Source organism: Streptomyces griseocarneus (assembly GCF_014655595.1).
GTDB classification, from domain to species: domain Bacteria; phylum Actinomycetota; class Actinomycetes; order Streptomycetales; family Streptomycetaceae; genus Streptomyces; species Streptomyces griseocarneus.
On the sequence record NZ_BNBL01000012.1, the window covers coordinates 55,021 to 111,671 of the forward strand.

Genomic DNA, 56,651 nt, shown 5'->3' on the forward strand with positions numbered 1-56,651 from the left:
GCGTCGGGCCCCCGCGCGGCGCGCCGCCCCACGACGAGCGTCCCCCGGAGCACCTCAGCTCCCACGACGCGCCCCAGAAGACATCCGCCTCGGACCCCGATCACCCCAGCGGGCCGGTCACCGAGGAGGGGGAGGGATGACCGTGGCACCCGAGATCTTCGAGACCAGTCCCGAGAAGCTGCTCGCGCCCGTCCTCAGCGCCTTCTGGGACGAACCCCGCTCGTGGACGCTGGAGACGTACCTGCGCCACGAGGGCTACGAAGGCGCGCGCAAGGCGCTCGCCATGACCCCCGACGACGTCATCGCCTACGTCAAGGACTCGGGCCTGCGCGGCCGCGGCGGCGCGGGCTTCCCGACCGGCATGAAGTGGCAGTTCATCCCGCAGGGCGACGGCAAGCCGCACTACCTCGTCGTCAACGCCGACGAGTCCGAGCCCGGCACCTGCAAGGACATCCCGCTCCTCTTCGCCAACCCGCACTCCCTCATCGAGGGCATGCTGATCGCCTGCTGGGCGATCCGCTCCAGCCGCGCCTTCATCTACCTGCGCGGCGAGACCGTGCCCGTGCTGCGCCGGCTGCACGAGGCCGTGCGCGAGGCCTACGCGGCGGGCTACCTCGGCCGGAACGTCCTCGGCAGCGGGCTCGACCTCGACATCACCGTGCACGCCGGGGCGGGTGCGTACATCTGCGGCGAGGAGACCGCCCTCCTCGACTCCCTGGAGGGCCGGCGCGGCCAGCCCAGGCTCCGGCCGCCCTTCCCGGCCGTCGCGGGCCTGTACGCCTGCCCCACCGTGGTGAACAACGTCGAGTCCATCGCCTCCGTGCCCGCGATCCTCAACAAGGGCAAGGAGTGGTTCCGTTCGATGGGGAGCGAGAAGTCCCCGGGCTTCACGCTCTACTCCCTCAGCGGCCACGTCGCCAACCCCGGCCAGTACGAGGCGCCGCTGGGCGTCACGCTCGGCCAGCTGCTCGGCATGAGCGGCGGCATGCGACCGGGCCACCGGCTCAAGTTCTGGACCCCGGGCGGCTCCTCGACCCCGCTGCTCACCGACGAGCACCTGGACGTGCCGCTCGACTACGAGGCCGTGGGCGCGGCCGGCTCGATGCTCGGCACCAAGGCCCTGCAGTGCTTCGACGAGACGACCTGCGTCGTACGGGCCGTCACGCGCTGGACCGAGTTCTACGCCCACGAGTCCTGCGGCAAGTGCACGCCCTGCCGCGAGGGGACGTACTGGCTGGTGCAGTTGCTGCGCGACATCGAGGCCGGCAAGGGGCGCATGAGCGACCTCGACAAGCTCGCCGACATCGCCGACAACATCAACGGCAAGTCCTTCTGCGCGCTGGGCGACGGCGCCGCGAGCCCCATCTTCTCCTCGCTGAAGTACTTCCGCGCGGAGTACGAGCAGCACGTCAAGGGCCGGGGCTGCCCCTTCGACCCGGCGAAGTCCACCGTCTGGGCCGACGGCCCGAAAAACTCTCCCGTGGGGGTGAACGCATGACAGTCACCACGTCCGCCGCCTCAGGTGGAGGAAACCCCGTCGGAGGGGCGGTGCCGCCCGAGGACCTGGTGTCCGTCACCATCGACGGCATCCAGCTCTCCGTCCCCAAGGGGACGCTGGTCATCCGGGCCGCGGAGCTGCTGGGCATCGAGATCCCGCGCTTCTGCGACCACCCGCTGCTGGACCCGGCCGGTGCCTGCCGGCAGTGCATCGTCGAGGTCGAGGGCCAGCGCAAGCCGATGGCCTCCTGCACGATCACCTGCACCGACGGCATGGTCGTGCGCACCCAGCTCACCTCGCCGGTCGCCGAGAAGGCGCAGCGCGGCGTGATGGAGCTGCTGCTGATCAACCACCCGCTCGACTGTCCCGTCTGCGACAAGGGCGGCGAGTGCCCGCTGCAGAACCAGGCCATGTCCGCGGGGCAGGCCGACAGCCGCTTCGAGGGCCGCAAGCGCACCTACGAGAAGCCGGTGCCGATCTCCCCGCAGATCCTGCTGGACCGCGAGCGGTGCGTGCTGTGCGCGCGCTGCACCCGCTTCTCCAACGAGATCGCCGGCGACCCGATGATCGAGCTGCTCGAGCGCGGGGCGCTGGAGCAGGTCGGCACGGGCGAGGGCGACCCCTTCCGGTCGTACTTCTCCGGCAACACCATCCAGATCTGCCCGGTGGGCGCGCTCACCTCGGCGGCGTACCGCTTCCGCGCCCGGCCCTTCGACCTGGTCTCCTCGCCGACGGTGTGCGAGCACTGCGCGGGCGGCTGCGCGACGCGTACGGACCACCGGCGCGGCAAGGTGATGCGCCGCCTGGCCGCCGAGGACCCGGAGGTCAACGAGGAGTGGGTGTGCGACAAGGGCCGCTTCGCGTTCCGCTACGCGCAGCGGCCGGAGCGCTTCGAGACGCCGCTCGTGCGCGGCGCCTCCGGGGCGCTGGAGCCGGCGAGCTGGCCCGAGGCGCTGGAGGCCGTGGCCCGGGGGCTGGCGGCGGCCAGGGGCCGGGCCGGGGTGCTGCCGGGCGGGCGGCTGACGGTGGAGGACGCGTACGCCTACGCCAAGTTCGCGCGCGTGGGCCTCGACACCCACGACGTCGACTTCCGGGCGCGCGTCCACAGCGGTGAGGAGGCCGACTTCCTCGCGGCCCACGTGGCCGGGCGCGGGCGGGACGTGGACGGCACGGGCGTGACGTACACGGCGCTGGAGCAGGCGCCGGCCGTGCTGCTGGCCGGCTTCGAGGCGGAGGAGGAGGCCCCCGGTGTCTTCCTGCGGCTGCGCAAGGCCTGGCGCAAGCGCGGCCAGCGGACGTTCTCGCTGGCCACGCACCTCACCCCGGGGCTGGTGAAGGCGGGCGGCACGCTGCTGCCGGCGGCGCCCGGCACCGAGACCGAGTGGCTGCGGGCGCTGGCGGGCTCCTCGGGGCTGGACGCGGACGGCCGGGCGGCCGCCGAGGCGCTGCGGGCCGGGGGCGCGCTGATCGTCGTCGGCGAGCGCCTGGCGGGCGTGCCGGGCGCGCTGACGGCCGCCGTGGCGGCGGCCGGGGCCACGGGCGCCGCGCTGGTGTGGATCCCGCGCCGGGCGGGCGAGCGCGGCGCGCTCGAGGCGGGCGCCCTGCCGGGCCTGCTGCCGGGCGGCCGGCCGACGACCGACCCGCGGGCGCGGGAGGAGACGGCGGCGGCCTGGGGCGTGGCCGAACTGCCCCGCAGCCCCGGCCGGGACACGGGCCAGATCCTGGAGGCCGCGGCCAGGGGCGAGCTGAGCGCGCTGCTCGTGGGCGGCGTGGAGGTCGCGGACCTGCCCGACCCGGCGCGGGCGCGGGAGGCGCTGGACGCGGTCGGGTTCCTGGTCAGCCTGGAGCAGCGGCCGAGCGAGGTGTCGGACCGCGCGGACGTGGTGCTGCCGGTCGCGGCCGTGGTGGAGAAGCCGGGCACGTTCCTGAACTGGGAGGGCCGGGCCCGGCCGTTCGAGGTGGCGGTCAAGCCGGACCAGGTGACGCGGCGGCACATGCTGCCGGACGCTCGGGTGCTGCACATGCTGGCCGACGCGATGGGCACGGACCTGCGGCTGCCGGACGTGCACGCGGTACGGGCGGAGCTGGCGGGGCTGGGCGCGTGGTCCGGCGAGCGGGCCCCGGGCCCGGACGAGCCGGGGCGGCCGCTGCCGCGCCCGGAGAAGGGCGAGGCGGTGCTCGCGGGGCACCGGCTGCTGCTCGACCGGGGCAGGCTGCAGGACGGCGACGAGGCGCTGGCCGGCACCCGGCACGAGGCGCTCGCCCGGCTGTCGCCGGCGACCGCCGCCGAGGCGGGGGTGCGCGACGGCGAGCCGCTGGTGGTGACCGGCCCGGCCGGCACGGTGCGGCTGCCGCTGCGGATCACGCCGATGCCGGACCGGGTGGTGTGGCTGCCGCTGAACTCCGTGGGCGGCGGCGTCGCCTCGGACGCCGGGGCGCGTCCGGGAGAGCTCGTACGGATCGGCGCGGAGGTCGACGAGGGCGCCGGCGACACCGGCGACGCGGGACGGGAGGTACGGCCGTGAGCCCTGCGCTGAGTGGGCCCCAAGTGGTCCAACTGGCCGTGGAGGACCTGTCGGTGTTCGGCAGGGACCCGTGGTGGCTGGTGGTCGTCAAGGCCGTCTTCTGCTTCGCGTTCCTGATGGTGACGGTGCTGTTCTCCATCGTCTGGGAGCGCAAGGTCGTCGCCTGGATGCAGCTGCGCATCGGCCCCAACCGGCACGGCCCGTGGGGGATGCTGCAGTCGCTGGCCGACGGCATCAAGCTGATGCTCAAGGAGGACGTGATCGTCCGGCGCGCCGACAAGGTCGTCTACGTGCTGGCGCCGATCGTGGCCGCGATCCCGGCCTTCATGGCGATCGCGGTGATCCCCTTCGGCCCCTCCGGCAACGAGGTCTCGATCTTCGGCCACCGCACGACGATGCAGCTGACCGACCTGCCGATCGCGGTGCTCTACATCCTCGCCGTCGCCTCGGTCGGCATCTACGGCATCGTGCTGGCCGGCTGGTCGTCGGGCTCGACGTATCCGCTGCTGGGCGGCCTGCGCTCGTGCGCGCAGATGATCTCGTACGAGATCGCGATGGGCGCGGCCTTCGCTTCGGTGTTCCTCTACTCCGGCTCGATGTCCACCTCCGCGATCGTCGAGGCGCAGCACGACCGCTGGTACGTCCTGCTGCTGCCGGTGTCGTTCCTGATCTACATCGCGACGATGGTGGGGGAGACCAACCGGGCCCCCTTCGACATGCCGGAGTCCGAGGGCGACCTGGTCGGCGGCTTCAACACCGAGTACTCCTCGATCAAGTTCGCGATGTTCATGCTCGCCGAGTACGTGAACATGGTGACGGTCTCGGCGGTCGCGGCCACCCTCTTCCTGGGCGGCTGGCGGGCCCCGTACCCGGTCTCCTCCTTCTGGGAGGGGGCCAACCACGGCTGGTGGCCGATGCTGTGGTTCGTCATCAAGGTGCAGCTGCTGCTCTTCTTCTTCATCTGGCTGCGCGGCACGCTGCCCCGGGTGCGCTACGACCAGCTGATGAAGCTGGGCTGGAAGGTGCTCATCCCGGTCTCGGTGACCTGGCTGATGCTCGTGGCGACCGTCCGGGCGCTGCGGAACGAGAACTACGACTTCCAGGACATCGTGCTCTACGTCGGGGGCGCCGTCCTCGCCGTCCTGCTGTTGTCGATGCTCGCCGACCTCTTCCGCGGCCGGGACGGCGAGAAGGGCGGGGAGCCGGCCGCGGGGCCGCCGCCCGCGTTCGACCCGATGGCGGGCGGATTCCCCGTGCCGCCGCTGCCCGGCCAGACCCCGCCCCCCGTGCCCCGGCGCCGGTCCCGGCAGGACCGGGAGCTCATCTCCAGTGGCGGGGCGGACAGCCCTCGTGACCGAAAGGAGGCCGACGGTGTCTGAGTTCCAGAACCCCGTGGCCGGCTTCGGCGTGACCTTCAAGGCCATGTTCAAGAAGCGGCTGACCGAGCAGTATCCGGAGGAGAAGAAGCACACGGCGCCGCGCTTCCACGGCCGCCACCAGCTCAACCGCCATCCGGACGGGCTGGAGAAGTGCATCGGCTGCGAGCTGTGCGCCTGGGCCTGCCCGGCGGACGCCATCTACGTCGAGGGCGCGGACAACACCGACGAGGAGCGCTACTCCCCGGGCGAGCGCTACGGCCGCGTCTACCAGATCAACTACCTGCGCTGCATCCTGTGCGGCCTGTGCGTCGAGGCCTGCCCGACCCGGGCCCTGACGATGACGAACGAGTACGAACTGGCCGACGCCAGCCGCGAGTCGCTCATCTACACCAAGGAGCAGCTGCTGGCCGGGCTGGAGGACCGCATGGTCGACACCCCGCACGCCATCTACCCCGGCATGACGGAGAAGGACTACTACCGCGGCCTGGTGACCGAGGCCGCGCCGGGGACGGAGCGCCAAGTGGCCGTCTCCAAGGGGGAGAAGCCCGCCGGCGAAGGGGTGGAGGCATGAGCGCTCTCGCCGCGGCCGCCTCGAGCACGTCGACCGGCGAGGCGGTCCAGTTCTGGGTGCTGGCGGTCGTCGCCGTGGCGGGCGCGCTGGGCGCGGTGCTGATGAAGAAGGCCGTGCACAGCGCCCTCTCCCTCGCCGGGACGATGATCGTCCTGGCGGTCTTCTACCTCGCCAACGGCGCCTACTTCCTGGGCATCGTGCAGATCGTGGTCTACACCGGCGCGATCATGATGCTGTTCCTGTTCGTGGTGATGCTGGTGGGCGTCACCGCCGCGGACTCGCTCAAGGAGACGATCCGTGGCCAGCGCTGGCTGGCCGGGCTGTGCGTGCTGGGCTTCGGCACCCTGCTCGTGGCCGGCATCGCCAACGCCTCGCTGCGGGACTTCAACGGCCTGGGGCAGGCCAACGCGGGCGGCAACGTCCAGGGCCTGGCCGCGCTGATCTTCACCAAGTACGTCTTCGCCTTCGAGATCACCGGCGCCCTGCTGATCACCGCGGCCGTCGGCGCGATGGTCCTCACCCACCGCGAGCGCACCGGCCGCCCCGCCACCCAGCGCGAGCGCTCCGAGGAGCGCGTGCGCGGCAAGCAGCTCCCGCCGCTGCCCGCCCCCGGCGTCTACGCCCGGCACAACGCCGTCGACATCCCCGGCCTGCTGCCCGACGGCACGCCGTCGGAGCTCACGGTCAACCCCACGCTGCGGGCGCGGGGCCAGGTGCGCGACGTCTCCGGCGAGGCGCTCGAGGACCTGGCGGCGCTGGAGCAGCGCTCCAAGGAGTGGCTGGAGCGGAACAACGACCGTTCCGAGGAGCGTGCCCAGTGAACCCGGTCAACTACCTCTACCTGGCGGCCCTGCTGTTCACCATCGGCGCCGCCGGCGTGCTCATCCGGCGGAACGCGATCGTCATCTTCATGTGCGTCGAGCTGATGCTGAACGCCTGCAACCTGGCCTTCGTCACCTTCTCCCGGCTGCACGGCAACCTCGACGGCCAGATCATCGCCTTCTTCACGATGGTCGTGGCCGCCGCCGAGGTCGTGATCGGCCTGGCCATCATCGTGACGATCTTCCGCTCCCGCCACTCGGCCTCGGTCGACGACGCCAGCCTGCTGAAGCTGTAAGGGGACACCACGGTGGAGAACCTCATCGGATTGCTCGTCCTGGCGCCCCTGCTGGGCGCGGGCGTGCTGCTGTGCGGCGGCCGACGGCTCGACCGCACCGGGCACTGGATCGGCACCCTGCTCGCGGCCGCGTCCTTCGTCATCGGCGTGGTGCTCTTCGCCGACCTCCTCGGCCGGCCCGCCGACGACCGCGAGCTGGGCGCGACCGTCTTCAGCTGGGTGCCCGTCGGCGGCTTCCGCGCCGACGTGGGCTTCCAGCTCGACCAGCTGTCGATGACCTTCGTGCTGCTGATCACCGGCGTGGGCTCGCTGATCCACCTCTACTCGGTCGGCTACATGGAGCACGACGAGCGGCGGCGGCGCTTCTTCGGCTATCTGAACCTCTTCCTCGCGGCGATGCTGCTCCTGGTCCTCGCCGACAACTACCTGCTGCTGTACGTGGGCTGGGAGGGCGTCGGCCTCGCCTCGTACCTGCTGATCGGCTTCTGGCAGCACAAGCCGAGCGCCGCCACGGCCGCCAAGAAGGCCTTCCTCGTCAACCGCGTCGGCGACGTCGGGCTGTCGATCGCCGTCATGCTGATGTTCACCACCTTCGGCACCTTCGCCTTCGGCCCGGTCCTCGAGCACGCGGAGGAGGCGGGCGAGGGCAAGCTGACCGCCATCGGGCTCATGCTGCTCCTCGCCGCCTGCGGAAAGTCGGCGCAGGTCCCGCTGCAGAGCTGGCTCGGCGACGCCATGGAGGGCCCCACGCCGGTCTCCGCGCTCATCCACGCGGCGACCATGGTGACCGCCGGCGTCTATCTGATCGTCCGGTCCGGGGCCGTCTTCGACGGGGCCCCCGACGCGCAGACGGCCGTGGTCACGGTGGGCGCGGTGACGCTGCTCTTCGGTGCGATCGTCGGTTGCGCGAAGGACGACATCAAGAAGGCCCTGGCGGGCTCGACGATGTCCCAGATCGGCTACATGATCCTCGCCGCCGGCCTCGGCCCGATCGGCTACGTCTTCGCGATCATGCACCTGGTCACCCACGGCTTCTTCAAGGCAGGGCTGTTCCTCGGCGCCGGCTCGGTGATGCACGGCATGAACGACGAGGTCGACATGCGGCGTTACGGCGGACTGCGGACGTACATGCCGGTCACGTTCGTGACGTTCGGGCTCGGCTACCTCGCCATCATCGGCTTCCCGGGCCTGTCCGGCTTCTTCTCCAAGGACAAGATCATCGAGGCCGCCTTCGCCAAGGGCGGCACCGAGGGCTGGATCCTGGGCGGCGCCGCACTGCTGGGCGCGGCCATCACCGCGTACTACATGACGCGGGTGATGCTCATGACCTTCTTCGGCGAGAAGCGCTGGCAGCCGGACGAGCGCGGTGAGCTCCCGCACCCCCACGAGTCGCCCCGGACGATGACGATCCCCATGATCGTCCTCGCCTTCGGATCGGTCTTCGCCGGCGGCCTGTTCAGCATCAACGACGCGTTCCTGAAGTGGCTGGAGCCGGTCACCGGCCACGCCGAGGGGCACTCGCCCGTCACCGCCACGCAGGTCACCGCGGCCACCATGGTCGTGCTCGTGGTGGGCTTCGCGCTGGCCTGGGCGCAGTACGGGCGCCGGCCGGTGCCGGTCACGGCGCCGCCCGGCGGGCTGCTGGTGCGGGCCGCCCGGCGCGACCTGCTGCAGGACGACTTCAACCACGTCGTGCTGGTCCGCGGCGGCGAGCACCTCACCCGCAGCCTCGTCTACGTCGACCACACCCTGGTCGACGGCGTCGTCAACGGCACCGCCGCCTCCGTCGGCGGCCTGTCGGGCCGGATGCGCAGGCTGCAGAACGGCTTCGCGCGGTCGTACGCGGTCTCGATGTTCGGCGGTGCGGCGGTGCTCATCGCCGCGACCCTGCTGATGAGGGCGGTCTAGTCATGTCATTTCCCCTCCTGACGGCCACGGCCGTGGTGCCCGCGGTGGGCGCCCTCGCCACGGCCGCCGTCCCGGCCGCGCGGCGCACGGCCGCCAAGTGGCTGGCGCTGGGCTTCGCGCTCGCCACGCTGGTGCTCTCGGCGGCGCAGCTCGTGCGCTTCGACCCGGATGCCGCGGGCCCGTTCCAGCTCACCGAATCGCACGCCTGGATCAAGGACTTCGGGGTCCGCTACGACCTGGGCGTGGACGGCATCTCGGTGGTGCTCATCGCGCTCACCGCGCTGCTGATCCCCTTCGTCGTCCTCGCGGGCTGGCACGACGCCGACCCCCTCGAGGACGCCTCCACGCGCTGGCGGCCCACCCAGGGCTTCTTCGCGCTGATCCTCATGGTCGAGGCGATGGTGGTGATCGCCTTCGAGGCCACCGACGTCTTCCTCTTCTACATCTTCTTCGAAGCCATGCTCATCCCGATGTACTTCCTCATCGGCGGCTTCGGGGACCGGGCGGGGGAGCGCGGCGAGGCCGAGACGGCGGCCCAGCGCTCGTACGCGGCCGTGAAGTTCCTGCTCTACAACCTCGTCGGCGGACTGATCATGCTCGCCGCCGTCATCGGGCTCTACGCGGTCACCGCCCACCAGCTCGGCACCGGCACCTTCTCCCTGACGGAGATCGTCCAGGCCCGGGCGAACGGCAGCCTGGAGTTCGCCACCACCACCGAACGCGCCCTGTTCCTCGGCTTCTTCTTCGCCTTCGCGGTCAAGGCGCCGCTGTGGCCGCTGCACACCTGGCTGCCCAACGCCATGGGCGAGGCCACCGCCCCCGTCGCCGTGCTGATCACCGCGGTGGTCGACAAGGTGGGCACGTTCGCCATGCTGCGCTTCTGCCTCCAGCTGTTCCCGGAGGCCTCGAAGTGGGCCACGCCGGTGATCCTGGTGCTGTCGCTGATCAGCATCCTCTACGGCGCGCTGCTGGCCGTCGGCCAACGCGACATCAAGCGCCTGATCGCCTACGCCTCGATCTCCCACTTCGGGTTCATCGTCCTCGGCATCTTCGCGATGACCACCCAGGGCCAGGGCGGGGCCACGCTCTACATGGTCAACCACGGGATCTCCACGGCCGCGCTGATGCTGGTGGCCGGCTTCCTGATCTCCCGGCGCGGCTCGCGGCTCATCGCCGACTACGGCGGCGTGCAGAAGGTCGCCCCCGTCCTGGCGGGCACCTTCCTCGTCGGCGGTCTGGCCACCCTCTCGCTGCCGGGGCTCGCGCCCTTCGTCTCCGAATTCCTGGTGCTGGTGGGCACGTTCAGCCGCTACCCGGTCATCGGCGTCCTGGCCACCGTGGGCATCGTGCTCGCCGCGCTGTACGTCCTCGTGCTCTACCAGCGCACGATGACCGGGCCGGTGGCCGAGCCCGTGCGGGGGATGCCGGACCTGCGGGCGCGCGAGCTCGTCGTGGTGGCGCCGCTGATCGTGCTGCTGCTGGTCCTCGGCGTCTACCCCAAGCCGGTGACCCGGATCGTCGAACCGGCCGTCGAGCACACGATGTCGCAGGTGCACCAGAGCGACCCGAAGCCGGACGTACACGTGAACGATGTGGAGGCCGCGAAGTGAGCCGCACGGCAACCGTCCACAGCCTGTGGACAACGGCGGCGGCCGAGCCGCCGGTCAGGATCCCCGCGCCGCACATCGAGTACGCGCAGCTCTCGCCGACGCTCATCGTGCTCGGCGCCGCCCTGGTGGGCGTCCTCGTCGAGGCCTTCCTGCCGCGCCGCACCCGCTACCACGCCCAGCTCCTGCTGACCGTGGTCGGCCTGGCCGCCGCCTTCGCCGCCGTGATCGCGCTGGCCGCCGGCGGCTTCGCCGGCGACAAGGCGCGCGTCGCCGCCATGGGGGCGGTCGCCGTCGACGGCCCGGCGCTGTTCCTGCAGGGCACCATCCTCCTGGTCGGCCTCATCGCGGCGTTCACCTTCGCCGAGCGCCGCCTCGAGCCGACGGCGCACGGCCGGCCCGTCGACTCCTTCGCCGCGCAGGGCGCCGCCGTGCCGGGCGGCGAGGCGGAGCGCAAGGCCGTCGCGGCGGGCATGACGACCACCGAGGTCTTCCCGGTCATGCTGTTCGCCATCGGCGGCATGCTCGTCTTCCCCGCCGCGAACGACCTGCTGACCCTCTTCGTCGCCCTCGAGGTGTTCTCCCTCCCGCTCTACGTGCTGTGCGCGCTCGCCCGCCGGCAGCGGCTGCTGTCGCAGGAGTCGGCGGTCAAGTACTTCCTCCTGGGCGCCTTCTCCTCCGCCTTCCTGCTGTTCGGGGTGGCGCTGCTGTACGGCTACGCGGGCACGGTCACCTACTCCGGCATCGCCGACGTCGTCGGCGGCACCACGCGGACCCTCGACCCGGCGCTCGCCTCGACGACCGGCAACGACGCGCTGCTGCTGATCGGCGGCGCGATGGTGCTGGTGGGGCTGCTGTTCAAGGTCGGCGCGGTGCCGTTCCACATGTGGACCCCCGACGTCTACCAGGGCGCTCCCACCCCGGTCACGGGCTTCATGGCGGCCGCGACGAAGGTCGCCGCGTTCGGCGCCCTGCTGCGGCTGCTGTACGTCGTGCTGCCGGGCATGCGCTGGGACTGGCGGCCGGTGATGTGGGGCGTCGCGATCGTCACGATGCTGGTGGGCGCGATCGTGGCCGTCACCCAGACCGATGTGAAGCGGCTGCTGGCCTACTCCTCCATCGCCCACGCCGGGTTCATCCTCGCCGGCGTCATCGCCACCACGCCCGACGGCGTCTCGTCGGTGCTCTTCTACCTGGGCGCCTACTCCTTCGTCACGCTGGGCGCCTTCGCGGTCGTGACGCTGGTGCGCGACGCGGGCGGCGAGGCGACGCACCTGTCGAAGTGGGCCGGGCTGGGACGCCGTTCCCCGCTGGTCGCGGCCGTCTTCGCGGTCTTCCTGCTGGCCTTCGCGGGCATCCCGCTGACCAGCGGATTCGCCGGGAAGTTCGCCGTCTTCAAGGCGGCGGCGCAGGGCGGCGCCGCGCCGCTGGTCATCGTGGGCGTGCTGTCCTCGGCGATCGCCGCGTTCTTCTACATCCGGGTCATCGTGCTGATGTTCTTCAGCGAGCCGAAGGCGGAGGGCCCGACCGTCTCGGTGCCGAGCCCGCTGACGTCCACGGCCATCGCGGTGGGCGTCGTGGTGACGCTGGTGCTCGGTGTGGCGCCGCAGTACTTCCTCGATCTGGCGGGCCAGGCGGGGACGTTCGTGCGCTGAGGCCGGCCGCGGACACCGCTGCCCGGCGCCCCGCGAAGGGGTGCCGGGCAGCGGCGTGCGTACGTCCGTGCGGCCGGCCGGTCGGCTGGTCAGCTGCCGGGCTTGGCGGGGAGGCCGGGGATGCCGTTCACCTTGGTGAGCTTGTCCTCCTTGCCGCCCTCCCAGGAGACGGTGAGGGACTTGCCGTCGAAGCCCTTGACGGTGCCCGTGGTGCGACCGGGGCAGTTCTTCATGGTGAGCGTGACCGGCTGGGCGTTGTCGACGACCTGGCCGGTGCAGGTGTCCTTACCGGCCATCACCACCATGTTCTTGGTGAAGGTGTAGGTCTGCAGGCTGTTGTCGGCGTGCTTGCCGCCGTTGCCCCAGCTGCCCGCGAGGTCAGCGGCCTTGACCGGCTTGGCCGGGGTCTCGGCCGGCTTGTCCTTCGGGGCCTCCGCGGGCTTCGAGGCGCCCGTCGGGGCCGGCTGGCCGGTCTCCTTGTCCTTGTCGTCGCCGCTGCTGCCGCAACCCGTCATCAGCACAGCGGCGATGACCGCCGCCCCCGTGATCTGTACTGCCTTGCGCACGTGCGCCCTTTCCTTTGTCATGTCCCGGCCTTTGGGGCCGGGCACGACAAGCTAGCAGCACCGGCGGCGGCTCAATCGCCGCCGCCGCAGCCGCCCCCGCACCCGTGGCCACCGCATCCGTGACCGCCACCGTCGCCGCCGCCCCCGCCGCTGCCGCCGCCGGAATCCGAGTCCCGCAGGACGTTGCGGTACACCGCGCAGGCGATCCACGCCTCGCGCCTGATGCGGCGCAGTTCCTTGCGCTCGTACCGGCCGGCCCAGCCCGGGTAGAGGGCCTTGTCGGTGCCCGTGGCGGACACCAGGGCGGCCAGCGCCCTGCCCCGCGGTTCGGGGAAGCCGGCCTGCCGGGCGGCCTCGAAGCGCTGCCGGGCCGGTCCGGTCAGGTCGTTCGAGCCCACGGCGTAGCGCCGTTGGCGGATGACCGCGAACAGGTCGGGGGCCTTGGCGACCAGCGCCTCGCGCTCCAGCAGCCCCATGAGCCAGGGTTCCTCGACCTGGCGGGAGGCGTCCCGTATCCACCGGTGGGCCTTCACGCGGCCCTTGGCGCCGTGCGCGGGCAGCGCCGCCAGCGGCTGGGCCAGGCGCGGGTCCGCCGGGCGGGGGCCGGCGGCCCGGCCCGGCCGCCCGCCCTCGTGCGTGATGAGCCCGCGCAACTGCAGCTCGGCCAGTACGGCCCCGGCGAGGCCGTACTGCAGGTTCCGGCCGCCGCACAGGCGCTTGCCGTCCTCCGGGTGGTGCGCGAGCAGGATGAGCTCCTCCGGCAGCGCCAGGCCGGAGTCGGGGAGGGCGCTCACGAGCCCGGTGGCGCCGTGCGCGCCGGGACGATGCGACCGGTGACCTCGCCGAGGCCGATGCGTGCGCCGTTCGCGCCGGGCGCCCACGCCGTGAGCGTGACCTCGTCGCCGTCGGCCAGGAACGGGCCCTTGCCCCCGGTGAGCTCGAGCAGGCAGCCCAGCTGGTCGGGCTCGGGGCCGCTGACCGTGCCGGAGGCGTAGAAGTCGCCGGTGCGCAGGGACGCGCCGTTGACGGTCATGTGGGCCAGCTGCTGGGCGGCCGTCCAGTACATGGCGGAGAACGGCGGGCGCGAGACGACCTCGCCGTTGATGCGCACCTCGATGCGCAGGTCGATGCCGCCGGGCTCGCCGGCGGAGTCGTCGAGGTAGGGCAGCAGGGGGTACGTGCGCGCCGGCGGCGCCGTCCGGGCCGCGTCGAAGGCGTCCAGCGGGGTGATCCACGCCGAGACGGAGGTCGCGAAGGACTTGCCGAGGAAGGGGCCGAGCGGCACGTACTCCCACGCCTGCAGGTCGCGCGACGACCAGTCGTTGACCAGGCAGACGCCGAAGACGTGCTCGCGGAAGTCGCTCAGCGGGACGGGAGTGCTCGCCGGGGCGGGGGTGCCGACGACGAAGCCGACCTCGGCCTCGATGTCCAGGCGCAGCGAGGGCCCGAAGGTGGGCAGCTCGTCGCCGGGGGCCTTGCGCTGGCCCTGGGGGCGCACGACGTCCGTGCCGGTCACCACGACCGTGCCGGCGCGTCCGTGGTAACCGATGGGAAGGTGCTTCCAGTTGGGCGTGAGGGCCTCGCCGCCGGGGCGGAAGATGCGGCCGACGTTGGCCGCGTGGTGCTCGCTCGCGTAGAAGTCGACGTAGTCGGCGACCTCGAACGGCAGGTGGAGGGTGACCTCCTCCAGCGGGTGGAAGTACGGCTCGTCCAGCCAGCCGCGCACCTCGGCCCGTACGGCCTCCCAGACGGGGCGGCCGGCGGCCATCAGCGGATTGAGCGTGGGCGCCGCCAGCAGGTCCGCGTAAGCGGAACCGTGGGCGGCGGCCGCCGCCGCGGCGTCCAGGACGTGCGCGCCGTAGCGGACGCCGACGCGGGGGCGGGCGGGCGCGTCAGGGGTGGTGAACACGCCGTACGGGAGGGTGTCCGGGCCGAAGGGGTCGCCTTCGGCCAGGTCACGCGGGTGGTGCTGGGGCATGGAACGCTGCCTCGCCTTCGTCCTGGACGGTTCGTCAGCCGGGGGCCGGGTGGAACGGTGCTCACATTACGTCGCGCCGGCCCGTACGGACGAGGGCCAGGACAGGTGTCCGACCGCTGGCTAAAGGGAGGGCAATGTCCGGTAACTCCTTGCTGGAGGTGTCGATTCCGAAGTAGCGTCCTAAGTCGGGTCACACACAGTGGGGGGCCGCTGAGGCTGAGTGGCCGAGGGGGGTGCTGGTGGCGAGCAGGAGCGCGCCGGTGGCGGTGGACCGGTCCGTACCCGGGTTGATTGTCAAGATCGGCGACTATCCGCTCCACCACGGTGGGGTCGGCGCGATCCGCAGCCTCGGCCGGCTCGGCGTCCCGATGTACGCCGTCACCGAGGACAGATGGACTCCCGCCGCCGTCTCCCGCTATCTGCGCTCCGGCTTCGTCTGGCCGACCACCGGCACGGAACGGCCCGAGGAGCTGGTGGCCGGCCTGCTGCGGATCGGGCGGAGGATCGGCCGTCCGGCCGTGCTGATCCCCACCGACGAGGAGGCGGCGGTGCTGATCGCCGAGCACGCCGCGGAGCTGGCGGGCTCGTTCCTCTTCCCGCCCGTGGAGCGCGGGCTGCCGCGCCGGCTGGCCAGCAAGCAGGGGCTCCACGAGCTGTGCGTGGAGCACGGCGTGCCCTCGCCCGCGACGCTCTTCCCGGCCTCGTACGAGGAGATCGAGAAGTACGCCTCGGTCGCCGCCTTCCCGCTGGTCGCCAAGAACCGCGAGGCCTTCGAGCGGCGCCGGCACCCCGCCGTGCAGGGCACCACGCGCATCGGCGGCCCCCGGGAGTTGCTGGAGCTGGCGCGCGGCTGGGGGCCCTCGCCGGGGGTGATCCTGCAGGAGTACCTGCCGCGCGAGGAGGCGGAGGACTGGATCGTCCACGCCTACTTCGACGCCGAGAGCACGCCGCTGGCGATGTTCACCGGCGTCAAGGTGCGCTCCTGGCCGCCGCACGCGGGCATGACCGCCAACGCGTACATCGTCGACAACCCCGAACTGGCCGCCATGGCGGCGCAGTTCATCAAGCAGATCGGCTTCAGCGGGATCATCGACCTGGACTGGCGCTTCGACCGCCGCGACGGGCGGTACAAGCTCCTCGACTTCAACCCCCGCATGGGGGCCCAGTTCCGGATGTTCGAGAACGAGGCGGGCATCGACGTCGTCCGCGCCCAGCACCTGGACCTCACCGGGCGGTCCGTGCCCGAGGGGGAGCAGCTCGCGGGCCGCCGCTTCGTCGTGGAGAACATCGACCTGCCCGCCTTCGCGGCCTACCGCCGCAGCGGCTACACCACCCCGCACGCGCCCGCCCGCGCCAACGGCACGGAGCTGGCCTGGGCCGCGCGGGACGACATGAAGCCGTTCTTCACGATGCTCGCCCGCTTCGTACGGCCGGGCGTGCGTCATCTGTGGCAGCTGTGGCGTTCCAGGCGCCGGTCCGCTGCCGTCTCCGAATGACCGAACGACCGAATGACCGAGTGACGAACGACCGAGTGGCAGAACGATCGTGTGACCGAGTGACAACCACGTGCAATGTGCCCGGCAGCAACGCCCTGGAGGGGACTCGTGACACTTCCGGTAGCCGTCATCGGGGCCGGCCCGTACGGCCTGTCGACCGCAGCCCACCTGAAAGCGCGCGCCGTGCCGACGCGCGTCTTCGGCTCGCCGATGGTGAGCTGGCGCGAACACATGCCCGTCGGGATGCTGCTGAAATCCACACCCTCCGCGTCGAACATCGACGCCCCGCAGCCCGGGCACACCCTCTTCGACTACTGCCAGGACGTGGGGGAGCGGCGCTTCGAGTCGGACTGGGACGCCATCCCCGTCGAGACCTTCGCCGGCTACGGACTGTGGTTCCAGCAGCGGCTGGTGCCCCAGCTGGAACGCGAGCGGGTGGTGTCGGTGGAGCGGCGCGACTCCGGCGGCGGCTTCGAGCTCAAGCTGGACTCCGGGGAGCAGTTCGCCGCCCGCGCCGTGGTCGTGGCCACGGGCCTGAGCGGGCTGGCCCAGCTGCCGCCCGAGCTGGCCTCCGCCGTCCCGGCCGGGCCCTCGCCCACCGGGCCCGTCTCGCACAGCTCGCAGCACCGCGACCTGTCGGTGTTCGCCGGGCGCGAGGTCGTGGTGGTCGGCGCCGGGCAGTCGGCGCTGGAGAGCGCGGTGCTGCTGGCCGAGGCGGGCGCGGCGGTGCGGGTGGTCGCCCGGCGGCGCGGCGCGGTCCGCTTCGGGGCGGCGCCGGACGGGCAGTCGCCGCTCAAGCCCGACACCCCCTTCGGGCGGGCCTGGTCGCTGTACGCGTTCTCGTACCACGCGGACCGCTTCCGGCACCTGCCGGCGCCGACGCGGCGCTATCTGGTGCGCCGGGTGCTGGGGCCGCTGGGCGCCTGGTGGCTGCGCGAGAGGTTCGTGGGCCGGGTGCGGGTCACCGAGGGGAAGCGGATCGTACGCACCCGCGTGGAGTCCGGGCGTCCGGTGCTGACGCTCGGCGGCGAGGGCGAGGGCGCCCCCGAGAGTGAGCTGCGCGCCGACCACGTCATCGCCGCGACGGGCTACCGGGTGGACGTGGCGGCGCTGGACTTCCTCGGCCCCGGCCTGCGCACCCGCCTCGCGGTCGCCGCGGGCGGGCCGCGACTGGGCGCCGGCTACCGCTCGTCGGTGCCGGGGCTGTTCTTCACGGGGCTGCCCGCGGCCGCGAGCTTCGGGCCGGTCATGCGGTTCGTGTGCGGCACGGAATACGCCTCGCCGCGCCTCGCCAGGGCGGTGGGACAGGGATAGATCCGGCATTTCACCAGACACCGGGCGGGCTGCGTCGTCAGCCCGCCCGGTGTTTGGCGGCCGGGGAGCGCCACGGGGAGGTCGGCGGGGAGCGCCTGAAAGGGACGGCGCCCACGGTGATCGAGAGCCGACCGGATACGCTGACTTTTGGTGAAGACAGCGACACATCGACAATCCCCGTGTTCGCAGGCAGACAGGAGTACCCCTCGTGACCGTCGTCGGGCCTTTCGGGCTGAGCGTGCGGGACCAGGCTCTTGAAGCCGATGTCCAGGCCGGGTTGGCCGCCGTCGAGGAGGGTCTCCTCGAGGCCACCAAGAGCGGCGTGCCCTTCATCACCGAGGCCGCCCAGCACCTGGTCCAGGCCGGAGGCAAGAGGTTCCGCCCGCTGCTGGTCGCGCTCGCCGCGCAGTTCGGCGACCCCTACGCCCCGGGCGTGGTGCCCTCGGCCGTGGTGGTCGAGCTCACCCACCTGGCCACGCTCTACCACGACGACGTCATGGACGAGGCCGAGGTGCGCCGCGGGGTGCCCAGCGCCAACGCCCGCTGGGGCAACTCCCTGGCCGTCCTGACGGGTGACTTCCTCTTCGCCCGCGCCTCGCACATACTGGCCGACCTCGGCCCGGAGGCCGTGCGCATCCAGGCCGAGGCGTTCGAACGGTTGGTAACCGGCCAGATCCTGGAGACCGCCGGCCCGCGCGACGGCCGCGACCCCATCGAGCACTACCTGGACGTCATCGGCGGCAAGACCGGCTCGCTGATCGCCGTCGCGGGGCGCTTCGGCGCGATGATGTCCGGCGCCGACGAGCGGATCGTGGAGATCCTCACCCACTACGGAGAGCGGCTCGGCGTCGCCTTCCAGCTCGCCGACGACGTCCTCGACATCGCCAGCGACTCCCACGAGTCCGGCAAGACCCCCGGCACCGACCTGCGCGAGGGCATCCCCACCCTGCCCGTGCTGCACCTGCGGGCCCGCGCCGCGGCCTCCGGAGACCCGGCCGACCTCGAGCTGTGCGAGCTGCTCGACGGCGACCTCACGGACGACGCCCGGCACGCCGAGGTGCTGCGCCGGCTGCGCGTCCACCCCGCGCTCGAGCAGGCCCGGCGCGACACCGTCCGCTACGCCCAGGAGGCGCGGGCGACGCTGGCCCCGCTGCCCGAGTGCTCCGCCAAGGCGGCGCTCGAGGAGCTCTGCGACCTCGTGGTGCACCGCGCCGGCTGAGCCGGCCCGGCACCGGCCCACGGCCCGGCGCTCCGCCTTGCGGCGGGGCGGCCCCTAGGGGGCGTCATACCGGAGGCGTACGGTGACTTGATCCCGTCGGCTGACGACTTCCGGTGGCCGATTTGGTGGAATCGAAAGCGTCTTCCTCCGGGGGAAACCCCGGACTCCAGCGCCTCCACCGTGCGGTCGGGCCACAATGAGCCTAGGTGTGGGCGAGTGCACGACGCGAGAGACCGCCGCCGACGACGGAGGTAGAGCACATGGCACGGATCCAACCGACACCGGACACCGACGGCGCCGCCGGGCCCGACGGGGACGGTGGGGGAACGGGCCGCCGCCGTAAGGCCGTCCGCTACGCGGTCCCGGTCGCGGTGGCGGGCGTCGCGGCCGCGACGATCGGCATCACGTCGGCCTTCGCCGGCACGGGCGACCCCGATCTGCCGAAGATCAGCGCGCAGGACCTCATAGCCAAGATGGCCCAGTCCGACACCCAGCGGATATCGGGCACGGTCAAGATCAGCACCGACCTGGGCCTGCCCTCGCTGCCCTCCGGCGCCTCCTTCGGGGCGGACGGCCAGGGTGGCAAGGGCGGCGGGAAGGGCGGCGCGGCCCCCTCCCCGGAGTCCAAGCTCACCGAGCTCCTCTCCGGCACCCACACGCTGCGCGTCGCCGCCGACGGCCCCGACAAGCAGCGCCTGTCGCTCGTCGAGCGCGCCGCCGAGTACAGCGTCATCCGCAACGGCGACCAGCTCTGGGCGTACGACAGCGCGAGCAACACCGTCCACCACTCCAAGGCCCCCCAGGCCCCCGCCGAGGGCAAGGGCAAGGGCAAGGACAAGGGCGGCAAGGGCGGGCAGGACGCGCCCAAGGGCCTCGAGGCCGCCTCGCCGCAGGAGCTGGCGAAGAAGGTCCTCGCCGCGTCCGACGAGTCGACGTCCATCACCGTCGGCGGCACCGCCAAGGTCGCCGGCCGGGACGCCTACCAGCTCGTGATCAAGCCCAAGCAGGGCGAGTCGACGGTCGGCTCGGTGCGCATCGCGGTCGACGCCAAGAGCGGCGTGCCGCTGAAGTTCACGCTCGCCGCCAAGAGCGGCGGCAAGGCGGTCGTCGACGCCGGCTTCACCAAGGTCGACTTCGGCAAGCCGGCCGCCGACACCTTCGCCTTCACCCCGCCCAAGGGCGCCAAGGTGACGGAGGCCGACGGGAAGGACGCCGGGAAGGGCGCCGGAGCCGGCCGCGACCACAAGAACGCCCTCCCCGAGGCGCTGGGCCTGCCCGGCGTCGGCGGCGACGCCTCCGGTGCCAAGGTGACCGGCGAGGGCTGGGCCTCCATCGCCCAGTTCTCGGCGGGCAAGGACGCCGGGGCGGCCGTCGCGGGCAAGGGCAAGAGCGGTGCCAAGGGCGGCGAGAAGAACGCCGCCGACGCCGGGGCGCTGCTGGACAGCCTCGGCGGCAAGGTCTCGGGCGGCTTCGGCTCCGGCCGGGTCTTCAGCACGAAGATCGTCAACGCCCTGGTGACGGACGACGGCAAGGTCTTCGTCGGCGCGGTCTCCAAGGACGCGCTGGTCAAGGCCGCGAACGCCGCGAAGTAGCGGGCGGCCGTCCCCGTGTGGCCCGGGCGCCGGCGACCGCCGCGGCGCCCGGGCCCCCACGCGGCCGGCGGGCCGCACCCGAAAGGAGACAGCGTGGAGGAGGGCCGGACCGGGCCGAAGCCGTGGCCCGGAGCCGCCGAGGGGGCTCCCGTGGTCGAGACGCGAGGGCTGACCAAGCGGTTCGGCGCCCAGCTCGCCGTCGACGGCCTCGACCTGGTCGTGCCGCGCGGCAGCGTCTTCGGCTTCCTCGGGCCCAACGGGTCCGGCAAGACCACCACCATCCGCATGCTCATGGGGCTCATCGAGCCGACCTCCGGCACCGCCCGGGTGCTGGGCGAGGAGATGCCCCGCGGCACGCGGCGCGTGCTGCCCAGGGTGGGGGCCCTGATCGAGGGCCCCGCCCTCTACGGCTTCCTGTCCGGCCGCGACAACCTCATGCGCTTCGACGCCGCCGACCCCACGGCCGACGCCCGCACCCGCCGGGCCCGCGTCGGCCACGCCCTGGACCGGGTGGGGCTCACGAGCGCGGCCGGCAAGAAGGCCCGCGCGTACTCCCTCGGCATGAAGCAGCGCCTCGGCCTGGCCGCCGCCCTGCTCCAGCCGCGCGAGCTGCTGGTGCTGGACGAGCCCACCAACGGCCTCGACCCGCAGGGCATGCGCGAGATCCGCACGCTGGTGCGCTCGCTGGCCTCGGAGGGCACCACCGTCTTCCTCTCCTCCCACCTGCTCGACGAGATCGAGCAGGTCTGCACGCACGTCGCCGTCATGGCCCGGGGCCGGCTCCTGACCCAGGGGACGGTCGGCGAGCTGGCCTCCTCCACCCGCGGCAGGCTGGCCGTCACCACCCCCGACACGGCCGAGGCCGTGCGGGTCCTCAAGGAGCACGGAGTGAACGACCTCGCGGTCCTGGACGACCGGGTCACCGGCGAGCTGCCGGCCGGCCCGGCCACCGAGCTCGCGGACCTCAACGCCGCGCTCGTCCGGGCGGACGTGCGCGTACGGGCCTTCGGCACCGAACGCGCCTCGCTGGAGGACGCGTTCGTCGCCCTGACCGGGGAGGGCTTCGATGTCGCGGGCTGAGGCGGCCGACGCGGGCGCGACGGCGGCCCCGGCACCGGCTCCCGCCCCGGCCGCGGCCCGGCGGTGGGGGCTCTCGCTGCTGCTCAGCGAGGTGACCACGACCTTCCGGCGGTGGCGCACGCTCGCGCTGCTGGGGGTCCTCGCGGCCGTCCCCATCCTGATCGGCATCGCCGTGAAGATCGAGACCGGCGGCGACGGCGGCGACGGCGGCCACGGGGGCGGGGGCCCGGCCTTCATCAGCCAGGTCACCAACAACGGTCTCTTCCTGGTCTTCACCTCGCTCGCCGCGACCCTGCCGTTCTTCCTGCCGATGGCGATCGGGGTGATCGCGGGCGACTCCGTCGCCGGCGAGGCGGGCTCGGGCACGCTGCGCTATCTGCTGGTGGCCCCCGCCGGGCGGACCAGGCTGCTGCTCGCCAAGTACGCGACGACGATGGCCTTCTGCTTCGCCGCGACCCTGGTCGTGGCCGTCTCGGCGCTGGCGGTCGGGGCGCTGCTCTTCCCGCTCGGCGAGGTCACGCTGATCAGCGGTACGACCATCGGGTTCGGCGAGGGGCTGCTGCGCGCGCTGGCCATCGCGGCGGTGGTGGCGCTGTCCCTGGTCGGCGTGGCCGCGCTGGGCCTGTTCGTCTCGACGCTCACCACCAGCGGCGTGGCGGCGATGGCCACCACCGTGGGGCTGCTGATCACGGTCCAGATCCTCGACCAGTTCCCGCAGCTCAGCGCGATCCAGCCGTATCTCTTCCCGCACTACTGGCTGAGCTTCGCGGACCTGCTGCGCGACCCGGTCTACTGGGACCAGGTGCTGCGGAATCTCGGCCTGCAGGCGCTGTACGCGGCTGTGTTCGGCTCGGCGGCGTGGGCGCGCTTCACGACGAAGGACATCACCGTCTGAGGCCGGACAAGGGGCCGGACACGAGGCCGGACAAGGGGTGAGCGGGTGCCGGGCCGTGGTGGGGTCGGCCCGGCACCCGCTCCATGGGGGGTTGGAACGTGAGGGGGGTCAGAACGTGAGCTTCCAGCTGCTGATGTGACCGGAGTCCTGCGCGGCCACGTCCTGGACGCGGAGCTTCCAGGTGCCGTTCGCCGTCTCGGCCGAGGCGTTGACGGTGTAGGTCTCGGTGACGTTCGCGGCCGAGTCGTTGGTGCTGGAGTTCTTCAGCCGGTACGCCTTGCCGCTCGGGCCGACCAGGTCGATGACCAGGTCGCCGCGGTAGCTGTGCCGGATGTCGACGGTGGCCTTGAGGCCGGTGGGGGCGTTGCCCTGCACGCCGGCGACGGTGATCGAGGACTCCACGGCCGCGCCCGCGTCGGGGATGGTGACCTGGGACTTGCTCTCGAAGACCTTGCCGGTGGGCGGGGTGGTGGAGCCGCCGCTCAGGGTCCACACGGCGTGGGCGATGGCGTCGCTGTTGTTGTCCAGCGCCGTGTCGTTGATGTTCGCCGTGGTGTCGCAGGAGGAGTGGTAGCAGCGGTCGAAGGGCTGGCCCGCGGTGCCGCCCCACTTCGCCGCCTGGGCGGAGGTCTTGGTGTAGTCGGCGCCGCTGAAGAGGCCGCCGACGCGGACGCCCGCGTTCTTGAACGGCGCGTGGTCGGACCGGCCGTCGCCCTCGGTCTCGATCTCGGTGGAGATGTTCTTGGTGGCGAAGTAGTCCTTGAAGACGCCCTCGAGCTGCGGGTCGTCGTCGTAGACGAAGTAGCCGGGGTTGGGCGAGCCGATCATGTCGAAGTTCAGATAGGCGTCGATCTTCGACCGCTCGGCGGCGGGCAGCTGCCGGACGTAGTTCTGCGAGCCGACCAGGCCCAGCTCCTCGGCTCCCCACCAGGCGAACCGCAGGTGCTTGCCGGGCTTGTAGCCCTCCTTGGCCACGGTCAGGGCGACCTCGAGGATGCCCGCCGAGCCGGAGCCGTTGTCGTTGATCCCGGCGCCGCGCGAGACGGAGCCCAGGTGCGCCCCGGCGAAGATGACGTGGTCGGCGTCGCCGCCGGGCCAGTCGGCGATGAGGTTGTAGCCGGTCGAGCCGTTCGAGGTGAACTGCTGGACGGTGGTGGTGAATCCGGCGGCGTCCAGCTTGCCCTTCACGTAGTCCACGGACGCCTTGTAGCCGCTGCGGCCGTGGGCGCGGTTGCCGCCGTTGGCGGTGGCTATGGACTGCAGCTGGTTCAGGTGGGCCTTGACGTTGGCCACGGAGATGTCGGGCGCGGCGGCGGCGGTCTTCCCGGCGGTCGCGGTCGTGGCGGCGGCGGTGGTGGGAACCGCGTTGGCCTGGACCGAGGAGACGCCGAGCAGGGCGGCGGTCACGGCGGCGCCGGTGGCGAGGAGGGCCGTGGCGCGTCGTGATCTTCGGGGCAGGGTGGGTCCGTTGAGTTCAAGCATGGGGGGCTCCCAACTCCATTTGACGTGGCCATGATGTTGAGGGCCCCCTGACGCTCCGTCAAGGGCGGTTTCCGGACACCGATCACCGGTTTCCGGATATCGGGCAGGCGTTCACCCGCCCTGAACTGTGGTTTCTGTGGCCTGGGGGGCAATTGTGTTTTCTGTGTTACCAGTTGCTGCGAGCCGCCGGGCGGCCTCCAGCTCCACCCGAGCGTGACGGGCCGTGCGCAGCGCGTCCCAGGTGAGCATCGCCAGCGCCAGCCACACGAGTGCGAAGCCCGCCCAGCGCTCGGCCGGCATCTCCTCGTTGAAGACCAGCAGTCCGAGGGCGAACTGGAAGACGGGCGCGAGGTACTGCAGCATCCCCAGCACCGACAGCGGAAGCCGCACGGCGGCCGCGCCGAAGGAGATCAGCGGCACCGCGGTGATCACGCCGGTGCCCAGCAGGAGCAGGGCGTGGCCGCTGCCCTCGGAGGCGAAGGTGGAGTGCCCGCGCGCGCCCAGGAAGATCAGGACGGCGAGCGCCGGGAAGAATTGCACGGCCGTCTCGACGGCCATCGACTCCAGCCCGCCGAGGCCGACCTTCTTCTTCACCAGGCTGTACGTGCTGAAGGTGGCCGCGATCGCGAGTGCGATCCACGGCGGCTTGCCGTAGCCGGCGGCCAGCACCACGACGGCGGCCAGGCCGACGCCCACCGCCGCCCACTGCGCCGCCCGCAGTCGCTCGCGCATGACGAGGACGCCGAGGGCGATGGTGGCGAGGGGGTTGATGAAGTAGCCCAGGGACGTCTCCACGACGTGCCCGGAATTGACGGCCCAGATGTACACCCACCAGTTCGCCGAGATGACGACCGCGCCGATCGCGGCCATGCCGAGTCGCTTGGGCTGCCGCAGCAGCGGGCGTATCCACTGCCAGCGCCGGGTGACGACCAGGGCGGCGGCGACCGTGACGAGTGACCACACCATGCGGTGGGCGAGGATCTCGATCGAGCCGGCCGGCTCCAGCAGCGGCCAGTAGAGGGGGAAGAGACCCCAGATGCCGTAGGCGGCGACGCCGTACAGCAGGCCTGCACGGCTTTCGCTGGGCGAACTGGATGAACTGGGTGACGGTGGTGTGGGCGGCATCGGTTTTCCCTCCCGGGGCTCGTCGGCGGCGACCTTGCGACGGTAGACCCCGGTGCCGCGGGCTGTCATGCCCGTATCGCATTACGGTCGTGGCGTGCCCTCGCCGGAGCGGGCGCGCTGCCGCTCGATCGCCCGGGTGACGTCGAACGGCAGGATCGTCACGGCCACGTTCGGCAGCTGCTCCAGCACCCTGGCCATCTCCTCCGCCGTGCCGCGGTGCAGCAGCCGCCCCCAGGACGTGGAGTACGTGCGGCGCGGGATCAGCAGGGTCAGGGCCGTCGTACCGTCCGCCGTGGTGCGGGCGGCGTGCGCGGCCACGGCGTGGCGCAGGCGGCGGTCGGGGCAGTCGACGAGCTCCAGCGGCACGGTGGTGCCGGAGGAGCGGTCCCAGCGCTCGGCCAGGTGCCGGGCCCGGGGCTCGTCGATGACGAAGTGCAGGGCCCGCACCTCGTCCGGCCGCAGTTCGTGGGCGTAGCGCAGGGCCTTGATCGCGGCCAGGTCGAGGGTGTCGACGAGGACGTGGACCACGTGCCGCCGCCAGTGGGGGCGGTCGGTGGTGAAGGAGGGCACGGTCTCCAGGGCGGCGGCCTCCTGGCGGTACTGCCGGTTGATGCGGATCAGCGCCCACACCCCCACGGGGAAGACCACCACGACCAGCCACGCGCCCTCGGTGAACTTCGTGACGGCGAAGATCACGACGACCAGTGCGGAGACCACCGCGGCGGCCACGTTGACCGCGATCTTCCAGTGGCTCTCCCGGCGCCGCCAGTAGTGGGCCGTCATCCCGGCGGCGGCCATGGTGAAGCCGGTGAAGACGCCGATGGCGTACAGCGCGACGAGCTTGTCGACGTTGGCGCCGGTCACCAGCAGCAGCGCCAGCGAGATCACCGTCAGGCAGATGATGCCGTTGGAGAAGGCCAGCCGGTGCCCGCGCCGCGTCAGCTGGCGGGGCAGGAAGCGGTCCTCGGCGACGAAGCTGGCGAGGAAGGGGAAGCCGGTGAAGGGCGTGTTGGCGCCCGTGTAGAGGATGAGGGCCGTGGCGAGCTGGACGTAGACCAGCCCCGCCGTGCCCGCCCAGCCGTCACCGAAGACGAGGTGGGCCTCCTGGGCGAGGACGGTGGGGTTGCCGTCCTGGTAGGGGATGGCGTGGGTGAAGTGGGCGAGGGTGGAGACGCCCAGCACCATCACGCCCAGGACGCAGCTCATGACGGTCAGGGTGCGCCGGGCGTTGACGCCCTGGGGGCGGCGGAAGGCGGAGACGCCGTTGGAGATCGCCTCGAGGCCGGTCAGCGACGAGCCGCCGTTGGCGAAGGCGCGCAGCACCATGAACACCGAGGCCCCGTACAGCCAGCCGTGCCCGGCTTCACCCAGCGGAACGGCTCCCGCCGCGTGGACGTCCGCGTGCGGCAGGCCGCCGTCCAGGGCCCGGACCAGCCCCACGACGAGCATCAGCGCCACCGCGAGCATGAAGAGGTACGCGGGCGTCGCGAAGGCCCGTCCCGCCTCCCGGATCCCGCGCAGATTCCCGTACATCAGGATCACCACCACTCCCGCCGTGATGGGGAGCTTGAGGTGGTCGATGCCGGTGTAGCCCTTGCCGGTGAGGTGGGCGAGGGAGATGAGGGCGTCGGTGCCGGCGGCGGTCTGCACGGCGACGGTGACGATGTAGTCGACGAGCAGGGCGACGGCGGCGATCTGCGCCACGCGCGGTCCGAAGTTCTCGCGGGCGACGACGTAGGAGCCGCCGGCCCGGGTGTAGACGGAGACGACGTCGCGGTAGGAGAGGGTCAGCAGCAGCAGGACGAACAGGATCGCGCCGGTCACCGGCATCAGCAGGGTGAAGGCGGCCGCCCCGGCGACGGGGACCAGGATGCGCAGCATCTCCTCGGTGCCGTAGGCGGTGGAGGAGATGCAGTCGGAGGCGAGGACGCCGAGCGCCATCGGGTTGGAGAGCTTCTCGGCCGCCAGCTGCTCGGTGACCAGCGGCGGCCCGAGGACCAGGCGCTTGACGCGGTATGCGAGCCGGTCGCGCACCACCGGCGCCGGGGGCGTCGTGGCGGCACGCGGATCGGCGGCATCGGGATCGGCCATACCCATATGAGAGCGCCTTCCCCGGAGAAGGCCCGTCAGACGCCCCGGCCGGGCACCCGTTTCGGGTGCCCGGCCGGGGACGGGTGGGCGTACGGGCTAGCCGACGACCGTCCAGGTGTCATTGCCGGCCAGGAGCGCGGCCAGGTCGCCCTTGCCCTTCTCCTCGATGGCGGCCTCGAGCTGGTCGGACATCAGGGTGTCGTAGACCGGGCGGTCTACGCTGCGCAGGACGCCGATGGGCGTGTGGTGCAGCGTGTCGGGGTCGGCCAGGCGCGAGAGGGCGAAGGCGGTGGTGGGGGAGGCGGCGTGCGCGTCGTGCACCAGCACGTCGGACTCGTTCTCCGGGGTGACCGTGACGACCTTCAGGTCGCCGGTGGCCCGGTCCCGGACGACGCCCTTCTCGTTCTCCGCGCCGAAGCGGATCGGCAGGCCGTGCTCGAGGCGGATGACCGCCTCCTGGGCCCGCTGCTTGTCCTTGAGGGCGTCGAAGGCGCCGTCGTTGAAGATGTTGCAGTTCTGGTAGATCTCCACCAGCGCGGTGCCGGGGTGGGCGGCGGCCTGGCGCAGCACCTCGGTCAGGTGCTTGCGGTCGGAGTCGACCGTGCGGGCCACGAAGGAGGCCTCCGCGCCGATCGCCAGGGAGACGGGGTTGAAGGGCGCGTCCAGCGAGCCCATCGGCGTCGACTTGGTGATCTTGCCGACCTCGGAGGTGGGCGAGTACTGGCCCTTGGTCAGGCCGTAGATCCGGTTGTTGAACAGCAGGATCTTCAGGTTGACGTTGCGGCGCAGCGCGTGGATGAGGTGGTTGCCGCCGATGGACAGCGCGTCGCCGTCGCCGGTGACGACCCACACCGACAGGTCGCGGCGCGAGGAGGCGAGGCCGGTGGCGATGGCGGGGGCGCGGCCGTGGATGGAGTGCATCCCGTAGGTGTTCATGTAGTACGGGAAGCGGGAGGAGCAGCCGATGCCGGAGACGAAGACGATGTTCTCCTTCGCCAGGCCCAGCTCGGGCATGAAGCCCTGCACGGCGGCGAGGATCGCGTAGTCGCCGCAGCCCGGGCACCAGCGCACTTCCTGGTCGGACTTGAAGTCCTTCATGGACTGCGCGGCCTCGGCCTTGGGCACCAGCGAGAGCGCCTCGATCGTCGACCCTGTCGTCTCAGCCATGGTTGATGGCCTCCTTCAGCACGGTGGCGAGCTGCTCGGCCTTGAACGGCATTCCGCTCACCTGGGTGTGGGAGCGGATGTCGGTCAGATATTTCGCTCGCAGCAGGGTGGCGAGCTGACCGAGGTTCATCTCCGGTACGACCACCTTGTCGTAACGCGCCAGCACCTCCCCGAGATTCCCGGGGAAGGGGTTGAGGTGGCGCAGGTGGGCCTGCGCGACGCTGTCGCCCTCGGCGCGCACGCGGCGCACGGCGGCCGTGATGGGGCCGTAGGTCGAGCCCCAGCCGAGCACGAGCGTGCGGGCCTCGCCCGAGGGGTCGTCGACCTCGAGGCGGGGCACGGCGATGCCGTCGACCTTGGCCTGCCGGGTGCGGACCATGAAGTCGTGGTTGGCCGGGTCGTAGGAGATGTTGCCCGTGCCGTCCTGCTTCTCGATGCCGCCGATGCGGTGCTCGAGGCCGGGGGTGCCGGGCACGGCCCAGGGGCGGGCCAGGGTGTGCGGGTCGCGCTTGTACGGCCAGAACACCTCGGTGCCGTCGGCGAGCTCGTGGTTGGGGCCGGAGGCGAACTGGACGCGCAGGTCGGGCAGCTCGTCGGTGTCCGGCACCCGCCAGGGCTCGGAGCCGTTGGCGAGGTAGCCGTCGCTCAGCAGGAAGACCGGGGTCCGGTAGGTGAGCGCGATGCGGGCCGCGTCCAGCGCCGCGTCGAAGCAGTCGGCCGGGGTGCGGGGGGCGACGATCGGCACGGGGGCCTCGCCGTTGCGCCCGTACATCGCCTGCAGCAGGTCGGCCTGCTCGGTCTTGGTGGGCAGGCCGGTGGAGGGGCCGCCGCGCTGGATGTCGACGATCAGCAGCGGCAGTTCGAGGGAGACGGCCAGGCCGATGGTCTCCGACTTCAGGGCGACGCCCGGGCCCGAGGTGGTCGTCACGGCGAGCGCGCCGCCGAAGGCCGCGCCCAGCGCCGCGCCGATGCCGGCGATCTCGTCCTCGGCCTGGAAGGTGCGCACGCCGAAGTTCTTGTGCTTCGACAGCTCGTGGAGGATGTCCGAGGCCGGGGTGATCGGGTACGAGCCGAGGTAGAGCGGCAGGTCCGCCTGGCGGGCGGCGGCGATCAGGCCGTAGGAGAGCGCGAGGTTGCCGGAGATGTTGCGGTAGGTGCCGGGCGGGAAGGCGGAGGTGGCCGGGGCGACCTCGTAGGAGACCGCGAAGTCCTCCGTGGTCTCGCCGAAGTTCCAGCCGGCCCGGAACGCGGCGACGTTGGCCTCCGCGATCTGCGGCTTCTTCGCGAACTTCTTCCGCAGGAACGCCTCGGTGCTCTCGGTCGGCCGGTGGTACATCCACGACAGCAGGCCCAGCGCGAACATGTTCTTGCTGCGCTCGGCCTCCTTGCGGGAGAGGCCGAAGTCCTTGAGCGCCTCGATCGTCAGCGTCGTCAGCGGCACCGGGTGGACGTTGTAGGCGTCCAGCGAGCCGTCCTCCAGCGGGTTGGCGTCGTAGCCGACCTTCGCCATCGGGCGCTTGGTGAACTCGTCGGTGTTGACGATGATCTCCGCGCCGTGCGGCACGTCGGCCAGGTTGGCCTTGAGCGCGGCGGGGTTCATCGCGACCAGCACGTTCGGCGCGTCGCCGGGGGTGAGGATGTCGTGGTCGGCGAAGTGCAGCTGGAAGGACGACACTCCCGGGAGCGTGCCGGCGGGGGCGCGGATCTCGGCCGGGAAGTTCGGCAGGGTGGAGAGGTCGTTGCCGAACGACGCCGTCTCGGAGGTAAACCGGTCTCCCGTGAGCTGCATGCCGTCACCGGAGTCACCCGCGAAGCGGATGATCACCCGGTCCAGCCGGCGCACCTCCTTGGCGGGCGGATCGGCGGGTGCGGCATCCTCGGCCGCGCTGCTGACCTGGCTGGTCACTGCTTCGGACCTCCCTCGTGGCGGCGCCGCGCCTTCGGTGGCGCCCAACGGCGTTCCACGGTCATCGTATGTTCGGACGATCATGTACGGATATGAAGTTTGCCCCGGCCCTCTGATGCCGCACTGACGGCTCCGCGCGACCGCGCGGAGCCCTCACCGCCGACGGTAAATGCTCACGACCGGAGGTAGGTGAGAACGGCGAGCACCCGCCGGTGATCCCCGTCACTCGGCGACAGGCCCAGCTTCAGGAAGATGTTGCTGACGTGCTTCTCCACCGCCCCGTCGCTGACCACCAGCTGCCGGGCGATGGCGGAGTTCGTGCGCCCCTCGGCCATCAGGCCGAGGACCTCCCGCTCGCGCGGGGTGAGCCCGGCCAGCACGTCCTGCTTGCGGCTGCGGCCCAGCAGCTGCGCCACGACCTCCGGGTCCAGCGCCGTGCCGCCCCGGGCGACCCGGACCACCGCGTCCACGAACTCGCGCACCTCGGCGACGCGGTCCTTCAGCAGATACCCCACGCCCCGGCTGCTGCCGGCCAGCAGCTCCGTGGCGTACTGCTCCTCCACGTACTGCGACAGCACCAGCACCCCCAGCTCGGGGTGGTCCCGGCGCAGCCGCACGGCCGCCCGCACGCCCTCGTCGGTGTGGGTCGGGGGCATCCGCACGTCCGCGACCACCACGTCCGGCAGGGTGCCGTCGGCCGCGAGGTCCGTGATGGTCTTGATCAGCGCATCTCCGTCGCCCACCCCCGCCACGACGTCGTGGCCCAGGTCGGTCAGCAGCCGGGTCAGGCCCTCCCGCAGCAGCACCGAGTCCTCGGCGATGACCACCCGCACCCTGTCCTCAACGATCACGATCTTCCGGCCCCCAGGCAGCGACGCTTGAACGAATGTCCCCAGCATCGCAGCATCCGGCCCCGGAGCGGGCGGCTCCGGGGCCGGTCGGCGGGGCGGACGCCCGCCCGCGGGGAGGTCAGGCGCGCCAGGGCAGCTCCGCCGTCACGGTCGTCGGGCCGCCCGCCGGGGAGTCCACCAGCAGCAGCCCGTCCACCGACTCCAGCCGCTCGGCGAGCCCGGCCAGTCCGCTGCCGCCCGACGTCGAGGCGCCGCCCCGCCCGTCGTCCCAGACCTGCAGCATCAGCCGGTCCGCCGAGCGCCACACGTCCACCCGGGCCGTGGCCGCCCGGCTGTGCTTGCTGATGTTCTGCAGGAGCTCGGAGACGGTGAAGTAGGCGATGCCCTCGATGGCCGGCGCCGGGCGCGCGGCCAGGTCCACCTCGGCCGTCACGGGCACCGTGCAGCGCGCGGCCAGCGCGGAGAGGGCCGGGCCGAGGCCGCGGTCGGTGAGGATGGCGGGGTGGATGCCGCGGGCGAGGTCGCGCAGTTCCTGCAGGGCGAGCTTGACCTCGCCGTGGGCCTCGTCGACCATCCGTGCGGCCGCCTCCGGGTCCTCCTCCAGCTTCTCCTTCGCCAGGCCCAGATCCATGGCGAGGGCGACGAGGCGGGCCTGGGCGCCGTCGTGCAGGTCGCGCTCGATGCGGCGCAGGTCGGCGGCGGCGGTGTCGACCACCACGCCCCGGTCCTCCTCCAGCTCCCACACCCGCTCCGCCAGCCGCGACGGCCCCAGCAGCCCCGACACCATCAGCCGGTCCACCTGCGCCAGACCCCGGATGACCCAGGGCGTGCCCAGGACCAGCACCAGGCCGATGCCGCAGGTCGCACCGACCTCGAAGGGGCTGTCGAGGTAGAAGGCGTAGCCGTCGGAGTCGCCGTAGAGCTGCATGCCCGGCTGGCCGAGGTAGGTGGGCTGCGTCCACTGCCACACCGGGTACAGGAAGAGGCCCCAGGCGACCGTCATCAGCACCAGCGACGTCACGAACGTGAAGATCGCCCACGGGAAGTGCAGCACCATGTACAGCAGGTGCCGCCAGGACGTCCCGCTCTTGAGCAGCGCCCCCACCCACGCCATCAGGCCGCCCCGCGGCCTGCCCTTGGCGTTCACGCGCCGGGGCCGTACGGGCTCGGGCTCGGCGACGTCCAGCCGCAGCAGCCCCCGCGCCCGCATCCGCTCCAGCGCGCCCAGCCCGCGCGCCCCCGCGAGCGTGGCCGCCAGCACCGGCACCCCCAGGAAGGTGACCAGCAGGCCGATGCCCAGCGCGGTCATCGTGACGGCGTACGAGAACAGGACGACCGCGACCGGCAGCCCGGTCAGGAAGTAGAGGAACTCCCGCCAGGTGCGGCCCTCCAGCGGCGCGCGCAGCACGGCGGGCACGCGGGGTGAGCCTGCCGCCGCCCGCCGCCGGTCGGATCCGTAGTCGATGGCCATCCTCGCCGTCCTCGCCCTCGTCGTCCGCGGTGCCGGTCCCCGCCCTTCGCGGGGCTCCCGGCCTTCCCCAAGGCTCCCGCCCGAGGGGGGCGCGCGGCCATGCGGCGGGTCGGTGTCCTGGGGGTGGGGCTGTCCCCACCCCGGGGCGGGCGTCAGCCGCCGGTGCGGTCCCGCCATGGCAGCTCGGCCGTGACCACCGTGGGGCCGCCGGCGGGGGAGTCCACCACGAAGCGCCCGTCGACCGAGCCCAGCCGCTCGGCGAGCCCGGCCAGTCCGCTGCCGCCCGACGTCGAGGCGCCGCCGCGCCCGTCATCGCGCACCTGGATCAGCAGCCGGTCCCGCTTCCGCCACACCTCGACGCCCGCCGTGGCCGCCCGGCTGTGCTTGCTGATGTTCTGCAGGAGCTCGGAGACGGTGAAGTAGGCGATGCCCTCGATCGCGGGCGCCGGACGGGCCGGCAGGTCCACCGCCACCTGCACCGGGACCGTGCAGCGCGTCGCCACCGACGACAGCGCCGGGCCGAGGCCGCGGTCGGTGAGGATGGCGGGGTGGATGCCGCGGGCGAGGTCGCGCAGTTCCTGCAGGGCGAGCTTGACCTCGCCGTGGGCCTCGTCGACCATCCGCGCCGCCGCCTCCGGGTCCTCCAGCAGCTTCTCCTTCGCCAGACCGAGGCCCATGGCGAGGGCGACGAGGCGGGCCTGGGCGCCGTCGTGCAGGTCGCGCTCGATGCGGCGCAGGTCGGCGGCGGCGGTGTCCACCACCACGCCCCGGTCCTCCTCCAGCTCGGCCACCCGCCGCTCCAGCTCGCTGGAGGGGCACAGCAGCCCGCGCACCATCGCCCGGTCCGCGAGCGTCATGGCGCGCGCCAGGTGCCCCAGCACCGGCCAGGCGACGAACAGGGCGACCAGGGTGACGGTGAACGTGAGAACGCCCCATGGCAATCGCATGAACGCGTACAGCGTGCTGCGCCAGCCCACCGGGTCCTTCAGCGTCGCCCACAGCCAGCCGAAGAACCCCCGGTCCTTCCGGCCGCGCGCCAGCGGGCTGGGCTCGTCGATCCGCACGCCCAGCAGGCGGCGGGCCCGCCCCCGCTCCACCCGCCCCAGCACCCGGGATCCCATCAGGCCCAGCGCCAGCAGCGGCAGGCCCACGACGGTGACGGACAGCGCCACGCCCGCGTAGAGCCAGAGGGAGACGTAGAGGAAGCCGAGGATGCCCTCGGGCAGGTTGAGGAGGAGGTGTGCCACCTCCTTCCAGGTCTGCGCCCCGAAGGCGAAGCGGGCGGGTGGCAGGTGGTCCTCGACGGAATCGGAATCAGCGGTTTCGCTTCCGGCGCTGCTGGCGTTCATACGGCAAGCCTGCCCGGCCCGTACGGGCCGTCGCCATGGGGGCCATGGGTGGGGACGGGTGGGGATAACCCCACCCCTGGCCGGACAGCGCGGCTCACCCCGGCCCTGGCAGGGCCTAGACTCGCGTGCGTACAGATCGTCGAACAAACAGGACAGGGAACGAGGGGCGGACGTGCCGGAGGCAACCGTGCGCACCAGTAGCGCCGATGTCCAGCTCGCGTCGGAGTACTTCCACGCCTATTCCGTGGTCGGTCTCCTCGCGGTGATCGGAGTGCTCTTCGTCGCCGTGGCCTTCGGGGCCGGACGGCTCCTGCGGCCGGTGGCGCCGACGCCGGAGAAACTGCTCACGTACGAGTGCGGGGTGGACCCCGTCGGCGAGGGCTGGGCGCACACCCAGGTGCGCTACTACGTCTACGCCTTCCTGTACGTGATCTTCGCGGTGGACTCGATCTTCCTGTTCCCCTGGGCGACGGTGTTCGCCGCGCCGGGCTTCGGCGGAGCGACGCTGGTGGAGATGTTCATCTTCCTCGGCTTCCTCGCCGTGGGCCTGTTGTACGCATGGAAGAAGGGCGTCCTCGAATGGACGTGACACCGCCAGTGACTCCGCCCGTGGACCTCCCGGAGCCGCGCCGCCTCGGGCCGCTGGCCCGCCTCGCGCCCGAGCCCATGAAGGTCGTCCTGAACTGGGGCCGGCGCTACAGCCTGTGGGTCTTCAACTTCGGGCTGGCCTGCTGCGCGATCGAGTTCATCGCGGCCTCCATGGCCCGGCACGACTTCATCCGCCTCGGCGTCATCCCCTTCGCGCCGGGCCCGCGCCAGGCCGACCTCATGATCGTCTCCGGCACGGTGACCGACAAGATGGCCCCGGCCGTCAAGCGGCTCTACGAGCAGATGCCCGAGCCGAAGTACGTCATCTCCTTCGGCGCCTGCTCGAACTGCGGCGGCCCCTACTGGGACTCGTACTCCGTCACCAAGGGCGTCGACCAGATCATCCCCGTGGACGTCTACGTCCCCGGCTGCCCGCCGCGCCCCGAGGCGCTGCTGCAGGGGATCATCAAGCTGCAGGAGAAGATCGCCCAGGAGTCGCTGGGCGAGCGGTACGCCGCCGCCGGTTCCGCCGCGGGCGGTGCGGCCACGGCGGGTCAGCTCCGCAGCGGCCTGGTCACCCCGCCTCCGGCGCCGGGCGCGGCCGCCGACTCCGAGGAGACGGACCGATGACCGAGCCGACGCTGCCCCCCGCCGCGGACGAGGAGCCGACCGCCCCCGAACCGGCCGTCGGATGGCTGCCGGGCGGCGCCACGGAGCTGTTCGGCGAGGGCGCGAGCGCCGAGGAGGCGTACGGCCTGCTCACCGTCGACGTCCCCGCCGACGCCTGGATCACCGCGCTCGAGACCGCCCGGGACCGGCTCGGCTGCACCTTCTTCGACTGGCTCAGCGCCGTCGACGAGCCCGGCACGGGCTTCCGCGTGTGCGCGCACGTGGCCGCGCTGCCGGGCGCGGGCGAGGGCCCGCGCGGCACCCGCCGGCTGCTCCTGCGCACGACCGTGCCGCACGACGCCCCCGCGCTGCCGACCGCCGTCGGCGTCTACGCCGGCGCGGCCTGGCACGAGCGGGAGACGCACGAGATGTTCGGCGTCGGCTTCACCGGCCACCCCCACCTGGTGCCGCTGCTCCTGCCGGAGAACTTCGAGGGCCACCCCCTCCGCAAGGACTTCGTCCTCGCCGCCCGCGTGGTCAAGGCCTGGCCGGGCGCCAAGGAACCGGGCGAGTCGGCGGAAGGCGGCCCCAAGCGCCGCCAGATGCTCCCGCCAGGCGTCCCCGACCCCAACGAATGGGGCCCCCTCAAGGGCCAGCTCCCCCCAGCCCCCGCCCGCCCCACCCGCACCCCCCGCGCGGCCGCGGGCGCGGGCGCGGGCGCTGGTGCGGGTGCCGAGCGCCCGGTGCGCCGCGCCCGGAGTGTGGCCGAGGGTTCGGCGAGCCAGGCGGAGGGCGCCGCGCCGGTGCCGCGTCGTACGCGCAGTGCGACGGAGGGCTCGGCCAGTCAGGCGGAAGGCGCTGCCGAGCCGGCACCCCGCCGCACCCGTAGCGCGGCGGACGGCTCGGCGAGCCAGGCCGGCGAGGCCGCGCCCCGTCGTACGCGCAGTGCGGCGGACGGTTCGGCCAGTCAGGGTCAGGCCGAGGATGCCGCGCCGACGCCGCGTCGTACGCGCAGCGCGGCCGACGGCTCGGCCGGCCAGGCCGAGGGCGCCGCAGAGCCGCAGGCCACGCGCCCGCGCCCGGCACCCCGCTCGTCCGACGCCCCCTGGCACCACGCCCGCCCGGCCTTCGAGGAACCCCAGGCGAAACCGGCCCCCGAGACCCCCGCCTCACCCGAGGCCGAGTCCGAGCCGGCTCCCTCCCGCCGCGACGGCGACGAGCCCACACGCTCCGGCCCGGCGGCGCCGAGCCGCCCGGAACCGCAGCCGGCCCCGGCCCCCGAGGCCTCCGGCGCAGCCGAACCCGCAGCCGAGCCGGCACCCGCCGCAGCCGAGCCGGCACCCGGCGCAGCCGAACCCCGCAAACCCGGCGAAACCGGAAACGGCGCAGCCGGAAACGGCGAGCCCGAGAACGACACGAACCCCGCCGGAGGCGACCCCGCATGAGCGACATTCTGGACGTCGTCCTGCGCCTCGCCGCCGTCTTCGCCGTCTTCCTCGTGCTGCCGCTCGCCATCGGGCAGACCGAGCACAAGGTGATGGCCCACATGCAGGGCCGCCTCGGCCCGATGTACGCAGGCGGTTTCCACGGCTGGGCCCAGCTCGTCGCGGACGGCGTGAAGTTCGCGCAGAAGGAAGACGTCGTGCCCGCGGGCGCGGACCGCAGGATCTTCCAGCTGGCGCCGGCCGTGGCGCTGCTGCCGTACCTGCTGGTGCTCGTGGCCATCCCGATAGGGCCCGGCAACGCCGTCGGTCAGTTCATCGACGCGGGCATCTTCTTCGTCCTCGCGGTCATGGGCGTCGGAGTGCTCGGCTCGCTGATGGCCGGCTGGGCGTCGGCGAACAAGTTCTCCCTGCTCGGCGGCCTGCGGACCGCCGCCCAGCTGATGGCGTACGAGCTGCCGATGCTGCTCGCGGCCGCCTCGGTCGCGATGGCGGCCGGCACGGTCTCGCTGCCCGGCATCGTCGACGCCTTCCACTGGTGGTGGGTGCCGTGGCAGATCGTCGGCGCGCTCGTCTTCTTCACGGCCGGCCTGGCCGAGCTGCAGCGGCCGCCGTTCGACATGCCGGTCGCCGACTCCGAGATCATCTTCGGCGCGTACACCGAGTACACGGGCCTGCGCTTCGCGATGTTCCTGCTCTCCGAGTACGCGGGCATCGTCGTGCTGTGCGGTCTGACGACCGTGCTCTTCCTCGGCGGCTGGCACGGCCCCTTCGGGGCCGACGGCCTCGGCTGGCTGTGGACGCTGCTCAAGACGGCGGTGCTGGCCTTCGTCGTGATCTGGCTGCGCGTGACCTATCCGCGGCTGCGCGAGGACCAGCTGCAGAAGCTGGCCTGGACCGTCCTCATCCCCCTCGCCCTCGCGCAGATCGCGCTGACCGGCGTCGTCAAGGTGGTGACCCAGTAATCATGGCCATCCCCGGCTCCGGCCTGGCCAAGGGCCTGGCCGTCACCCTCCGCACGATGACCCGCCGCTCGGTCACCGCGCAGTACCCCGACGTCCAGCCCGAGCTGCCGCCCCGCACGCGCGGCGTCATCGGGCTGTTCGAGGAGAACTGCACGGTGTGCATGCTGTGCGCGCGCGAGTGCCCGGACTGGTGCATCTACATCGACTCCCACAAGGAGACGGTGCCGGCCGCCACCCCCGGCGGCCGCGAGCGCAGCCGCAACGTCCTCGACCGCTTCGCGATCGACTTCGCCCTGTGCATGTACTGCGGCATCTGCATCGAGGTGTGCCCCTTCGACGCGCTGTTCTGGTCGCCGGAGTTCGAGTACGCCGAGACCGACATCCACGAGCTGACCCACGAGCGGGACAAGCTCCGCGAGTGGATGTGGACCGTGCCCGAGCCGCCCGCGCTCGACCCGGCGGCCGAGGAGCCCAAGGAGATCGCCGCGGCCCGCAAGGCGGCCGAGAAACTGGCAGCACAGCAGCAACAGGAGGGAGAGGCGTGACCGGCTCCGCCATGCTCGCCGCCCAGGCGAACGGCTTCCTCTCCCCGTCCGGTGTCGAGATCGCCTTCCTCCTGGTCGGCATCGCCACCCTCGGAGCGGCCGTCGTCACCGTCACCACCAAGCAGCTGGTGCACGCCGCGCTCTGGCTGGTGCTGGCGCTCGGCGGGCTCGCCGTGGAGTACCTGCTGCTGACGGCGGAGTTCATCGCCTGGGTGCAGGTGCTGATCTACGTCGGCTCCGTCGTGGTCCTCCTCCTCTTCGGGCTCATGCTCACCAAGGCCCCCATCGGCCGCTCCCCGGACGCCGACTCGGCCAACCGGTGGCCCGCCATCGGCGTGGCCGTCGCGGCCGCCGCCGCGCTCGTCTGGGTGGTCGTGGACGCCTTCCGCACGACCTGGATCGACCTGCGCGGCGCACCGCAGGGCTCCACCAAGGTCTCCGGAGAGATCCTCTTCCGGCACTGGGTGCTGCCGTTCGAGGCGCTGTCCGTGCTGCTGCTCGCCGCGCTCGTCGGCGCGATCGTCCTCTCCCGCCGGAAGAAGGAGGAGCGCTGATGCATCTCGTCTACCCCGCCGTCCTCGCCGCCCTCCTGTTCTGCGTGGGCCTGTACGGCGTGCTCGCCCGGCGCAACGCGATCCTCGTCCTGATGTCCGTCGAGCTGATGCTCAACGCCGTCAACCTCAACCTCGTCGCCTTCGACGTGTGGCTGCGCGACACGCTCCACGCCGGCCAGGCGCTCACCCTCTTCACCATCGCCATCGCCGCCGCCGAGATCGGCATCGGCCTGGCGATCGTCCTGCAGGTGTACCGCAACCGCGGCACCGCCGACGTCGACCGGCTCCGCGACCTCGACGAGGACGCCCACCGACCCGACCCCGAACGCGCAGACCGCGAGGAGAAGGCCGAGGCCGCCGCGTGAGCACCACGACCACCGCCGTCCTCGTCCCCCTGCTGCCCTTCCTCGGCGCCGCCGCCGGCCTGCTGCTCGGCCGCCGCGTGCCCGGAGCCGTACGGCCCCTGGCCGTGCTGCCGACGCTGGCCGCCGCCGTGCTCGCGGTCGTCGTCGCCTGGCAGCAGGGCGGCGGCAAGACCCTGGACGCCGCCACCCGGCTCACCCCCACCGGGTCCGTGCCCATCGACCTCGCCCTGCACCTGGACGGCTTCGCCGTGCTGGTCGCCGTGCTCGTCGGGATCGTGGCGACCTGCGTCCAGCTCTACTCGACCGCCTACCTGCGCGACGACCCCCGCTACCCCTCCTACGCGGCCCTCGTCTCCCTCTTCACCTCCGCGATGCTGCTCGTCGTCTACTCCGGCGACCTGATGGTGCTGCTGGTCGGCTGGGAGGTCATGGGCATCTGCTCGTACTTCCTCGTCGGCCACTACTGGGAGACCCGGGCCGCCCGGTCCGCCTCCCTCAAGGCCTTCCTGGTCACCAAGCTGGGCGACGTCCCCTTCCTGATCGGCGTCTTCGCGCTGGCCGCCGACGCCGGAACCTTCCGGATCAACGGCATCCTCACCACCGCCGTCTCGGGCGGCATCGAGCACCCCACCCTCGTGGCGCTGCTGCTGCTGGCCGGCGTCGCGGGCAAGTCGGCGCAGTTCCCCCTGCACACCTGGCTGCCCGACGCGATGGCCGGCCCCACCCCGGTGTCCGCGCTGATCCACGCCGCGACGATGGTCGCGGCCGGCGTCTACCTCATCGCCCGGCTCCTCCCCGTCTTCGCCGCCTCCGCGGCGGCCCTGGTCGTGATGGCCGTGATGGCCGCGATCACGATGGCCGGCTCGGCCGTCGCCGCCCTCGCCCAGGACGACATCAAGCGCGTCCTGGCCTACTCGACCGTCGGCCAGCTCGGCTACATGACCGGCGCCCTCGCCGTCGGCAACCGCAGCGCGGCCGTCTTCCACCTCATCTCGCACGGCGCGTTCAAGGCCCTCCTCTTCCTCGGCGCGGGCGTGATCATCCACGCGGCGGGCACGAACTCGCTGGCCGCGATGTCACGCATGACCGGCCTCGCCAAGCGTGTCCCCGACGCCTACTGGACGATGACCGCCGGCCTCCTCGCCCTCGCCGCGATCCCGCCCTTCAGCGGCTTCTTCTCCAAGGAAGCGGTCCTCGGCGCGGCCGAGCACGCGACCACCGGCGACGCCCCCGGCATCCCGGCCGCCGCAGGCTGGACCGTGCTCGTCGCGGGCCTGCTCACCGCCCTGCTGACCGCCGGCTACGCCACCCGCCTGTGGCTGCTGGCGTTCCGCGGCAAGGGCGCCGAGGCTGCCGGGCACGGCCGCGAACCGCTCGCCATGAACGCCGTCCTGTGGGTCCTCTTCCTGCCCACCGCCGCGCTCGGCCTGGCCGCCTGGAAGCTGCCCGACTGGTTCGACGGCGTCGCGCTGACCCCGACGCTCACCACCTCCGTCCTCTCCACCGGCCTCGCCCTCGCCGGCGTGATCGTCACGTACGCGGCCTGGCGCAGGACCGCCGCGTACGCCGCCCGCAGCCCCCTGGGCGCCGTGGCCGCGGACCCCGAGGCCGCCCCGTACATCTCCGAAGAGGAGACCATCGCCACCCACGAGGCCGCCTACGGAGGCATCGCGGGCGCCCCCGACCCGGCCGACCCGGGCAGGCTCCTCCTCGGCTCCCTGCACCGCCACGCGGTCGGCGGCTTCCACCTGGACGCCGTCTACGCCGCGCTCTTCGTGCGGCCCACGCGCGCCGCCGCCCGCCTCGCCCGCTTCCTCGACCGCGAGGTCGTCGAGGCGTACGTGCGCGGCGCGGGCGGCGCCCCCCGCCTGCTCGGCGCGGCCGTCCGCCGCGCCCAGACCGGCAACGTGCAGACCTACCTCAGCGCCCTGCTCGCCGGCTCCGTCGTCCTGGCCGTCGCCGCCGTACTCGTAGCCACCGGAGCCTGACCGTGAGTCATACCGTCATGCAGATCCTCCTCGCTGCGATCGTCGTCGTCCCCCTCGTCGGAGCCGTCGCGGCCCTGCTCCCCGCCCCGCCCGGGCTGAAGGGCGGCAACCCGGACCAGGCCGTGCTCCGTCACGGCGTGACCGTCACCGGCGCCGTCCTCGCGCTGTCCGTGGCCCTGGCCGCCGGCTTCGACCACGACCAGCCGGCGCGCATGCAGGCGACCACCGACATCAGCTGGATCCCGGCGCTCGGCATCCGCATCCACCTCGGCGTCGACGGCATCTCGCTCCCCCTCCTCGTCCTGACGGCGCTGCTGACCTTCCTCTGCGCGCTGTACAGCTACTTCAAGATGCCCACGGGCCCATCCCCCAGGGCATTCGTCGCGCTGCTCCTCGTGCTCGAGTCCGGCACCCTCGCGACCTTCGCCGTCCTCGACCTGATGCTGTTCTTCCTGGCCTTCGAGATGGTGCTCATCCCGATGTACTTCCTCATCGCCCGCTGGGGCGGCGAGGGCAGGGAGCGCGGGGCGTGGCGGTTCATCCTCTACACCCTGCTCGGCTCCGTCGTGATGCTGCTCGGCCTCCTCCTCATCGGCATCAAGGGCGGCACGTTCGACATGGTGGCACTCGCCACTGACAACGGGTCCGGGCTCAGCCACACCACGCAGGTCATCGCGGTTCTGGCCATCGGCATCGGACTGGCCGTCAAGGCCCCGATGTGGCCCCTGCACAGCTGGCTGCCCGACGCCCACACCGCCGCCCCGACCGTCGGCTCGGTGCTGCTGGCGGGCGTGCTGCTGAAGATGGGCACGTACGGCTTCGTCCGGATCGTCCTGCCGATCGCGCCGGAGGGCGCCCACGCCTTCGCGCCCTACCTCGCGGCCTTCGCCGCCGTCGGCATCGTCTACGGCTCGCTGGTCTGCCTCGCCCTGGCCCGCTCCGGCGCGAAGGGCGACCTCAAGCGCCTGATCGCCTACTCCTCCGTCGGCCACATGGGCTTCGTGCTGCTGGGCATCGCCACGCTCACCCCCACCGGGGTCAACGGCGCCCTGTTCGCCAACATCGCCCACGGCCTCATCACCGGCCTGCTGTTCTTCCTCGTCGGCGCCATCAAGGACCGCTACGGGACCAGCGACCTCGACCAGCTCTCCGGCCTCACGGGCGCGGCGCTCTACGGCAGGGCCCCCCGCCTGGGCGGCCTGCTCGCCTTCGGCGCCGTGGCCTCCCTCGGACTGCCCGGCCTCGCCGGGTTCTGGGGCGAGATGCTCGCGATGTTCGCCTCCTTCCGTCCCGCCGACGGGCTCAGCCGCCCCGCGTTCCTCACCTTCATGGTCCTGGCCGGCCTCGGAACGCTGCTGACGGCCGCGTACCTGCTCGTCGTCGTCCGCCGGGTGTGCATGGGCGGCGACGGGGACGGCGACGGCGTGACGCCCGCCACCGCCCCCGGCCCCGACGGGACGCTCGCCGACGTCCGCACGTACGAGTTCGCCGCCTGGACGCCCCTCGTCGCCCTCACCGTCATCGCCGGACTCTGGCCCGCGGCCCTCCTCGGCCTCACCGACCCGGCCGTTCAGCAGCTCCTCGGAGGTGGCAACTGATGGGCTCCCTGGTCCAGTCCGTCGACTGGCTCGCCATCGCCCCGCCCACGATCACGGCCGTCGTGGCCCTGGGCATCCTGGTCGCCGACCTCTTCCTGCCGGAGGGCAGGAAGCCCCTCCTCGGGTGGATCGCCGTCACCGGCCTGGTCCTCGCCGGGCTCTCGCTCCTGCCGCTGCTGGACGGCGACCGCTCGACGTTCTGCCTCACCGGCACCAAGGCCGGCGCCGGCGCCTGCAGCTACACCGCCGACCACTTCACGCTCGTCATCCAGCTGCTCGTGCTGGGCGGAGCGCTGCTGACGGCCCTGCTGTCCTTCAGCGACATCGCGGATTCCAAACTCCCCGCCGGGGAGTTCTGGTTCCTGCTCCTGTCGTCCGCCGCGGGCGCCGCGCTGCTGCCCGCCTCCCGGGACCTCGCGACCCTCGTCGTGGCCCTCGAGGTGGCCTCGCTGCCCGCCTTCGCGCTCGTCGGCCTGCGCCGCGGCGACAGCCGCTCCTCCGAGGCGGCGCTGAAGTTCTTCCTCTCCTCCGTCACCGCGACCGCGGTCACCCTGCTCGGTGCGAGCTTCGTCTACGCCGCCACCGGCACCCTCCACCTCACCCGCATCGCCGACGGCCTCACCCACGTCGACCCGCGCCTGGCCGTCCTGGCCGAGGCGGGCGTCGCCCTGACGCTCGTCGGCTTCGCCTTCAAGACCGCGGCCGTCCCCTTCCACTTCTGGGTGCCCGACACCTACGCGGGCGCCCCGCTGCCGGTCGCCGCCTACCTGTCGGTCATCGGCAAGGCCGTCGGCTTCACCGGGCTCATCCTGGTGACCGTCGTCGCCTTCCCCTCGTACGCCGACGTGTGGGCCCCGGCCCTCGCCGTGCTCGCCGCGCTCACCATGACCGCCGGCAACGTCGCCGCCCTGCGCCAGCGCCCCGACCGCGAGCGCAGCGCCGTCCGGCTGCTGGCCTGGTCCTCGGTCGGCCAGGCGGGCTACCTGCTGGTCCCGATCGCCGCCGCCGGCTACGCCGACGACGCCTCCCGGGCCATCGGCTCCACCGTCGCGTACGCCCTGATGTACGCCGCCGTGAATCTCGGCGCCTTCGCCGTCGCCGCCCTGGTCGCCCGCACGAGCCCGGCCAACCGGATCACCGACTACCGCGGCCTCTACGCCCGCCGCCCGCTCGCCGCGCTCGCCCTGGGCTTCTTCCTGCTGTGCCTGGCGGGCCTGCCGCCGGGCGTCATCGGCCTCTTCGCGAAGGTCACCGTCTTCTCGGCGGCCATCGACGCGGGCCTGGGCTGGCTGGCGGTCGTCATGGCCGTCAACGTCGTGATCGCGCTCTACTACTACCTGCAGTGGACGGCGGTGCTCTTCCGCGGCGCCGAAGCCGGTGCCGAGGCCGGGACCGGGACCGGGGCCGGGACCGAGGGGCAGGAGCGGGCGCCGCTGCGCACCTCGCGCAGCCTGACCGCGGCCATCGCCCTGGCGGCCGTCGTCGGCGTGGCGCTCTCCGGCGCCCCGCAGCTGGTCCTGCGCTTCGCCTCGCAGGCGCTGCTGTAGGGCGGGCCGCGGGGCGGCCGCGGCTGCAGCGGGAATCACCCGGCCGGACCAGGGCCGGGCGGCGTGCACAAGGGAACTAGCGCTCCTCGCCTGGCGTTGACCAGTTCGAAAGGTTCCACTGGTTCAAGGGTTCCCCTGCCGCACCATTTGGAGGGCGTACCGTGCACCGCCGGCACAACGGGCTCCGGACGGCCGTGCTCCTCGGAGGGCTGTCCGCGCTCATCATCGTCATCGGCAGCATGTTCGGCCGTACGGGCCTGATCGTCGCGGTCCTGGTGGCGCTCGGCACCAATGCCTACGCCTACTGGAACAGCGACAAGCTGGCCCTGCGCGCGATGCGGGCCCGCCCCGTCAGCGAGTTCGAGGCCCCGCAGCTCTATCGCATGGTGCGCGAGCTCTCCACGGCCGCCCGCCAGCCCATGCCCCGGCTCTACATCTCCCCGACCGAGGCCCCCAACGCCTTCGCCACCGGCCGCAACCCCCGCAACGCCGCCGTCTGCTGCACCGACGGCATCCTGCGCCTCCTCGACGAGCGCGAGCTGCGCGGCGTCATCGGCCACGAGCTCAGCCACGTCTACAACCGCGACATCCTCATCTCCTCCGTGGCGGGCGCGCTGGCCTCGGTGGTGATGTTCCTGGTCAACTTCGCCTGGCTGATCCCCATCGGCCGCTCGGACGACGACGAGGGGCCCGGCATCATCGGCATGATCATGATCATGCTGCTCGGCCCCATCGCGGCGTCCCTCATCCAGCTCGCCGTCAGCCGCTCCCGCGAGTACGAGGCCGACGCCTCCGGTGCCCGCCTGACCGGCGACCCCCTGGCCCTCGCCTCCGCCCTGCGCAAGCTCGAGGCGGGCACCCAGCGCCTGCCCCTGCCGCCCGAGCCGCGCCTGGAGACGGCGAGCCACATGATGATCGCGAACCCGTTCCGCGCGGGGGAGGGCATGACCAAGCTCTTCTCCACCCACCCCCCGATGCGCGAGCGCATCACCCGCCTGGAGCAGATGGCCGGCGGCCTGGGCCGCTAGGACGGGCCCCAGCGCTTGCGCCCTAGCCGAGCACCTGCCCGTCCTTCGACCCACCAACGCAGACCTTCTGCACGGTGGGCGCCAGGTACGTACCGCCCACCGTGACCACGATCGCCCCGCCGCCGTCCAGGCACTCCCGGGGCCCGGTGTCCCCCGGCGCCGCCGCGTGGGCGCGGGAGCCGCCGAGGGCGCCCAGGGCGGCCAGGGCCACTGCCGTGACGGCCGTTGCGGTCATGAGGTGTGCGCGCATGGGGACTCCTCGGATGCGGTCCGCGGGGGGACGGGTCATTTCCCCCCATGGCCGCACGTGCGCCGTGCACCGGCACGCCGTGCTGCTCCATCCGGACGTGCTCCATCCGGGGGCGGCCGGAAGGAGGCGCTCAGGGGACGAGGACGACCTTGCCGAGGTTGCGGCGCCGCTCGATGAGCGCGTGGGCTCGGGCGGCCTCGGCGAGGGGGATCTCCTCGTGCACGGCGGTGCGCAGGGTGCCCGCGTCGCGCATCTCCCACAGCTCGCGCCGCCAGCGGTCGTACAGCTCGGGCTTGCCGAGGGCGACGGCCCGCATCTGGAAGCCGATCACCGAGGCGCCGCGGACCAGGAGTTCGTACGCCTCCACCGTGCCGCCGCCGGAGCTGAAGGCCACCAGGCGGCCGCCCGTCGCCAGGGCCCGTACGGCCCGGCCGAGCAGGTCGCCGCCGACGCCGTCGAGGATCACGTCGTACGGGGCGCCCCAGTCGGCGTCCTCGTAGAGGACGACCTCGTCGGCGCCCATCCCCCGGACGAAGGCGGCCTTGTCGGCGCTGCTGACGGCGGCGACGACGCGTCCCGCCCCGCGGACCCGGGCGATCTGCAGGGCGAGCGTCCCCACGGCACTGGCCGCCGCCGTGACCAGCACCGACTCGCCGGGCTCCACGCGTGCGGCCTCGTAGGCGCCGCGCGCCACCAGCCCGCTGCGGACCAGCGCGACCGCTTCCACGGCACTCGCGCCGTCCGGGATCCGGGAGGTCATCGCGGCGTTCAGGACCGCGAACTCGGCGTAGGCGTCGGTGAAGCACAGCCCGGTGACGCGGTCCCCGACGGCGAAGGCGGTGACGCCCGCACCGGTGGCGACGATCTCCCCGGCGACCTCGCCGCCGAACGAGGTCGGCTCGCTGCCCTCGCGGACCTTGCGCACGGTGGGGAGCGTGACCCCGATGGCCTCGACCCGGATCAGCACCTCTCCCGCTCCCGCCTCCGGCCGGGCGGCCTCCTCGGCGAACAGCACCTCGGGCCCACCGTTGACCTCATGACGAACGCGCAGCACAGGACCTCCCCGATCCAATTCATTGGGTGTCCCAACGATAAGCCCAAACTCGTAGGGAAGTCCAACGAATTTGGTTAGAGTGGCCGCATGACCTCCCCCCTCCAGCACCTCCAGTCCCTGCCGAGCTGGCTCGCCGGCCGCGTCGCGGCCCGCGGCCGGGGCCTGGTCGCCGACGCGATCGCCGCGGAGGGGCTGAAGCTGATGCAGCACGCGGTGCTGGCCGCGACCGCCGAGTACGGCCCCGTCGCCCAGGCCGACCTGGGCCGCCGGCTCTCCGTCGACCCCAAGGACATGGTCGGCATCCTCAACCACCTCCAGCAGGCGGGCCTCGTCCTGCGCACCCCGGACCCCGCCGACCGCCGCAAGAACGCCGTCACCGTCACCCCGGAGGGCGCGGCCGTCCTCCGCCGCTGCGCGGCCCTGGCCGAAGCGGCCAACAACGAGCTGCTGGCGCCCCTCACCCCGGACGAGCAGACTCAGCTGATGGCTCTGCTGACCCGGCTCCACGAGGCCCCGTAGCGCCCACCCAGGACTTCAGGCGCGCCTCTCACCTGCGAAGAAGCGCAACCGCAGCCCCTCGCCCCGGCGTCTTCCGTAGTCAGAGCACTGGTCGCGTGGAAGGCTGTATTCATGAGGTTCATCCTGAATGTCATCTGGTTGGTCCTCTGTGGCCTCTGGATGGCTCTTGGCTATGTTCTGGCAGCTTTGATCTGCTTCGTTCTGATCGTGACCATTCCGTTCGGCATCGCGTCCCTGCGCATCGCCGCCTACGCCCTGTGGCCCTTCGGCCGCACGACGGTGGAGCGGCGGGACGCCGGCGCCGGATCGCTGCTCGGCAACATCATCTGGATCGTCTTCGCCGGCTGGTGGCTGGCGCTCGGTCACATCTTCACCGGCATCGCGCTCTGCGTGACGATCATCGGCATCCCGCTGGGCATCGCGAACTTCAAGCTGATCCCGGTCTCGCTGATGCCGCTGGGCCGTGAAATCGTCCCGACGGACCGGCCGTTCGCCACGCGCTGAGGCGGTAACGCCGGCAACGAATACGCGTGAGGGCGCGCCGGGAGCGGACAGAAGTCCCTTCCCGGCGCGCCCTCTTGGCGCGCTGGTCCGCCTGCCGGCCGACGGCTAGCGGTAGTTGACGAACTGGATCGCGAAGTCCAGGTCCTTGCCCTTGAGCAGCGCCTGGACGGCCTGAAGGTCGTCGCGGCTCTTGGAGGAGACGCGCAGCTCGTCGCCCTGGACCTGGGCCTTGACGCCCTTCGGGCCCTCGTCGCGGATGATCTTGGCGACCTTCTTGGCGTTCTCCTGGGAGATGCCCTCCACGATCGAGGCGAAGAGCTTGTACTCCTTGCCGGAGGCCTGCGGCTCACCGGCGTCCAGGGCCTTCAGGGAGATGCCGCGCTTGATCAGCTTGGACTGGAAGGCGTCGAGAATCGCGTTGACCCGCTCCTCGGAGTTGGCCCGCATCTCGATCTTCTCGCCCGACCATCCGATCGAGGCGCCGACGCCCTTGAAGTCGTAGCGCTGGGAGATCTCCTTGGCGGCCTGGTTGAGGGCGTTGTCGACCTCCTGCCGCTCGACCTTCGAGACGATGTCGAAACTGGAGTCGGCCATATTGAGTTGGCTCCTCGTGCGTAGATCCGTCAGGGGGGAGCGGCCCGGCGTGGGGCCGCGTGGTCAGCCTAGTCACCCGGGGGGTGATCGAGGGGCTGTGAACCGAGTGGCGGACCACCCCAGGTCATCGGGTATGGTTTACGTCGTTGCCCCGGAGAGGCTCGAAAGAGCGACCGAGGTGACAACCCATGGCGGTGTGCCCGAGTGGCCAATGGGAGCGGACTGTAAATCCGTCGGCTTAGCCTACCCAGGTTCGAATCCTGGCGCCGCCACGGAACGGAGCCCCTGACCTGAAAAGGTCAGGGGCTTCTTTCGTTGTCGCGCCTAGCGCCCCACGGCCTTGACCGCCTCCGCCACCGGCGTGTCGCCGCCGATCAGCTCCAGCGTCAGGCCCACGCTTCCCGGCTCCTCCAGCAGGGCCGCCAGCACCGCCGCCACGTCGTCGCGGGGCACCTCGCCCCGGCCCGTGGAGCCCGTGGACAGGGTCACCAGGCCCGTGCCGGGGTCGTTCGTCAGGGCGCCCGGGCGCAGGATCGTCCAGTCGAGGCCGGCCCGGGAGCGGACGTCCGCGTCGGCGGCGGCCTTGGCGCGCAGATAGGCGGCGAAGACCGGGTCCGTGCCCGCCGGGGGCTCCCGGTCGGCGCCCATCGAGGAGACCACGAGGAAGCGCCGCACACCGGCGGCCTCCGCCGCGTCGGCGAAGAGGGCGGCGGCCGCGCGGTCGACGGTGTCCTTGCGTTCGACGCCGCTGCCGGGGCCCGCGCCCGCCGCGAAGACGGCGGCGTCCGCGCCCTCCAGATGCCGGACGATGTCCCCGACGCCCGCCGACTCCAGGTCGCACACGACCGGCTCCGCGCCGGCCGCCAGCAGGTCTCCCGCCTGTTCCGGGCGCCGGATGACGCCCGCCACCTCATGGCCGCGCCCGGCGAGCAACCGCTCGAGCCGCAGCGCGATCTGACCGTGTCCTCCAGCGATGACGATGCGCATGATCCGACCGTACGCCCCGGCCTCGCGGCTCAGGCCGGATCTCCGCCGCGTGGCGACTGACGGGGCAGGTCGAGCGCCACGGTGGCCTGGACGTCGCCGTACTCCCGCACCGCGCTCGTACGGGCCACCACGCGCCCCTTGTGCACCACGAGCCGGCTGTAGCCCAGGGACAGCACCGCGGCCACCCCGCCGCCGCGCACCGCCAGCAGCTCGGCCGGGAACCCCGCCTCCACCCGCACCTCCGGCAGCCCCAGCGCCTCCCGGGCGTGCCCGCTCACGGCCTCGTACGCCTGCTCCGGGCTCAGCTCGCCGCGCGAGGCCAGCAGGAAGGCCGCCTCCAGGGGATCACCGCGGCCGACGGGGTTGGCGGCATCGCGCAGCGAACCACTGCCCGCCGTCACCCGTACGCCCGCCGACCGCAGCAGCCGTACGGGCACGCCCCACGGCCCCCGGGCGGCCCCCAGGGCGCCGCAGTCGCCCTGGGGCAGGCACACCACCGTGACCCCGGCCGCCGCCAGCTGCTGGGCCGCCCGCGCGGCCTGGTCGTACGGAAGCCGCGCCAGCCCCCCGCACGGGCCGATGGTCACGCCCGGCCGCAGCCCGCCCGCCATGGCGGCCAGGCGCGCCAGCCGGGCCGGGTCGGCGCCGTCGGTGTGCAGGTCGACGGCGCAGCCGTGCTCGGCGGCGATGCCCAGCACGGCCTCGGCGTAGCCCGCCGGGTCGGGATCGAGGTCGGGGCAGCCGCCCACGACGGTGGCGCCCATCTTGACCGCGTCCCGCAGCATGGCCAGCCCGTCGGCCCCGGCGGCACCCGTCAGCAGCCGGGGCACCGCCACGGCGCTGAGCTCGGTCAGCCCGCGCAGCGCCCGCCGGGCGGCGAGCACGGCCTCCAGCGACCGCAGCTCCCGCACGTCGCCGATCCGCACGTGGGAGCGCACCGCGGTGACGCCGTGGCCCAGCTGCAGCAGCGCGGCCTCGGTGGCCCGCCGCTGGACGTCCTCGGGCGCGTGCGGGACGGGCCCGCCGAGGTCGGCGGTGAGCGCGGTGTCGTAGTGGGCGTGCGGCTCGGCGGGGGCGGGCAGCAGGACGTAGCCGCCGAGGTCGACCCGCGGGCCGGGGGCGAGGCTGCCGGCCGTGCCGACCGCCTCGATGCGGCCGCCGCTGAGGCGCACGTCCACGACCCGGCCGTCGGCGAGCCGGGCGCCGCAGAGCACCAGGGGGCCGTCGCCGGACTGCGCGGCGGCGGCGTCGCCGTCGGGGCTTCTGGCGGGCTGCGGCTGACTGTCGGGCATCGCGATCCTCCGGTCTGCCGGGGCGGGCATGATCACGCAGCGTGGTCCGAGCGTAGGCCGCCTAGGAAGCCGGTTCGAGCAGGCGACGAATAGTCGTACTGGTGTGGTCCTCGAGGCGGAAGGCGACCCCGCGGAGAAGGCCCTGGCGGGGGCGGCCGGATACGGATTTCACCTTCGGCCGCAGACCGTGTAATGTCTTCCTCGCTCGCCCCAATAGCTCAGTCGGCAGAGCGTCTCCATGGTAAGGAGAAGGTCAACGGTTCGATTCCGTTTTGGGGCTCTGGTGTGGAAGGTTTCCCCGTCTTAGGACGGGGAAGCTCTCCCGCATCAAAGCGGTGTAGCTCAGTCGGTAGAGCAAGCGGCTCATAATCGCTGTGTCACCGGTTCAAGTCCGGTCACCGCTACACACAGTAGCCGATTGTGGGGTCGGTCCTCCGATCGGCTACTCTTTTCTGCGTTTAATCCGTCCATTCCGTCAAGGAGCACTCACGTGGCTGCCACCGACGTCCGCCCGAAGATCACGCTGGCCTGCGTGGAGTGCAAGGAGCGGAACTACATCACCAAGAAGAACCGGCGCAACGACCCGGACCGACTTGAGATGAAGAAGCACTGCCCGCGCTGCAACGCCCACACGGCGCACCGCGAAACGCGCTGACGCAAAGTCTCAGTCCATGAGGCCGCCCCCAGAAGCTGGGGGCGGCCTCATGGCGTATTCACCCCCGGTCCAACCAGTCCAGCAGGAGGTACCGAGCCAATGGCGCTCGACCAGTCCTTCGTCGGACGGATCTACCCGGCCACCGACCCCTACGAAGTCGGCCGGGAGAAGATCCGCGAATTCGCCGAGGCCGTCGGCGACGCCAATCCGGCCTACACCGACTCCGCGGCGGCCGTCGCGCTCGGTCACCCGGATGTGATCGCCCCGCCGACTTTTGTGTTCGCCATCACGTTCAAGGCCGCCGGCATGGTCATCGAGGACCCGCAGCTGGGACTGGACTATTCGCGCGTGGTGCACGGCGACCAGAAGTTCGTCTACACCCGCCCGATCCACGCGGGCGACCGGCTGACGGTCACCTCCACGATCGAGTCGATCAAGTCCCTGGCGGGCAACGACGTGCTGTCCGTGCGCGGCGAGGTCCACGACGCGAACGACGAGCACGTCGTGACCGCGTACACGACGCTGGTGGCGCGCGCCGCCGAGGAGGCGTGATGGCCGCCAAGATCTCCTACACCGACGTCGAGGTCGGCACCGAGCTCCCCGCCCAGTCCTTCCCCGTCGACCGCGCCACCCTGGTGCGCTACGCGGGTGCCTCCGGCGACTTCAACCCGATCCACTGGAACGAGAAGTTCGCCAAGGAGGTCGGCCTCCCCGACGTGATCGCCCACGGCATGTTCACCATGGCCGAGGCGATCCGCGTGGTGACCGACTGGGCCGGCGACCCGGCGGCCGTGGTCGAGTACGGCGTGCGCTTCACCAAGCCGGTTGTCGTGCCCAATGACGACAAGGGTGCGGTCATTGAGGTCAGCGGCAAGGTTGCGGCCAAGCTTGATGACGAGGCGCGCACGGTTCGCGTCGACCTCGTGGCGATGAACGAGGGCCGCAAGGTGCTCGGCATGTCGCGCGCGGTCGTCAGGCTCGCCTGACGGGTGCGGCCCGTCGGCCGGTTTGTGCCCACCCTCCCCCAGCTACCGCTGGGAGGTGCCCCCAGCCCTGCGGAACGATTGCCCACGAACCAGCCGGCGGGTCGCCTGCCCCCCCCCAAACGCACGCGGAGGGGCCGGGGCGGGCCGCCGGGCCCTGGCAGGGGCGTCGGGGTTATTTGCGGCTGCGGTCGGGGCTCGCTCGACGGTTGACGGGGGCCGTAAATAATCCAGCCCCGGAAGGGCCCGGCGGACCGCCCCGGCCCCGGCCCCGGAAAGCCGGTCCCCGCACCCCCGTACCCTGGTGCCCGTGCAGGAACGACACGACGCCCCCCTCGCCCCCCTGACCACCTTCCGCCTCGGCGGCCCGGCGACCCGCCTGATCACGGCCGTCACCGACGCCGAGGTGATCGACGCGGTCCGTGAGGCCGACGAGAGCGGCACCCCGCTGCTGATCATCGGCGGCGGAAGCAACCTCGTCATCTCCGACAAGGGCTTCGACGGCACCGCCCTGCGCATCGCCACCACCGGCTTCGACCTCCAGGGCACCCGCCTCGAGCTCGCCGCCGGCGAGAACTGGTCCGACGCCGTCGCCCGCACCGTGGAAGCCGGCCTCGCCGGCATCGAGTGCATGGCCGGCATCCCCGGCTCCGCCGGCGCCACGCCCATCCAGAACGTCGGCGCCTACGGCCAGGACGTCTCCGCCACGATCACCGAGGTCGTCGCGTACGACCGCCGGTCCGGCGAGACCGTGGTCATCCCCAACGCCGACTGCGCGTTCTCCTACCGCCACAGCCGGTTCAAGGAGGACCCCACGCGCTACGTCGTCCTGCGCGTCCGCTTCGAGCTGGAGGACGCCGGAGGGCTCTCCGCGCCCCTGAAGTACCCCGAGACCGCCCGCGCCCTCGGCGTCGAGGCCGGCGACCGCGTCCCGGCCGCCCGCGCCCGTGAGACCGTCCTCAAGCTCCGCGCCGGCAAGGGCATGGTCCTCGACCCCGAGGACCACGACACGTGGTCGGCCGGCTCGTTCTTCACCAACCCCGTCCTCACCGCCGCCGAGCACGCCGCGTTCCTGACCCGCGTGGCCGAGCGCCTCGGCCCGGACGTGGCACCGCCGGCCTTCCCGGCCGGGGACGGCATGGTCAAGACGTCGGCCGCGTGGCTGATCGACCGGGCCGGCTTCACGAAGGGCTACGGGGCCGGGCGCGCCCGGATCTCCACGAAGCACACGCTGGCCCTGACGAACCGCGGTGAGGCGTCCACGGAGGATCTGCTGGCCCTGGCCCGCGAGGTCCGCGACGGGGTCCATGCGGCATTCGGCGTCACCCTCGTGAACGAGCCCGTGACGGTGGGCGTCAGCCTGTAGCCTGCGGCCCGGTGGTCGGTTGTGCCCACCCGTTCCGCCTTGCGGAACGATTGCCCACAACCGGGGCGGCGTCAGGCCGCCCAGGCGTCGATGTCCGCCAGCAGCTCCCGCCGCACGGCGTCCGGCGCAGCCGACCCCCGTACCGACTGCCGCGCCAGCTCCGCCAGCTCCGTGTCCGTGAAGCCGTGGTGCTCGCGCGCGAACTCGTACTGGGCGGCGAGCCGCGAGCCGAAGAGGAGCGGGTCGTCCGCGCCGAGAGCTATCGGCACGCCCGCCTCGAACAGCGTGCGCAGCGGCACGTCGCCCGGCTTGTCGTAGACACCGAGGGCGACGTTCGACGACGGGCAGACCTCGCAGGTCACGCCGCGTTCCGCGAGCTTGCGCAGCAGCCGCGGGTCCTCGGCGGCCCGCACGCCGTGCCCGACGCGGGCCGCGTGCAGGTCGTCCAGGCAGTCCCGCACGCTGCTGGGCCCGGTGAGCTCGCCGCCGTGCGGGGCGGCCAGCAGGCCGCCCTCACGGGCGATCTCGAAGGCGCGGTCGAAGTCGCGGGCGAGCCCGCGCCGCTCGTCGTTGGAGAGGCCGAAGCCGACGACGCCGCGGTCGGCGTAGCGCACCGCGAGCCGGGCGAGGGTGCGGGCGTCCAGCGGGTGCTTCATGCGGTTGGCGGCGACGAGCACCCGCATGCCCAGGCCGGTCTCCCGCGAGGCCGTCTCGACCGCGTCGAGGATGATCTCCAGGGCGGGGATCAGGCCGCCCAGCCGGGGCGCGTACGAGGTGGGGTCGACCTGGATCTCCAGCCACCGGGAGCCGTCCCGTACGTCCTCCTCGGCGGCCTCGCGCACCAGCCGCCGGATGTCGTCCTCGGACCGCAGGCACGAGCGCGCGATGTCGTACAGCCGCTGGAAGCGGAACCAGCCCCGTTCGTCCGTGGCCCTCAGCTTCGGCGGCTCTCCGCCGTTCAGCGCCTCCGGCAGGTGCACGCCGTACTTGTCGGCGAGCTCCAGCAGGGTCGAGGGGCGCATCGACCCCGTGAAGTGCAGGTGCAGATGGGCTTTCGGCAGCAACCGGACGTCACGAACGCTCTCCATCCCAAGATCTTGCCGTAACCGTCCGTCAACCGGAAGGGACTTTCCCCGAAGGGACGCCGAAGGGGCGCCGCCCCGAAAACACATGCGGGCCCCCGGCAAACACATGCGGGCCCCCGGCCGAAGCCGGGAGCCCGCAGGCGGTACGTGAAGCAGGGGCCTACGCCGTGGCCTCCGCCAGCAGCTTCTGGATCCGCGAGACGCCCTCGACGAGATCCTCGTCACCCAGCGCGTACGACAGGCGCAGGTAGCCCGGTGTGCCGAACGCCTCACCCGGGACCACGGCGACCTCGGCCTCGTCCAGGATCAGCGCGGCGAGCTCCACGGACGTGGCGGGGCGCCGGCCGCGGATCTCCTTGCCGAGCAGCTCCTTGACCGACGGGTAGGCGTAGAAGGCGCCCTCCGGCTCCGGGCAGAAGACGCCGTCGATCTCGTTGAGCATCCGCACGATCGTGCGCCGGCGGCGGTCGAAGGCGACCTTCATCTCCTCGACGGCCGTCAGGTCGCCCGAGACGGCGGCCAGCGCGGCCACCTGGGCCACGTTCGAGACGTTCGACGTGGCGTGGGACTGCAGGTTGGTGGCGGCCTTGACGACGTCCTTCGGGCCGATGATCCAGCCCACGCGCCAGCCCGTCATCGCGTACGTCTTGGCGACGCCGTTGACGACGATGCACTTGTCGCGCAGCTCCGGCACGACGACCGGCAGCGAGGAGAACTCCGCGTCGCCGTAGACGAGGTGCTCGTAGATCTCGTCCGTCAGCACCCACAGGCCGTGCTCGGCGGCCCAGCGGCCGACGGCCTCCACCTGCTCGCGGGAGTAGACCGCGCCGGTGGGGTTGGAGGGGGAGACGAAGAGCAGGACCTTCGTCCGCTCCGTGCGCGCCGCCTCCAGCTGCTCGACCGAGACCCGGTAGCCCGTGGTCTCGTCGGCGACGACGTCCACCGGCACGCCGCCCGCGAGGCGGATCGACTCGGGGTAGGTGGTCCAGTACGGGGCCGGGACGATGACCTCGTCGCCCGGGTCGAGGATGGCGGCGAAGGCCTCGTAGATGGCCTGCTTGCCGCCGTTGGTGACGAGCACCTGGGAGGCCTCGACCTCGTAGCCCGAGTCGCGCAGCGTCTTGGCGGCGATGGCGGCCTTGAGCTCGGGGAGGCCGCCGGCCGGGGTGTAGCGGTGGTAGCGGGGGTCGCGGCAGGCCTCGATGGCGGCGTCGACGATGTACCCGGGGGTGGGGAAGTCGGGCTCGCCGGCTCCGAAGCCGATCACCGGACGCCCGGCGGCCTTGAGGGCCTTGGCCTTGGCGTCCACGGCGAGGGTGGCGGACTCGGAGATCGCACCGATGCGGGCCGACACCCGGCGCTCGGTGGGGGACTGGACGGGAGGAGTGGCGTCGCTCATGGGGGCATCGTCCCAGACCGGCAGGGAAGCGGACACACAGGTTTCGGATGCCGGGCGGCCCCTTCTCCGCACCCCCCGGCGGCCCCTTCTCCGCACCCCCCGGCAGGCCCTCCCCGCACCCCTCGGCGGGCCCCTGCGCAGCCCCTCTTCACACCCCCCGGCAGGCCGCCGCGCCCCTCGCTGTTCGACGACGGCGCCAGGACCACGTACACTCATGCGTCGTTGGCCCCTCACAGGCGAATCGCTCCATGCATGCACACCGTGCCCCGTGCACACCGTGCTTCCGGGTGGATGCGGTACGTTGGGGGAACCACAAAGGGTCGTAGCTCAATTGGTAGAGCACTGGTCTCCAAAACCAGCGGTTGGGGGTTCAAGTCCCTTCGGCCCTGCTACACGCATCGTCACCAGGGTGCGTGCGTGCGTACGTACTGAAATGCACCGCCGTGCGGCTCAACCGGGCGCGGCACGGCCACGACCCGGATTCAGGTGAGGACGTAGTGACGGAAGCCCTTGGCTCCACCGCGACGCCTGAGAGCGGTCGTCCCGAGGACGAGGTGGCCGCCAGGAAGGGCCGCCGTGGCGGGAAGCGCGGGAAGAAGGGCCCTCTGGGCCGCCTCGCGCTCTTTTACCGTCAGGTAGTAGCCGAGCTCCGCAAGGTCGTATGGCCCACCCGGAGCCAGTTGTCGACGTACACCACCGTGGTGATCGTCTTCGTTGTCATCGTCATTGGTCTTGTGACCGTGATTGACTATGGGTTCGAGCAGGCCGTCAAGTACGTCTTCGGCTGAGCCGGCCCCGCGCGTCAGGCGGCCCTCCCCGAGAGCCGCCTCTTCGCTCGTTCCACCCCTTGAAGCCAGGAAGAAGCAGCCACGTGTCTGACCCGAACCTGAAC

General features: G+C 72.4%; 53 protein-coding genes and 4 tRNA genes (2 of these 57 only partly in view). 39 read left to right on the forward strand and 18 right to left on the reverse strand.

Features of this window, described 5'->3' with window-relative positions; all coding sequences use genetic code 11:
* The 10 genes in view from nuoE to nuoN are tightly spaced (at most 12 nt apart) and all read left to right on the forward strand, a layout consistent with a single transcriptional unit that may run on beyond the window.
* Positions 1-140, forward strand: partial view of an NADH-quinone oxidoreductase subunit NuoE gene (gene nuoE, locus IE295_RS26500; RefSeq protein WP_190066418.1) — the final stretch only. Its footprint begins 670 nt before the window's first position; 140 of the gene's 810 nt are visible here — the last part of the coding sequence; its start codon lies beyond the left edge, outside the window; the stop codon is at positions 138-140.
* Positions 137-1,498, forward strand: coding sequence for an NADH-quinone oxidoreductase subunit NuoF (gene nuoF, locus IE295_RS26505; protein ID WP_190066306.1), 1,362 nt, complete (start codon positions 137-139; stop codon positions 1,496-1,498). Before nuoE ends, nuoF begins: the two co-directional genes overlap by 4 nt.
* Positions 1,495-4,023 carry an NADH-quinone oxidoreductase subunit G gene (locus IE295_RS26510; protein ID WP_190066307.1) on the forward strand — a complete coding sequence of 843 codons (2,529 nt, stop codon included), beginning with the start codon at positions 1,495-1,497 and terminating at the stop codon, positions 4,021-4,023. Before nuoF ends, IE295_RS26510 begins: the two co-directional genes overlap by 4 nt.
* Positions 4,020-5,402 carry an NADH-quinone oxidoreductase subunit NuoH gene (nuoH, locus tag IE295_RS26515; RefSeq protein ID WP_224323544.1) on the forward strand — a complete coding sequence of 461 codons (1,383 nt, stop codon included), beginning with the start codon at positions 4,020-4,022 and terminating at the stop codon, positions 5,400-5,402. Before IE295_RS26510 ends, nuoH begins: the two co-directional genes overlap by 4 nt.
* Positions 5,395-5,973: an NADH-quinone oxidoreductase subunit NuoI gene (gene nuoI / locus IE295_RS26520; protein WP_190066308.1), complete on the forward strand. Its 579-nt coding sequence runs from the start codon at positions 5,395-5,397 to the stop codon at positions 5,971-5,973. The genes nuoH and nuoI overlap by 8 nt, the downstream gene beginning before the upstream one ends.
* The gene (locus tag IE295_RS26525) at positions 5,970-6,794 is read left to right on the forward strand and encodes an NADH-quinone oxidoreductase subunit J (RefSeq protein WP_190066309.1); all 825 of its coding nucleotides are present in this window, start codon (positions 5,970-5,972) and stop codon (positions 6,792-6,794) included. The genes nuoI and IE295_RS26525 overlap by 4 nt, the downstream gene beginning before the upstream one ends.
* Positions 6,791-7,090: an NADH-quinone oxidoreductase subunit NuoK gene (nuoK, locus tag IE295_RS26530; protein ID WP_190066310.1), complete on the forward strand. Its 300-nt coding sequence runs from the start codon at positions 6,791-6,793 to the stop codon at positions 7,088-7,090. The genes IE295_RS26525 and nuoK (IE295_RS26530) overlap by 4 nt, the downstream gene beginning before the upstream one ends.
* Before the next feature lie 12 nt (positions 7,091-7,102).
* A complete protein-coding gene (nuoL, locus tag IE295_RS26535) occupies positions 7,103-8,998 on the forward strand; it encodes an NADH-quinone oxidoreductase subunit L (protein WP_190066311.1) in 1,896 nt (631 codons plus the stop codon).
* 2 nt (positions 8,999-9,000) lie between these two features.
* Positions 9,001-10,608: an NADH-quinone oxidoreductase subunit M gene (locus tag IE295_RS26540; protein ID WP_190066312.1), complete on the forward strand. Its 1,608-nt coding sequence runs from the start codon at positions 9,001-9,003 to the stop codon at positions 10,606-10,608.
* Complete coding sequence (nuoN, locus tag IE295_RS26545) at positions 10,605-12,260, forward strand: NADH-quinone oxidoreductase subunit NuoN (protein WP_190066313.1); 1,656 nt, start codon at positions 10,605-10,607, stop codon at positions 12,258-12,260. The genes IE295_RS26540 and nuoN overlap by 4 nt, the downstream gene beginning before the upstream one ends.
* An 89-nt stretch (positions 12,261-12,349) precedes the next feature.
* Here the strand turns inward: nuoN and IE295_RS26550 are convergent, their stop codons facing one another.
* The 3 genes from IE295_RS26550 to IE295_RS26560 all read right to left on the reverse strand — a co-directional run bounded on the left by IE295_RS26550 (position 12,350) and on the right by IE295_RS26560 (position 14,804).
* Positions 12,350-12,826 carry a hypothetical protein gene (locus tag IE295_RS26550; protein ID WP_190066314.1) on the reverse strand — a complete coding sequence of 159 codons (477 nt, stop codon included), beginning with the start codon at positions 12,824-12,826 and terminating at the stop codon, positions 12,350-12,352.
* 71 nt (positions 12,827-12,897) lie between these two features.
* Complete coding sequence (locus tag IE295_RS26555; protein WP_190066315.1) at positions 12,898-13,620, reverse strand: GOLPH3/VPS74 family protein; 723 nt, start codon at positions 13,618-13,620, stop codon at positions 12,898-12,900.
* Entirely contained in the window at positions 13,617-14,804 is a 1,188-nt protein-coding gene (locus IE295_RS26560; protein WP_190066316.1) for a fumarylacetoacetate hydrolase family protein, read from the reverse strand. Before IE295_RS26560 ends, IE295_RS26555 begins: the two co-directional genes overlap by 4 nt.
* Positions 14,805-15,043: 239 nt before the next feature.
* Here IE295_RS26560 and IE295_RS26565 point away from each other — a divergent pair, with 239 nt between their 5' ends.
* The 6 genes from IE295_RS26565 (at position 15,044) to IE295_RS26590 (ending at position 22,400) form a co-directional block, all read left to right on the forward strand.
* Positions 15,044-16,300: a carboxylate--amine ligase gene (locus IE295_RS26565; RefSeq protein ID WP_190066317.1), complete on the forward strand. Its 1,257-nt coding sequence runs from the start codon at positions 15,044-15,046 to the stop codon at positions 16,298-16,300.
* A gap of 108 nt (positions 16,301-16,408) precedes the next feature.
* Positions 16,409-17,614: an NAD(P)-binding domain-containing protein gene (locus tag IE295_RS26570; protein ID WP_190066318.1), complete on the forward strand. Its 1,206-nt coding sequence runs from the start codon at positions 16,409-16,411 to the stop codon at positions 17,612-17,614.
* A 208-nt stretch (positions 17,615-17,822) separates the two neighbouring features.
* On the forward strand, positions 17,823-18,833 hold the full coding sequence (locus tag IE295_RS26575; RefSeq protein WP_190066319.1) for a polyprenyl synthetase family protein: 1,011 nt from the start codon (positions 17,823-17,825) through the stop codon (positions 18,831-18,833).
* Between the two features lie 260 nt (positions 18,834-19,093).
* Positions 19,094-20,425 (forward strand): LolA family protein, encoded by a 1,332-nt coding sequence (locus IE295_RS26580; RefSeq protein WP_190066320.1) that lies wholly within the window; start codon positions 19,094-19,096, stop codon positions 20,423-20,425.
* A gap of 93 nt (positions 20,426-20,518) precedes the next feature.
* Positions 20,519-21,505, forward strand: coding sequence for an ABC transporter ATP-binding protein (locus IE295_RS26585; RefSeq protein ID WP_190066321.1), 987 nt, complete (start codon positions 20,519-20,521; stop codon positions 21,503-21,505).
* Positions 21,492-22,400 (forward strand): ABC transporter permease, encoded by a 909-nt coding sequence (locus tag IE295_RS26590; RefSeq protein WP_190066322.1) that lies wholly within the window; start codon positions 21,492-21,494, stop codon positions 22,398-22,400. The genes IE295_RS26585 and IE295_RS26590 overlap by 14 nt, the downstream gene beginning before the upstream one ends.
* 108 nt (positions 22,401-22,508) lie before the next feature.
* Here IE295_RS26590 and IE295_RS26595 read toward each other — a convergent pair whose 3' ends face one another.
* From IE295_RS26595 to IE295_RS26630, 8 genes are all read right to left on the reverse strand, one after another.
* On the reverse strand, positions 22,509-23,882 hold the full coding sequence (locus IE295_RS26595; RefSeq protein ID WP_190066323.1) for a M28 family metallopeptidase: 1,374 nt from the start codon (positions 23,880-23,882) through the stop codon (positions 22,509-22,511).
* A gap of 111 nt (positions 23,883-23,993) precedes the next feature.
* Positions 23,994-25,007, reverse strand: a complete 1,014-nt coding sequence (gene rarD, locus IE295_RS26600) for an EamA family transporter RarD (protein WP_190066420.1) — start codon at positions 25,005-25,007, stop codon at positions 23,994-23,996.
* An 81-nt stretch (positions 25,008-25,088) separates the two neighbouring features.
* Positions 25,089-27,098: an APC family permease gene (locus IE295_RS26605; protein WP_190066324.1), complete on the reverse strand. Its 2,010-nt coding sequence runs from the start codon at positions 27,096-27,098 to the stop codon at positions 25,089-25,091.
* A 96-nt stretch (positions 27,099-27,194) separates the two neighbouring features.
* Positions 27,195-28,265 (reverse strand): 2-oxoacid:ferredoxin oxidoreductase subunit beta, encoded by a 1,071-nt coding sequence (locus tag IE295_RS26610; protein ID WP_190066325.1) that lies wholly within the window; start codon positions 28,263-28,265, stop codon positions 27,195-27,197.
* On the reverse strand, positions 28,258-30,171 hold the full coding sequence (locus tag IE295_RS26615; RefSeq protein WP_190066326.1) for a 2-oxoacid:acceptor oxidoreductase subunit alpha: 1,914 nt from the start codon (positions 30,169-30,171) through the stop codon (positions 28,258-28,260). Before IE295_RS26615 ends, IE295_RS26610 begins: the two co-directional genes overlap by 8 nt.
* A 173-nt stretch (positions 30,172-30,344) precedes the next feature.
* Positions 30,345-31,004, reverse strand: coding sequence for a response regulator transcription factor (locus IE295_RS26620; protein WP_308013184.1), 660 nt, complete (start codon positions 31,002-31,004; stop codon positions 30,345-30,347).
* A 136-nt stretch (positions 31,005-31,140) separates the two neighbouring features.
* Entirely contained in the window at positions 31,141-32,493 is a 1,353-nt protein-coding gene (locus tag IE295_RS26625) for a sensor histidine kinase (protein WP_190066328.1), read from the reverse strand.
* Positions 32,494-32,645: 152 nt separating this feature from the next.
* Positions 32,646-33,842, reverse strand: coding sequence for a sensor histidine kinase (locus IE295_RS26630; RefSeq protein WP_190066329.1), 1,197 nt, complete (start codon positions 33,840-33,842; stop codon positions 32,646-32,648).
* A 172-nt stretch (positions 33,843-34,014) separates the two neighbouring features.
* Between IE295_RS26630 and IE295_RS26635 the strand changes: the two genes are divergently transcribed.
* The 11 genes from IE295_RS26635 to htpX all read left to right on the forward strand — a co-directional run bounded on the left by IE295_RS26635 (position 34,015) and on the right by htpX (position 45,071).
* Positions 34,015-34,431, forward strand: a complete 417-nt coding sequence (locus tag IE295_RS26635; protein WP_190066330.1) for an NADH-quinone oxidoreductase subunit A — start codon at positions 34,015-34,017, stop codon at positions 34,429-34,431.
* Positions 34,422-35,060 carry an NADH-quinone oxidoreductase subunit B gene (locus IE295_RS26640; RefSeq protein ID WP_190066331.1) on the forward strand — a complete coding sequence of 213 codons (639 nt, stop codon included), beginning with the start codon at positions 34,422-34,424 and terminating at the stop codon, positions 35,058-35,060. Before IE295_RS26635 ends, IE295_RS26640 begins: the two co-directional genes overlap by 10 nt.
* On the forward strand, positions 35,057-36,484 hold the full coding sequence (locus tag IE295_RS26645; protein ID WP_190066332.1) for an NADH-quinone oxidoreductase subunit C: 1,428 nt from the start codon (positions 35,057-35,059) through the stop codon (positions 36,482-36,484). Before IE295_RS26640 ends, IE295_RS26645 begins: the two co-directional genes overlap by 4 nt.
* Entirely contained in the window at positions 36,481-37,446 is a 966-nt protein-coding gene (locus IE295_RS26650) for a complex I subunit 1/NuoH family protein (RefSeq protein ID WP_190066333.1), read from the forward strand. Before IE295_RS26645 ends, IE295_RS26650 begins: the two co-directional genes overlap by 4 nt.
* The gene (locus IE295_RS26655) at positions 37,446-37,991 is read left to right on the forward strand and encodes a NuoI/complex I 23 kDa subunit family protein (RefSeq protein ID WP_190066421.1); all 546 of its coding nucleotides are present in this window, start codon (positions 37,446-37,448) and stop codon (positions 37,989-37,991) included. Before IE295_RS26650 ends, IE295_RS26655 begins: the two co-directional genes overlap by 1 nt.
* Before the next feature lie 11 nt (positions 37,992-38,002).
* The gene (locus IE295_RS26660; RefSeq protein WP_190066422.1) at positions 38,003-38,545 is read left to right on the forward strand and encodes an NADH-quinone oxidoreductase subunit J family protein; all 543 of its coding nucleotides are present in this window, start codon (positions 38,003-38,005) and stop codon (positions 38,543-38,545) included.
* Positions 38,545-38,910, forward strand: a complete 366-nt coding sequence (gene nuoK, locus IE295_RS26665) for an NADH-quinone oxidoreductase subunit NuoK (protein ID WP_190066334.1) — start codon at positions 38,545-38,547, stop codon at positions 38,908-38,910. The genes IE295_RS26660 and nuoK (IE295_RS26665) overlap by 1 nt, the downstream gene beginning before the upstream one ends.
* The gene (locus IE295_RS26670) at positions 38,907-40,898 is read left to right on the forward strand and encodes an NADH-quinone oxidoreductase subunit 5 family protein (protein ID WP_190066335.1); all 1,992 of its coding nucleotides are present in this window, start codon (positions 38,907-38,909) and stop codon (positions 40,896-40,898) included. Before nuoK (IE295_RS26665) ends, IE295_RS26670 begins: the two co-directional genes overlap by 4 nt.
* 17 nt (positions 40,899-40,915) lie before the next feature.
* Complete coding sequence (locus IE295_RS26675; protein WP_190066423.1) at positions 40,916-42,496, forward strand: complex I subunit 4 family protein; 1,581 nt, start codon at positions 40,916-40,918, stop codon at positions 42,494-42,496.
* Complete coding sequence (locus IE295_RS26680) at positions 42,496-44,043, forward strand: NADH-quinone oxidoreductase subunit N (protein WP_190066336.1); 1,548 nt, start codon at positions 42,496-42,498, stop codon at positions 44,041-44,043. Before IE295_RS26675 ends, IE295_RS26680 begins: the two co-directional genes overlap by 1 nt.
* A 161-nt stretch (positions 44,044-44,204) precedes the next feature.
* Entirely contained in the window at positions 44,205-45,071 is an 867-nt protein-coding gene (gene htpX / locus IE295_RS26685) for a zinc metalloprotease HtpX (RefSeq protein WP_190066337.1), read from the forward strand.
* 22 nt (positions 45,072-45,093) lie between these two features.
* Here htpX and IE295_RS26690 read toward each other — a convergent pair whose 3' ends face one another.
* Positions 45,094-45,321: a hypothetical protein gene (locus IE295_RS26690; protein WP_190066338.1), complete on the reverse strand. Its 228-nt coding sequence runs from the start codon at positions 45,319-45,321 to the stop codon at positions 45,094-45,096.
* Positions 45,322-45,451: 130 nt separating this feature from the next.
* A complete protein-coding gene (locus IE295_RS26695) occupies positions 45,452-46,375 on the reverse strand; it encodes a quinone oxidoreductase family protein (protein WP_190066339.1) in 924 nt (307 codons plus the stop codon).
* 87 nt (positions 46,376-46,462) lie between these two features.
* Between IE295_RS26695 and IE295_RS26700 the strand changes: the two genes are divergently transcribed.
* On the forward strand, positions 46,463-46,894 hold the full coding sequence (locus IE295_RS26700) for a MarR family winged helix-turn-helix transcriptional regulator (protein WP_190066340.1): 432 nt from the start codon (positions 46,463-46,465) through the stop codon (positions 46,892-46,894).
* 111 nt (positions 46,895-47,005) lie between these two features.
* A complete protein-coding gene (locus tag IE295_RS26705; RefSeq protein WP_190066341.1) occupies positions 47,006-47,398 on the forward strand; it encodes a YccF domain-containing protein in 393 nt (130 codons plus the stop codon).
* Positions 47,399-47,503: 105 nt separating this feature from the next.
* Here the strand turns inward: IE295_RS26705 and IE295_RS26710 are convergent, their stop codons facing one another.
* Positions 47,504-47,992 (reverse strand): YajQ family cyclic di-GMP-binding protein, encoded by a 489-nt coding sequence (locus IE295_RS26710; protein WP_190066342.1) that lies wholly within the window; start codon positions 47,990-47,992, stop codon positions 47,504-47,506.
* 190 nt (positions 47,993-48,182) lie between these two features.
* Between IE295_RS26710 and IE295_RS26715 the strand changes: the two genes are divergently transcribed.
* Positions 48,183-48,264: transfer RNA gene (locus tag IE295_RS26715), tRNA-Tyr, on the forward strand.
* Between the two features lie 52 nt (positions 48,265-48,316).
* On the opposite strand, the gene IE295_RS26720 is transcribed toward IE295_RS26715, so the two are convergent.
* The gene (locus IE295_RS26720; RefSeq protein WP_190066343.1) at positions 48,317-48,979 is read right to left on the reverse strand and encodes an NAD(P)H-binding protein; all 663 of its coding nucleotides are present in this window, start codon (positions 48,977-48,979) and stop codon (positions 48,317-48,319) included.
* A gap of 29 nt (positions 48,980-49,008) precedes the next feature.
* Positions 49,009-50,271, reverse strand: coding sequence for an amidohydrolase family protein (locus IE295_RS26725; RefSeq protein ID WP_190066344.1), 1,263 nt, complete (start codon positions 50,269-50,271; stop codon positions 49,009-49,011).
* 207 nt (positions 50,272-50,478) lie between these two features.
* On the opposite strand from IE295_RS26725, the gene IE295_RS26730 reads away from it, so the two are divergent.
* The 6 genes from IE295_RS26730 to IE295_RS26755 all read left to right on the forward strand — a co-directional run bounded on the left by IE295_RS26730 (position 50,479) and on the right by IE295_RS26755 (position 53,275).
* Positions 50,479-50,551: transfer RNA gene (locus tag IE295_RS26730), tRNA-Thr, on the forward strand.
* Positions 50,552-50,602: 51 nt separating this feature from the next.
* Positions 50,603-50,675 (forward strand) — tRNA-Met (locus IE295_RS26735).
* An 86-nt stretch (positions 50,676-50,761) separates the two neighbouring features.
* Complete coding sequence (gene rpmG / locus IE295_RS26740) at positions 50,762-50,926, forward strand: 50S ribosomal protein L33 (protein ID WP_004571794.1); 165 nt, start codon at positions 50,762-50,764, stop codon at positions 50,924-50,926.
* Between the two features lie 99 nt (positions 50,927-51,025).
* Entirely contained in the window at positions 51,026-51,478 is a 453-nt protein-coding gene (locus tag IE295_RS26745; RefSeq protein WP_190066345.1) for a MaoC family dehydratase N-terminal domain-containing protein, read from the forward strand.
* A complete protein-coding gene (locus IE295_RS26750; RefSeq protein WP_190066346.1) occupies positions 51,478-51,912 on the forward strand; it encodes a MaoC family dehydratase in 435 nt (144 codons plus the stop codon). Before IE295_RS26745 ends, IE295_RS26750 begins: the two co-directional genes overlap by 1 nt.
* A gap of 307 nt (positions 51,913-52,219) precedes the next feature.
* Positions 52,220-53,275, forward strand: a complete 1,056-nt coding sequence (locus tag IE295_RS26755; protein ID WP_190066347.1) for a UDP-N-acetylmuramate dehydrogenase — start codon at positions 52,220-52,222, stop codon at positions 53,273-53,275.
* 71 nt (positions 53,276-53,346) lie between these two features.
* Here IE295_RS26755 and IE295_RS26760 read toward each other — a convergent pair whose 3' ends face one another.
* Both IE295_RS26760 and IE295_RS26765 read right to left on the reverse strand, forming a co-directional pair.
* Positions 53,347-54,363: an adenosine deaminase gene (locus tag IE295_RS26760; protein ID WP_190066348.1), complete on the reverse strand. Its 1,017-nt coding sequence runs from the start codon at positions 54,361-54,363 to the stop codon at positions 53,347-53,349.
* A 157-nt stretch (positions 54,364-54,520) separates the two neighbouring features.
* Positions 54,521-55,759: a pyridoxal phosphate-dependent aminotransferase gene (locus tag IE295_RS26765; protein WP_190066349.1), complete on the reverse strand. Its 1,239-nt coding sequence runs from the start codon at positions 55,757-55,759 to the stop codon at positions 54,521-54,523.
* Positions 55,760-56,075: 316 nt separating this feature from the next.
* Here IE295_RS26765 and IE295_RS26770 point away from each other — a divergent pair.
* From IE295_RS26770 to nusG, 3 genes are all read left to right on the forward strand, one after another.
* Positions 56,076-56,148: transfer RNA gene (locus IE295_RS26770), tRNA-Trp, on the forward strand.
* A gap of 108 nt (positions 56,149-56,256) precedes the next feature.
* Positions 56,257-56,547: a preprotein translocase subunit SecE gene (gene secE, locus IE295_RS26775; RefSeq protein ID WP_190066424.1), complete on the forward strand. Its 291-nt coding sequence runs from the start codon at positions 56,257-56,259 to the stop codon at positions 56,545-56,547.
* 83 nt (positions 56,548-56,630) lie between these two features.
* On the forward strand, positions 56,631-56,651 hold the beginning of the coding sequence (gene nusG, locus IE295_RS26780) for a transcription termination/antitermination protein NusG (protein ID WP_190066350.1). It continues 867 nt past the right edge of the window; the window shows 21 of its 888 coding nt (coding positions 1-21); it begins with the start codon at positions 56,631-56,633; its stop codon lies off the right edge, out of view.

Bases quoted from the DNA above. Each gene is read 5' to 3' on its own strand.
- nuoF (WP_190066306.1), top strand. From the start codon at position 137: ATGACCGTGGCACCCGAGATCTTCGAGACCAGTCCCGAGAAGCTGCTC.
- IE295_RS26510 (WP_190066307.1), top strand. From the start codon at position 1,495: ATGACAGTCACCACGTCCGCCGCCTCAGGTGGAGGAAACCCCGTCGGA.
- IE295_RS26525 (WP_190066309.1), top strand. From the start codon at position 5,970: ATGAGCGCTCTCGCCGCGGCCGCCTCGAGCACGTCGACCGGCGAGGCG.
- IE295_RS26540 (WP_190066312.1), top strand. From the start codon at position 9,001: ATGTCATTTCCCCTCCTGACGGCCACGGCCGTGGTGCCCGCGGTGGGC.
- IE295_RS26560 (WP_190066316.1), bottom strand. From the start codon at position 14,804: ATGCCCCAGCACCACCCGCGTGACCTGGCCGAAGGCGACCCCTTCGGC.
- IE295_RS26580 (WP_190066320.1), top strand. From the start codon at position 19,094: ATGGCACGGATCCAACCGACACCGGACACCGACGGCGCCGCCGGGCCC.
- IE295_RS26590 (WP_190066322.1), top strand. From the start codon at position 21,492: ATGTCGCGGGCTGAGGCGGCCGACGCGGGCGCGACGGCGGCCCCGGCA.
- IE295_RS26595 (WP_190066323.1), bottom strand. From the start codon at position 23,882: ATGCTTGAACTCAACGGACCCACCCTGCCCCGAAGATCACGACGCGCC.
- rarD (WP_190066420.1), bottom strand. From the start codon at position 25,007: ATGCCGCCCACACCACCGTCACCCAGTTCATCCAGTTCGCCCAGCGAA.
- IE295_RS26605 (WP_190066324.1), bottom strand. From the start codon at position 27,098: ATGGCCGATCCCGATGCCGCCGATCCGCGTGCCGCCACGACGCCCCCG.
- IE295_RS26610 (WP_190066325.1), bottom strand. From the start codon at position 28,265: ATGGCTGAGACGACAGGGTCGACGATCGAGGCGCTCTCGCTGGTGCCC.
- IE295_RS26625 (WP_190066328.1), bottom strand. From the start codon at position 32,493: ATGGCCATCGACTACGGATCCGACCGGCGGCGGGCGGCGGCAGGCTCA.
- IE295_RS26630 (WP_190066329.1), bottom strand. From the start codon at position 33,842: ATGAACGCCAGCAGCGCCGGAAGCGAAACCGCTGATTCCGATTCCGTC.
- IE295_RS26640 (WP_190066331.1), top strand. From the start codon at position 34,422: ATGGACGTGACACCGCCAGTGACTCCGCCCGTGGACCTCCCGGAGCCG.
- IE295_RS26645 (WP_190066332.1), top strand. From the start codon at position 35,057: ATGACCGAGCCGACGCTGCCCCCCGCCGCGGACGAGGAGCCGACCGCC.
- IE295_RS26650 (WP_190066333.1), top strand. From the start codon at position 36,481: ATGAGCGACATTCTGGACGTCGTCCTGCGCCTCGCCGCCGTCTTCGCC.
- IE295_RS26660 (WP_190066422.1), top strand. From the start codon at position 38,003: ATGCTCGCCGCCCAGGCGAACGGCTTCCTCTCCCCGTCCGGTGTCGAG.
- nuoK (WP_190066334.1), top strand. From the start codon at position 38,545: ATGCATCTCGTCTACCCCGCCGTCCTCGCCGCCCTCCTGTTCTGCGTG.
- IE295_RS26675 (WP_190066423.1), top strand. From the start codon at position 40,916: ATGCAGATCCTCCTCGCTGCGATCGTCGTCGTCCCCCTCGTCGGAGCC.
- IE295_RS26680 (WP_190066336.1), top strand. From the start codon at position 42,496: ATGGGCTCCCTGGTCCAGTCCGTCGACTGGCTCGCCATCGCCCCGCCC.
- IE295_RS26690 (WP_190066338.1), bottom strand. From the start codon at position 45,321: ATGCGCGCACACCTCATGACCGCAACGGCCGTCACGGCAGTGGCCCTG.
- IE295_RS26700 (WP_190066340.1), top strand. From the start codon at position 46,463: ATGACCTCCCCCCTCCAGCACCTCCAGTCCCTGCCGAGCTGGCTCGCC.
- IE295_RS26705 (WP_190066341.1), top strand. From the start codon at position 47,006: ATGAGGTTCATCCTGAATGTCATCTGGTTGGTCCTCTGTGGCCTCTGG.
- IE295_RS26710 (WP_190066342.1), bottom strand. From the start codon at position 47,992: ATGGCCGACTCCAGTTTCGACATCGTCTCGAAGGTCGAGCGGCAGGAG.
- IE295_RS26720 (WP_190066343.1), bottom strand. From the start codon at position 48,979: ATGCGCATCGTCATCGCTGGAGGACACGGTCAGATCGCGCTGCGGCTC.
- IE295_RS26725 (WP_190066344.1), bottom strand. From the start codon at position 50,271: ATGCCCGACAGTCAGCCGCAGCCCGCCAGAAGCCCCGACGGCGACGCC.
- IE295_RS26745 (WP_190066345.1), top strand. From the start codon at position 51,026: ATGGCGCTCGACCAGTCCTTCGTCGGACGGATCTACCCGGCCACCGAC.
- IE295_RS26750 (WP_190066346.1), top strand. From the start codon at position 51,478: ATGGCCGCCAAGATCTCCTACACCGACGTCGAGGTCGGCACCGAGCTC.
- IE295_RS26760 (WP_190066348.1), bottom strand. From the start codon at position 54,363: ATGGAGAGCGTTCGTGACGTCCGGTTGCTGCCGAAAGCCCATCTGCAC.
- IE295_RS26765 (WP_190066349.1), bottom strand. From the start codon at position 55,759: ATGAGCGACGCCACTCCTCCCGTCCAGTCCCCCACCGAGCGCCGGGTG.